The 40,385-nt window shown below is 40.7% G+C and carries 14 protein-coding genes and 1 pseudogene (1 of these 15 cut by a window edge); all 15 read left to right on the forward strand.

What is annotated here, in order from left to right:
* On the forward strand, positions 1-480 hold the 3' portion of the coding sequence (locus H6G86_RS14570; RefSeq protein WP_190934925.1) for a class I SAM-dependent methyltransferase. 426 nt of this gene lie to the left of the window's left edge; the window shows 480 of its 906 coding nt (coding positions 427-906); its start codon lies off the left edge, out of view; it ends in the stop codon at positions 478-480.
* Between the two features lie 22 nt (positions 481-502).
* Complete coding sequence (locus H6G86_RS14575) at positions 503-1,543, forward strand: TauD/TfdA family dioxygenase (RefSeq protein WP_174708981.1); 1,041 nt, start codon at positions 503-505, stop codon at positions 1,541-1,543.
* 30 nt (positions 1,544-1,573) lie between these two features.
* Positions 1,574-10,360, forward strand: coding sequence for a non-ribosomal peptide synthetase (locus H6G86_RS14580; RefSeq protein WP_190934926.1), 8,787 nt, complete (start codon positions 1,574-1,576; stop codon positions 10,358-10,360).
* 198 nt (positions 10,361-10,558) lie between these two features.
* Entirely contained in the window at positions 10,559-13,762 is a 3,204-nt protein-coding gene (locus H6G86_RS14585; RefSeq protein WP_190934927.1) for a non-ribosomal peptide synthetase, read from the forward strand.
* A 53-nt stretch (positions 13,763-13,815) separates the two neighbouring features.
* A pseudogene (locus H6G86_RS14590) lies at positions 13,816-16,485 on the forward strand (type I polyketide synthase); the annotation flags it as partial.
* A 309-nt stretch (positions 16,486-16,794) separates the two neighbouring features.
* Positions 16,795-22,110, forward strand: a complete 5,316-nt coding sequence (locus H6G86_RS14595) for a non-ribosomal peptide synthetase (RefSeq protein WP_190934929.1) — start codon at positions 16,795-16,797, stop codon at positions 22,108-22,110.
* On the forward strand, positions 22,107-28,031 hold the full coding sequence (locus tag H6G86_RS38675; protein WP_242064817.1) for a type I polyketide synthase: 5,925 nt from the start codon (positions 22,107-22,109) through the stop codon (positions 28,029-28,031). Before H6G86_RS14595 ends, H6G86_RS38675 begins: the two co-directional genes overlap by 4 nt.
* Before the next feature lie 115 nt (positions 28,032-28,146).
* Positions 28,147-29,694 (forward strand): condensation domain-containing protein, encoded by a 1,548-nt coding sequence (locus tag H6G86_RS14610; RefSeq protein WP_190934930.1) that lies wholly within the window; start codon positions 28,147-28,149, stop codon positions 29,692-29,694.
* Between the two features lie 8 nt (positions 29,695-29,702).
* Entirely contained in the window at positions 29,703-30,731 is a 1,029-nt protein-coding gene (locus tag H6G86_RS14615; protein ID WP_190934931.1) for a TauD/TfdA family dioxygenase, read from the forward strand.
* A gap of 19 nt (positions 30,732-30,750) precedes the next feature.
* Positions 30,751-35,088 carry a non-ribosomal peptide synthetase gene (locus H6G86_RS14620; protein WP_190934932.1) on the forward strand — a complete coding sequence of 1,446 codons (4,338 nt, stop codon included), beginning with the start codon at positions 30,751-30,753 and terminating at the stop codon, positions 35,086-35,088.
* Between the two features lie 43 nt (positions 35,089-35,131).
* On the forward strand, positions 35,132-36,589 hold the full coding sequence (locus H6G86_RS14625; RefSeq protein ID WP_190934933.1) for an aspartate aminotransferase family protein: 1,458 nt from the start codon (positions 35,132-35,134) through the stop codon (positions 36,587-36,589).
* A gap of 91 nt (positions 36,590-36,680) precedes the next feature.
* Entirely contained in the window at positions 36,681-36,899 is a 219-nt protein-coding gene (locus H6G86_RS14630; protein WP_190934934.1) for an MbtH family protein, read from the forward strand.
* Between the two features lie 90 nt (positions 36,900-36,989).
* Entirely contained in the window at positions 36,990-39,125 is a 2,136-nt protein-coding gene (locus H6G86_RS14635) for an acylase (RefSeq protein WP_190934935.1), read from the forward strand.
* A gap of 66 nt (positions 39,126-39,191) precedes the next feature.
* On the forward strand, positions 39,192-39,356 hold the full coding sequence (locus tag H6G86_RS14640; RefSeq protein ID WP_190934936.1) for a hypothetical protein: 165 nt from the start codon (positions 39,192-39,194) through the stop codon (positions 39,354-39,356).
* A gap of 203 nt (positions 39,357-39,559) precedes the next feature.
* A complete protein-coding gene (locus tag H6G86_RS14645; protein WP_190934937.1) occupies positions 39,560-40,240 on the forward strand; it encodes a RibD family protein in 681 nt (226 codons plus the stop codon).
* Positions 40,241-40,385 lie beyond the last annotated feature (145 nt).

A 40,385-nucleotide genomic window follows, 5' to 3' on the forward strand; every position in this document is an offset into this window, starting at 1 on the left:
AAAGCCTTCTACAAATTTTTCCCTGTACTCAACGAAGGCGGGATTTATGCTGCGGAAAATATTCATCATTCTTACTGGCCAAGTCTTGGACAAAAGTGGTCAGACTTTGCTCAAGAAAGTGTGATGATGCAAAATTGGGTAAACGTGGGTGGAAGTCTTGACTTGAACGACCCAAAAACTGTGATGAATATGTTTAAAAAATTAGTTGATGGATTGAATTATGAAGAATTTTTAAATCCCGGCTATACTCCATCTTATTTTGATAAAAATATTGTTTCTTTGCACTTTTACCATAATTTAGTAATTGTGTATAAAGGCGACAATAGTGAAGGTAGCAATTTTATTGAAAACAACACATTGCAACCATTCGTTTTGGAAACTCTGGGTGTCAATTCATTAGATGATCTGGGACTAGAATTTCCAGAAATCGACCAGAAAGCAGATGAAATGAGTTTGACTTTTACCAGTATTAAAAGCTGAAGGGAATTCTTGGAGCAAAATTATGAAAATTCCAGAGTCCCCAAAACTTAGTCTCAATGAGTTACGAATAACTAAACGGCAAGGTGTCAATGTTTCGCCAGCCGAATTGATTAAAGCAGTACCTTTAGTGGCAGGAAATTCGCTTCCTTTGCTTATCCAACCCACTGTAGATGCAGTGAATTTAGTTGCTTGGGCGGCGAGTAATCGGGAGTTGATTACAAATCATTTGTTTAAGCATGGCGGAATTCTGTTTCGGAATTTTCAGGTGAAGAACTATTTGGAGTTTGAGCAGTTTATCAAAAGCGTGACTGGAGAGTTACTGGAATATCGCGATCGCTCTTCACCACGCAGCCCAATCCAAGGTAATATTTATACTTCAACTGACTATCCTGCCAACTCAAGTATTTTTCTGCACAGTGAACTTTCTTACGCCAAAACCTGGCCTTTAAAGATTTTCTTTTTTTGTATTCAGCCTGCACAGCAAGGAGGAGAAACACCAATTGCAGACACTCGCAAATTGTTGCAACGGATTGATGGTAAGATTTGCGATCGCTTCAGTCAAAAAGGAGTTATGTATGTCCGTAACTTTGGCGACGGCTTTGGCTTACCTTGGCAAACAGTTTTTCAAACAACCAATCCATCTGAGGTAGAAGCATTTTGTCGTAGTAATGGCATTGAGTTCGAGTGGAAAGAGGGTAATCGTTTGAGAACCCGTCAAGTTCGCCAAGCGGTTGCTACACACCCGCACACAAATGAACTAGTGTGGTTTAATCACGCTGCCTTCTTTCATATCTCAACCTTGGAACCAAGCATCCGCGAACCATTATTAGCAGAGTTCCCAGAATCAGATTTGCCCCACAATACTTATTACGGTGATGGTTCAGCAATTGAACCTGCTGTATTAGATGAAATTCGCTCTGCTTACCAACAAGAAATGGTTATTTTTCCCTGGCAAGCTGGAGATATTTTAATGCTCGATAATATGCTGACAGCGCATGGACGGATGCCATTTGTGGGCGCGCGAAAGATTGCAGTGGGAATGGCAGAACAATACAGTAATTAATATATTTAGTGCCAAGTACGGAGAATCAGAATGCTAGAGGAAATGCAAGGTTTTCGACTCTCACCCCAGCAAAAACATCTGTGGCAATTGCAAGAAATTGATCACCTTCCTTATCGTTCTCAGTGTGCTGTTCTGATTGAGGGAGATTTAGATGTCAATATTTTAAAATTAGTCTTAGGAACAGTTGTTAATCGCCACGAAATTCTCCGTACAAACTTTCGCTCTTTACCTGGAATGACTATCCCATTGCAGGTAATTGGTAAGCAGGAGATAAATTTGGATAACACTTATGATTTGAGCAGTTTGACACCTCAAGAGCAAGAACAATCGCTGACAGAATTATTTCATGAAATCAGTAAACAGCCTTTTGATATTGTACAAGGTTCTCCTTTGCAGCTATCTTTAGTGACTTTATCGGCATCTAAATATGTATTAATTGTGAGCTTACCAGGGCTTTGTGCAGATATTACTACACTAGAAATTTTGGTGCGAGAAATTAGTCAGTTTTATGCAGCTTGCTTACAGGGTGAAGAAATAGAGAATGAACCATTACAATATGCAGACCTAGCTGAATGGCAAAATGAATTATTGGAAGGAGCAGAAACAGAAGCTGGTAGAGACTATTGGCAAAAACAAAATATTGCGTTGGATTTGCAAGGGTTAAAACTTCCTTTTGAAAAACAATCTGCTGACGAATTAGTATTTAAACCACAAACGCAAAGTTTTGCGATCGCTCCTGAATTAATAAAACAAATCGATATTCTAAATCAATATAATGAGAGTTCAACCTTTGAGTTTATATTGGCTTGTTGGCAGATTTTAAATTGGCGTTTAACTAAACAAGAACATCTGACAACGGGCATGGCTTTCGCCGGAAGAAAATATCAAGAGCTAGAGACAGTTGTTGGACTATTTTCTAAATATTTACCGTTAACTATTAATATAGAAGCGACATCCAAGATTAAAGATATTGTATATAAAAATAACAAATCAATCCAACAGTTAGATAAAATTCAAGATTATTTTAACTGGGAACAAATAGCAGGATTAACACAAAACACTTTACATTTATTTCCGCTTTGTTTTGAATTTAGAGAACAGCCAGATAAGTATCTAGCTGCTGATGTATCGTTTACAATTTATCAGCAGTATGCCTGTATTGAACGGTTCACATTAAAACTTTCTTGCCTGCGCCAAGATGACACATTAACAGCAGAATTGCACTACGATAGCGTATTTCAGGCAGAAGACATTAAACGTTTGATAGAGCAATTTCAGACTTTGTTGGCTAGTACGATCGCTAATCCAGATGCGACAATCAGCGAGTTAGAGGTTCTCAGCCAAATTGAGAGACACCAACTGCTATACGAGGTGAATAATAATCAACGTGATTATCCACATAAATGTATTCACCAACTGTTTGAAGAACAAGCACAAAGAACACCTGATAACATTGCCATTGTCTTTGAAGACCAACAACTGACTTATGCACAGTTGAACAGCAAAGTCAATCAACTAGCTCACTACTTGCAACAACAAGGAGTTAAGGCGGAAGTTGTAGTTGGACTTTGCACAGAGCGAACGCTGGAAATGATGATTGGATTATTAGGAATCCTCAAAGCTGGTGGCGCATACTTACCGCTAGATCCAACTTTGCCACAGGAAAGTCTGAACTTACGCTTGCAAGGCATTCAAGTAGATATCATTTTGACACAACAGTGTTGGCTAGATATTTTGCCAACAGATGCAGCCAAGGTAATCTGTTTAGACACAGATTGGCAGGTGATTGCTCAAAACAAAGATGAGAATCCCAGCAGTGAAGTGACACCTGAGAATCTAGTCTATGTAATGTTCACCTCTGGTTCTACAGGTAAACCGAAGGGAGTTGCGATCGCACATCAACAACTTCTTAATTACGTCAATGCCATTATAGATAGGTTAAACCTGCCAGGCGGTATCAACTTCGCCACTGTTTCCACCTTGGCTGCGGACTTGGGTAACACCGTTATCTTTCCTGCTCTTTGTACAGGAGGATGTTTGCATTTGATCTCATATCAGCGTGCTACTGATTCAGCTGCCTTAGCAGAATACTGTCTCAAACATCCAATCGATTGTCTTAAGATTGTCCCATCTCACCTAGCCTCGCTTTTGGCATCTTCTTCGGCTAAGTTCATCTTGCCCCGTCAGCGATTGATCCTGGGTGGTGAAGTTGCTAATTGGCAGCTGATCGAGCAGATTCAGCACTATACCCCAGATTGCCTAATCTTCAATCACTACGGGCCGACAGAAGCTTGTGTCGGTGTATGTACCCTAGAGATTGTGCCTGAGCAAGTCGAGCGTCATTTGGCAGCAACAGTCCCCCTTGGTCGGTCAATTGCTAACACCCAAGTATATATCCTAGAAGAAAACTACAAACTAGCTCCCCTAGGAGTCAAGGGTGAAATCTACATTGGTGGTGCGGGTCTTGCTCGATGCTATCTCAATCAGCCCGACCAAACAGCTTTGAAGTTTATTCCCCATCCTTACAGCGACATACCGGGAGCGCGACTTTACAAAACTGGTGACTTAGGTCGTTATCTGCCAAACGGCACGATTGAATTTCTTGGTCGTATCGACAACCAAGTAAAAATTCGGGGTTTCCGTATCGAACTGGGTGAAATTGAAGCTGTATTAAATCAGCATCCTCATGTGCGAGAGGTTGTAGTTTTAGTAAGAGAATCAGAGTCTGGGCAAAAATATCTGGCAGCTTTTGTTGTACCTTCCGAAGAATCTCTTTGCTCGATCAATGAACTGCGCGGTTATATTCGGGACAGGTTGCCTGAGTATATGCTACCTTCAACCTTTATTATCCTCAAAGCATTACCACTAACTCCTAACGGCAAGGTAGACCGTCAGGCGTTACTAGAACTTAACGCCGTGCGCCCTGAATTAGAAACCAGTTTGGCAACTCCTCGCACGCCAGTTGAAGAAGTACTAGCAGGAATTTGGATTGGGCTGCTTGGTATTGAGCGTGTGGGCATCCACAATAACTTTTTTGAATTGGGAGGGCACTCTTTACTAGCGACACAAGTTGTTTCCCAAGTGCGCGAAGCCTTCCAAGTAGAGATGCGGTTACGTAGTTTGTTTGAAAAACCTACGATCGCCGGACTTGCGGAACTAATTGAAACGGCAATGAGGAGCGGTGAGAAATTAGAAATTCCACCAATTGAGCGCGTTCCTCGGAATGAAGCATTGCCTTTATCTTTTGCCCAGCAAAGATTGTGGTTCCTTGACCAATTAGATCCGAGCAATCCTTTTTACAACATTTCCAGTGCAATTCTACTTAAAGGCTCACTCAATGTCCCAATTTTAGAGCAGAGTTTTCAAGAAATTGTGCAACGCCATGAAGCTTTGCGAACTAGTTTTGTCAACGTCAATGGCGAACCAGTGCAAGTTATTGCGCCAGCACTCAACATCACCTTGCCAGTGGTGGATCTTCAGAAGTTATCTCTAGAGGAACGAGAGGCGGAAGCTCGACGGCTGAATAATTTGCACGCACGGCATTCTTTTGACTTAACTCAAAGTCCATTGCTACAAACCACCCTCTTGCAATTGGCAGATGATGAGCATATTTTGCTGTTCACCATCCACCACATTGTTGCTGATGCTTGGTCAGTAGGGGTACTGATTCGGGAAGTGGCTGCACTTTATGAATCATTCTCTACTAGAACGCTTTTACTATTGCCCAATCTGCCTATCCAATATGCAGACTTTACCTTATGGCAGCGACAGTGGTTGCAAACAGAGGTACGTACCTCCCAGATGGCTTATTGGAAACAGCAGTTAGGTGGAAATTTACCAGTGCTGCAACTTCCAAGCGATCGCCAGCGCCCAGCTATTCAAACCTTTAGAGGCAAAAAGCAGTCGTGGTCTATTCCTCAGACTCTCTCCCAGGCGCTCAAGTCAATTTCGCAACGGGAAGCAGTCACTTTATTTATGACAATGCTTGCAGCATTCAAAACCTTGCTGTATCGCTATACAAGTCAAACTGATATCCTCGTCGGTTCTGCGATCGCCAATCGCAACCGCAGCGAGATAGAAGGACTAATTGGCTTTTTTGTCAATACCCTGGTTCTGCGTACCGACTTATCAGGGAATCCGAGTTTTAGAGAATTGCTGCGGCGAATTCGAGAAGTAACACTGGATGCTTATACTCACCAAGATTTACCCTTTGAGCAGCTAGTTGCAGAGTTGCAACCAGACCGCAACTTAGGACACACGCCGCTATTTCAAGTGATGTTCGTGTTGCAGAATGCCCCAATGGAAACACTGAAGCTTTCAGGATTGAGTCTGACTCCGGTGGAAGTAGACACTGAAATAGCCAGATTTGATTTAACTTTGTCGCTGACTGACACTGCACAAGGATTAATTGGGGTGTTCGAATACAACACCGATTTATTTGACTCAGCTGCGATCGCTAGGATACAAGGACATTTTCAAACCTTGCTAGAAGGAATTGTCGCCAATCCAGACCAGCAGCTATCAGATTTACCAATTTTGACCCAGGTAGAACAACAGCAACTACTAGTAGATTGGAATGATTCGCCAGCTGATTATCCGAAAATTTGTATTCATCAGTTGTTTGAGGCGCAGGTAGAACGAACACCAAATGCAATCGCAGTAGTTTTTGAAGATCAACAACTTACCTATCAAGAGCTAAATACCCGTGCAAATCAGCTAGCACACCATTTACAAACATTGGGTGTAGGAAAAGAAACGCTAGTGGGAATTTGCACAGAGCGATCGCTAGAAATGATTATTGGACTATTGGGCATCCTGAAAGCGGGTGGTGCATATTTACCAATCGATCCAGCCTATCCTGCGGAACGCCTCGCATTCATGCTAGAAGATGCCCAAGTCTCAGTACTGCTAACTCAACAGAATTTACTAGCGGCGTTGCCACAACATCAAGCTCAGGTAGTATGTCTGGAGAAAATTCCCGGAGGTAGTGCTGACAATCCCATTCACAACGCCACTGCTGACAACTTGGCTTATGTGATTTACACCTCCGGTTCTACTGGTCAACCAAAAGGAGTGCAGATTACCCACAGTGCTGTCGTTAACTTCTTAAGTACGATGCGCCTGAATCCTGGGCTGACTCAACAAGATATCCTTCTCTCTGTCACCACATTATCCTTTGATATTGCCGCACTAGAACTATATCTGCCATTAATTACCGGCGCTCGTTTGGTAATAGTCAGCCGTCAAGTGGCAACTGATGCCACACAGTTATCAGAACAGCTAGTTTCTTCTGGTGCTACCGTCATGCAAGCTACGCCAGCTACCTGGAGGCTGCTGCTAGCTGCTGGGTGGCAAGGTAGTAGTAGGCTGAAAATTCTTTGTGGTGGTGAAGCCCTCGATCGCAGTCTTGCGGATCAGTTGGTCAAAGGAGGCTGCCAAGTGTGGAACTTATACGGGCCAACAGAAACCACCATTTGGTCAGCGATTCACAAGGTAGACAAAGAGCAAATAGAGCTACAAGATGGCATCGTCTCTATCGGTCGCCCGATTGCCAACACACAATTCTATATTTTAGATCCAGGGCAGAAACTAGTTCCTGTGGGAATTCCTGGTGAATTGCATATTGGTGGTGCTGGATTAGCTCGTGGTTATCTTCACAGACCAGAACTCACAGCCGAGAAGTTCATTTCGCACCCCTTTCAAAGCAGAGTGAAAGAAGACCAATTTTCAAAGAAGTATCGCCTTTACAAAACTGGGGATTTGGTTCGCTACCGAGCCGACGGAACCATAGAGTTTTTGGGACGGATCGATCATCAGGTGAAAGTTCGGGGCTTCCGTATCGAACTCGGAGAAATTGAAGCCTTACTGAACCAACATCCAGAGGTGCAGACAAGTGTAGTTGTGATTCAAGGCGATGAACCCAGCGATCGCCGTTTGGTAGCTTATGTAGTTCTTCAGCGCGATCGGGTAGTGGCAATTAGTGAACTAAGCCGCTTTCTAGAGAAGAAACTACCAAGTTATATGATACCAAGAGCCTTTGTGATTTTGGAAGCACTGCCCCTAACACCTAATGGCAAAATAGACCGCCGTGCCTTGCCTGCATTTGATCCAGCCAGACCCCATCTCGAAGGAAGTGCGATCGCACCTCGCAATCCAGTTGAAGACGTATTAGCCGGGATTTGGCAAGAAGTTCTGGGTGTGGAAATCCTTAGTATCTATGACAATTTCTTTGAGTTAGGCGGGCATTCACTATTAGCAACCAGAGTTATTTCTCGCGTGAAGAAAGCTTTTGAGGTCGATTTACCCCTACGCGGTTTATTTGAGTCACCAACGGTAGCTAGACTAGCCGCAGAAATTCACAAGGCAATGAAAGCAGAAATAGTCAGAGAAATTCCGCCCATCCAACGCGTTGCTAGAGATGGTCATTTACCACTGTCGTTTGCCCAACAAAGATTATGGTTATTAGAGCAACTCCAGCCAGACAGCTTTATGTACAACATACCCGTAGGTGTGCGGCTCATAGGTTCTTTGAATGTGGCTTTGCTAGAGCAGAGTTTGAATGAAATTGTCCGTCGTCATGAAGTCCTGAATACTACTTTTTATATGGTAGATGGACAACCATTTCAGGCGATTCCCACCGAAAGCGGCGCTAACATCTCAACCCAAACTGTGACATTGCCAGTATTAGACCTGCGCGACTTACCAGAGGTAGAACGGGAAGTTAAGATTCAACAACTCATTATCGAGTCAGCTCAACACACTTTTGATCTAGCCCAAGCTCCATTAATGCGATGCACTGTCCTGTGCGTCGGTGAACAAGAGCATATAGTATTGTTCACAATCCACCATATTGTTTCAGATGGCTGGTCAATGGGTATATTTATTCGGGAGTTAGCATTACTGTACGAAGCCTTTTCTTGTAATAAACCTTCTCTACTCCCAGAATTACCCATCCAATATGCAGACTTTGCTGTATGGCAAAGACAGTGGTTACAAGGAGAAGTACTAGAAACCCAACTCGCCTACTGGAAGCAACAATTGGGGAATAACCTCCCTGTAATGCAATTATCAGATCGTCCCCGCACAGACATTAAAACCCACCGGGGTGCTTCTCAAACTTTTGTAATTCCTCCTCAAGAGTCCTTAGCACTGCAAACCCTCTCACGCCAGCAGGGTGCCACCTTATTTATGACCGTGCTAGCAGGATTTCAGGTGTTACTACAACGCTACACAAATCAAGATGACATCGTGATTGGGACTGATGTTGCTAACCGTAACTTAGCTGAAACTGAGTTGCTGATAGGTTTTTTTGTGAATCTGCTTGTCTTACGCACCGACTTGAGTGGTAATCCAAGTTTTCGAGAGTTGCTTGAGCGAGTGCGTCAAGTAGCATTAGGAGCATACAGCCATCAAGACTTGCCTTTTGATGAATTAGTAAAAGCTCTACAACCGGAGCGGAATTTAAGCAACACTCCGCCATTATTTCAGGTATTATTTGTCCTCCAAAATGCACCCATGCCACCTTTGGAATTACCAGGACTAACCTTAAGTTTGTTAGAAATTGAACACAAAGTCGCTAGATTTGATTTAGCGCTATTTCTGACTGAAACAGAGCAAGGAATTTCAGGTAAGTGGCAATATAACTCTGACTTATTTGATGCCAGCACTATCACTCTTATGACCGATCGCTTCCAGACACTTCTTAACAGTATAATTTCACAACCCGATGCTCGGATTGCTAGCTTAGAAATGCTTACCGAAGCTGAAAGAAAACAACAAGCTATACAAAAAAAAGAACGTAGAGCCTTTAATCAGAAAAAGTTAATCGGCATAACTCCCAAAGCTGTTAGCTTGTTACCAGAAAGATTGGTAAAAACTAATTATCTCCAACCAGGGCAAACATTTCCTCTCGTAATTCAGCCAGCTACAGACGATATTGATTTGGTAGCTTGGGCTAAAACTAACCAGGAATTTATCCAGACAGAATTATTAAAGCATGGGGCAATTTTATTTCGAGGTTTTAATGTAGAATTAGTCTCAGAATTCGAAAGTTTTGCTCAGACAATTTCGCCAGAATTGTTTGGTGATTATGGTGATTTACCTCGGACTGGAGAAGGTGGTAAAGTTTATGGTTCTACCCCTTATCCACCGGATAAAGCAATCCTTTTTCATAATGAAAGCTCTCATTTACATCAGTGGCCTCTGAAAATTTGGTTTTTCTGCGTGCAACCAGCACAACAAGGTGGAGAAACACCGATTATAGACTGCCGCCAAGCTTACAAAATTCTCAATCCCAAGCTGCGAGAAAGATTAGAGCGAAAACAATTAATGTATGTTCGTCACTATACAAATGGTCTAGATGTAAGCTGGCAAAACTTCTTTCGTACCGATGACAAATCTATCGTAGAAAATTATTGTCGTCAGGCTAAAATTGATTTTGAATGGTATGATGATAACAGTCTAATTACGCGCCAAGTTCGTCCAGCTTTAGCAGTACATCCAAAAACGAACGAACCTGTATTTTTTAATCAAATTCAGTTACACCATATAACGTATCTAGATGCAGAGGTTCGAGAATCTTTGTTGTCTACTTTTGGAGATGAAAAGCTACCGCGTAATGTTTATTACGGAGACGGTACTCCTATAGAAGACTCAGTTATTGCAGAAATAAATGAAGTTTATCAGCAGTCACAGACTAGCTTTACTTGGCAAAAAACCGATATTTTAATGTTAGATAATATGCTGACTGCTCACGGGCGAAATCCATATATAGGTTCTCGCAAACTTGTTGTGGCAATGGCAGAAATGATTCAGTAATCGAAAAAAATAAATATAAATAAATTCCATAAAAAGGAGGATAAATACTTGATATCTTCAGAACAACGCAATACTAATTATGATGCGATCGCTTCCATCTACGACTTGAAAAGTCGAGAACATCTCCAATTCTTCTCTCTGCGTTCTCTGCGCCTCTGTGGTTAATTTATTTTTAAAAATGATTTAAGGCTCCTATATATGCCAACTCAAATAACTCAAGGTTTTCGCCTTTCCCCTCAACAGAAGCGTCTTTGGTCATTACAACAATATAATTCAGCTTATTTTGCTCAATGTGCCCTTCTTCTAGAAGGCAATCTCAAACCAGAAGTATTAAAAGCTGCTTTAGAACAAGTCATTATTCGACATGGAATTTTACGTACAACTTTTCACTGCCTATCTGGAATGAAAATTCCTGTGATGGATGTAAAAAATAGTAGTATTCTATCGTGGGATAACATCGATCTGAATCATTGTGAACCCAAGGAAATCTCAAGTAAAATTGCAGAGCTTTTCCAAGCAGCAGCAGCCCTGAATTTGGACTTTGAGCAAGGAACACTATTACATATATCTCTACTAACGCTCTCAATAAAAAAGCATATTTTACTTATTAGTCTGCCTTCACTTTGTGCCGATACTTGGACACTCAAGAATCTGGTGACAGAAATCAGCAATTCATACTCTGCTTGTTTACAAGGTGAGAGACTATCTGAAGAAGTTGTACAATATCTACAATTCTCAGAATGGCAGAATCAATTACTCGCAGATAAAGATGCAGAAGCAGCGAAGCAATATTGGCATGAGCAACTTTCTCCACTTGCTTCGTTGAAATTACCTCTTGAAAGCCAGCCATCACAGCCATCCAAGTTTGAGATCAACTGCTGTCGATTAGATATTCCCCCTGATGTGACAGCCAAGATTGCCAACTTAGCTCAAAAGTATGATACTTCTACTGCTGTCATCTTACTAGCTTGCTGGCAAACGCTGATTTGGCGACTTACAGGACAGCCAGATATCATTATTGGTATGGCTAGCGATCGCAGAGACTACGAAGAACTATACAGTTTATTAGGACTTGTTGCTACTTGGTTGCCAATTAAAAGCCATTTGACACCAGACTTACGCTTTCAAGAAGTTGTAGAACTAGCTAATCAGACTATAGAAGCTAGTGCAGAATGGCAAGATTATTTTGTGCCAGAACCGATAGAAAATTACGAACAACTAGCTTTTCCCATCGGTTTCGAGTTTGAGCAACTACCAGAAAAACTCGTTGCTGGCGACGTATCATTTTCTCTTGAGCAATATTATAGTTGTATTGAACAATTTAAAGTAAAACTCACTTGTACTCAACGCGAGCATTCTTTAACCACAGAGTTCTACTACGATGTAAATTACTTTACAGCCGATGCTATTGAACGTCTAGCCAGACAATTCCAAATTTTATTAACGAGTGTAACTGCTAATCCCGAAGAGAAAATTAGCCAATTAGAAATTCTGAGCTTTAGTGATCGCCAACAATTACTAGTAGAATTTAACCAAACACATATTGACAATCCCCAATATAAATGTATTCACCAACTATTTGAAGAACAAGTACAAAAAACACCAAATAAAATTGCCGTTGTCTTTGAAGATCAGCAACTCACTTATGCACAGTTGAACCGCAAAGCTAATCAACTTGCCCAATATTTGCAACAGCGAGGAGTCAAGCCGGAAGTTTTAGTAGGACTTTGCACAGAGCGATCGCTCTTGATGATTATTGGGCTTTTAGGCATCATAAAAGCTGGTGGAGCCTATCTACCGCTAGATCCAACCTTACCCAAGGAAGGTTTTGCTAGCCGATTGCAGGATATCGAAATACCATTAATATTGACACAACAGCGATTAGTCGATAATCTGCCAACAGATGTAGCACAGATAGTTTGCTTAGACACAGATTGGGATATCATTGCCGATCACAAAGATGAAAATCCCATCAGTGAAATCACAGCCCAGAATTTAGTTTATGTTTTGTTTACCTCTGGCTCTACTGGTAAACCGAAGGGAGTTGCGATCGAACACCAGCAACTGCTGAATTACCTTCACGGAATCACACAGAGGTTAGACTTATCAACCACAACTAACTTTGCCACTGTTTCCACCTTAGCTGCTGACTTGGGTAACACTGGAATCTTTGCTGCCCTTTGTACTGGCGGATGTCTGCATATATTATCCATCGAGTGTGCTACTGACTCAGCAATCTTGGCAAAATACTGCCGCACCCATCCCATTGACTGCCTCAAAATTGTCCCCTCCCACCTTGCTACTCTTCTCGCCTCTGCCCCATCTGATTCCATCTTGCCCCGCCAGCAGCTAATTCTGGGCGGCGAAGCTGCAAGTTGGCAACTTATTGAGCAGATTCGCCAGCAAGCTCCATCCAGCTTAATCTTCAATCACTATGGCCCTACAGAAGCCACCGTAGGGGTTACTACCTTCGCAGTTCAAAATCAGCAAATTAGTACGCAAACAGTACCCCTTGGTCGTCCGCTTGCCAATACGCAGATTTATTTACTAGATAAGCAACTGCAACCAGTACCCATCGGTGTACCAGGTGAACTGTACATCGGTGGTGCGGGGTTAGCCAGAGGTTATCTGAATCGCTCTGATCTAACGGCAGAAAAGTTTATTCCTAATCCTTTTGCAGAGATGGGTTCGCGTCTATACAAAACTGGTGATATGGCTCGTTACTTAGCTGACGGCAATATTGAATTCATTGGGCGAGTTGATCAGCAGGTAAAAATTAGGGGCTTTCGTGTTGAACTTGGAGAAATTGAAAGCGTACTGTGTCAACATCCGCAAGTACAACAAGCTGTAGTTTCTGTTCGAGAAGACAATAGCAACAAATCCTTAATCGCCTACGTTGTTTCTAAGCAAACACAAACACTCAATGTTAGCGAACTGCAAAGATTTCTTAGAGAGAAACTACCAGAATACATGATGCCCTCAGCTTTTATCATGTTGAAGGCTCTGCCACTAACATCCAATGGTAAAATCAATTGTAATGCACTTCCAGAATCAAATGGCAATCGCCCAGAATTGGCAGCGAATTATGAACCACCACAAACTGAGGTAGAGCAAAGTATCGCTGATATCTGGCAACAGATTCTTCATGTTGAGAAAGTGGACATTCATGATAATTTCTTTGATATCGGTGGTCACTCATTATTGCTTGTTCAAGCTCACGCTAAACTACGAGAAATTTTCCTCAGCAATATATCGGTGATTAATTTATTTGAATATCCAACTATCAACTCATTAGCTAAATATTTAACGCGGAAACAGACCGAAGTAGCTTCTTTTGAAGAAAGCACTCAACGCGCCCAAAGCCGCACTAATTCCAGACAGTCAAGGGCGCAACATCGGTAAATAATTCGACCAAAAGTAGCACGACTAAAACCTTTACTAATAACAGCTTACCCATGACACCTGAAGACTGTAAGGAGACTCAAATAAGCGATTTAGACATAGCTATTATTGGTATGTCGGGGCGTTTTCCTAAAGCTAGTAATTTGGATAACTTCTGGCAAAACCTCAAAGATGGTTTGGAAGCAATTTCATTTTTTTCCGACCAAGAGCTAGAATCAATGGGAGTAGATACAAATACAATAAATGATCCAAATTATGTCAAAGCAAATGCTGTATTAGAAGATATAGAATTATTTGATGCTGCATTCTTTGATTACTCTCCCAAAACAGCAGAAATAATAGATCCTCAGCACCGCCTATTTTTGGAAACAGCTTGGGAGGCTTTGGAAAGTGCTGGCTATGATTCTAAAACTTATCAAGGTCGAATTAGTGTTTACGGTAGTGCCAGTATTAGTAGTTACTTTTTATTCAATCTTTTTTCCAATCCTGAATTAATCAAATTAGTTGGTCTTGACCAAATTAGACATCATAATCGTACAGATAATCTGACTACACGAGTTGCTTATAAATTAGATTTAAAGGGTTCAGCTATTACTGTCCAAACTGGATGTTCTAGTTCATTAGTTGCTATTCATTTAGCCTGCCAAAGCTTAATAGATCGTGAATCCGATCTGGTTTTAGCAGGTGGAGTTTCTATAACTAACTTAAAAAAAGCTGGCTATGCCTATCAAGAGGGGGGAATTTTGTCTCCCGATGGACATTGCCGCGCCTTTGATGCCAAAGCGCAAGGAACAGTTGGCGGTGATGGGGTAGGTATAGTAATTTTAAAACGATTAGCAGATGCGATCGCTAATGGAGATTATATTCATGCTGTGATTAAAGGTTCAGCGATTAATAATGATGGTTCTGCCAAAATTGGCTATACAGCTCCTAGTATCGATGGTCAAGCCAAGGTGATTGCCGAAGCTCTCGCCATCAGCAGAATTGAACCCGATATGGTCAGTTATGTAGAGGCTCATGGCACCGGCACCGTTTTAGGAGATCCGATTGAAATTGCAGCCTTAACTAAATCTTTTCGCGCCAGAACTCAGAAAAAGAATTTCTGTGCCATTGGTTCAGTAAAAACGAATATCGGCCACCTAGATACTGCATCTGGTGTTGCAGGTTTAATCAAGACTGTCCTCGCGCTCAAACACAAGCAAATACCACCCAGTTTGCACTTTCAAGAACCATCACCCCAGATTGATTTTGCTAATAGTCCCTTCTACGTTAACGCCAAGCTTTCAGAATGGAAGTCAAATGGACACCCTAGACGTGCGGGAGTCAGTTCCTTTGGTATTGGTGGCACTAATGCTCATGTAGTTCTAGAAGAAGCTCCGGTAGAGAAGCAGGAAAAGCAAGGGGAGCAGGGCAGGAAACATCATCTGTTGGTTGTTTCTGCGAAAACGGAATCAGCATTAGAGGCAGCTACGGCAAATCTGGCTAATCACCTCAAACAGCATCCCGATTTAAACTTAGCTGATGTTGCTTACACTCTTAAAGTAGGCCGTCGAGCTTTTAACTATCGTCGGATGGTAGTTTGTCAAGATATTGATGATGCAATCAGAGTTTTAGAAACAAAAGACCCGAAACGAGTTCTCACGCACTATCAAGAACCAGGTGAGCCAGAAGTTGTGTTTATGTTTCCTGGTCAGGGATCTCAATATGTAGGAATGGGTCTAGGATTATACCAAACCGAGCCAATTTTCCGGGAACAAGTTGATTATTGCTGTGAACAACTTAAACCTATTTTAGGGTTAGACTTATGCACTATCCTTTATCCCAGCCAAGAACAGAAGCAATGGGCGACACAGCAGTTAATACAAACTAATATTACCCAGCCAGCGTTGTTCGTAATTGAATATGCTTTAGCACAATTGTGGATAGCTAGAGGAGTGCATCCTAGTGCAATGATTGGTCACAGTATAGGAGAATATGTCGCCGCTTGTTTAGCTGGGGTATTTTCTCTGGAAGATGCTTTGATGCTAGTTGCTACTCGTGGGCAATTAATGCAGCAACTACCTTCAGGCGCAATGCTGGCTGTAGCGCTACCGGAGAAAAAAGTTATGCAGATGCTAGGTGATAAACTTTCCTTAGCAGCCATTAACGCACCAGAGCGTTGTGTAGTTTCGGGCCCAAGCGCAGAGATTGAAGATTTGCAAAACCGCTTAACCAAGCAAGGGATTGACTACCGTTCTCTGCATACATCTCACGCCTTTCATTCTCAAATGATGGACTCGATTCTAGAGCCGTTTACCAAGCTATTAGCAAAAATCAATCTTAATTACCCAAAAATACCTTTTTTATCTAACGTAACTGGTACTTGGATCACTCCAGAAGAGGCGACAAATAATAGTTATTGGGCTAAACATTTGCGGTCATCAGTACGCTTTGCTGATGGCATTAGTGAATTGTGTAAACAGCCAAATCGGATTTTTTTAGAAGTTGGGGCTGGTCGCACTTTAAGTACTTTGACTAAGCAACAATTCCCGGAAAAACTTTTGTTTTGTTCTATAAGTCATCCTCACGATCAACAATCTGATCCTGTATTCTTATTAAAGACTCTGGGATATTTATGGATGTATGGAATACAAGTAGATTGGTCAGGGTTCTATGCCAATCAAAAACGTCATCGACTTCCTTTACCAACTTATCCTTTTGAACGAAAAAAATACTGGATTGAGTCTGCTAACGTTAATGAGTTAAATCGATTGAATAGCAAAGAAAATTATAATAACCAGAAGTTGCAGAATGAACAAATTAGTAGTCATCTTGGGGATAAATCACAATATTTAAGTATTGAATCCCAGCAAAACAATATCCTTCAACTCAATAGCAAAAATCAAAAAAACGGAGATCGTATTAAAAAAATAATAAACAGTCAAATTTCTATCATGTTTAAGCAATTAGAACTATTAGACAAAGATATATAATTTCAGCTAACAGTAATTCCCCTTTTTAGTGATTAGCAGTCTCAAGAAATGTAAAATATTATGGATGAAGATTCTCAATATAAGAAAATAGTATCAACGCTCAAGTACATTGTTAGTGAATCATTGGGAGTTAAATCAACGGTAATAGATATTTATACTCCTTTTCTACAGATGGGCGTTGACTCTCTAATTTTATTACAAATTAACCGTACTATTCAACAACAGCTAGGTATTGATATTCCTTTTCGTTTATTGCTTGAAAATTTATCAACAATTCATGCATTAGGAACTCATATAGCTCAAGAGCTACCTTCAAAAAATTCTATTTTAGAGCCTTATTTTCAAGAATCAACATTTAGTCCAATACTACAAGCACATACTGAACCGACACTTGCCATACAGAATTCAGATACACAAAATTTGGAGCCAGAAGATGAAAAATTTGTAACAGGTACACTACTTGAAGAGGTAATAGAACAGCAACTTGAGTTGATGTCCAAACAGCTAGCAATTTTGCAAAAAGCAGGTTCATCTAAGAAGATATTACCTGTAAAAGAAGCAATCCCATCTACCCCTATTCAGGATGAGATAGGACAAGTTGCTAAATCTTTAATTAATAACTCTGATTTTCCAGAAAGTTCATCATCGATTCAGGTTGAGTCTAAGCAACAACTCATAAACCAAACAATTGAGCCTGTTGATTTAGAATCAAAGACTCTGTTAACTCCCGGTCAACAAAAACATTTAGATGCTTTAATTGCACGTTTTGTTCAACTGACTCCAGAATCTAAACGACTTACTCAAGCTTATCGTTCCTACCATGCTAATAGCAGAGCGATAACAGGGTTCTTACCCTCTATTAAAGAGATGTTGTATCCCATTCACGGACAGCGTGGAGAACGAGCTAGACTTTGGGATGTTGATGGCAAAGAGTATGTAGACATTTCGATGGGGTTTGGTGCGCTTTTATTTGGTCATTCACCTCCCTTTGTTATCGAAGCTATTCAAGAACAAATAAAGCAAGGTATATTGCATGGGCCACAATCGCGTCTTGCCGGTCAGGTTGCGGAGTTAATTTGTGAGTTGACAGGTGCGGAACGGGCAGCTTTTTGTAACGATGGTACAGAAGCTGTAATGGGAGCAATCCGCCTAGCACGCGCTACTACAAGACGCTCTAAGATTGCTTTATTTGCTGGTTCTTATCACGGTATTTATGATGGGGTCTTGGTAAGAGGAGTAACAACCAGCGAAGAAACGCGACGTTCTATCCCTAAAGCTATAGGCATTCCATCATATATTGCTGATGATGTCATCGTACTCGACTATGGCAAACCTGAATCTCTAGAAATTTTGAAAATTCATGCTCACGAACTGGCAGCAGTTTTGGTGGAGCCGATACAAAGTAGTCGCCCAGATTTGCAACCTCAAGAGTTTCTGCTCGAACTCAGACAATTAACTCAAGCAACAGGAACCGTATTAATTTTCGACGAAGTGATTACCGGCTTTCGGATGCACCCAGGCGGGATTCAGGGATTGTGGAATATTCAAGCAGATTTGACCACTTATGGTAAAGCTGTTGCGGCTGGGATACCAATTGGGGTTATAGCTGGTAAAGCAGCTTTGATGGATATATTTGACGGTGGGATGTGGAACTATGGAGATGAATCTTATCCTCAAGCAGAAACCACGGTGTTTGCGGGTACTTTCTTCAAACATCCTTTGGTAATGGCTGCGGCTTGGGCTACACTCAACCATATTAAAAATAGTGGCCCGAAATTACAGCAGGAGTTATCTGAAAAGACAACGAAATTAGCCCAGACTCTTAATAGTTACTTTGAACAAAGACAAGTTCCTATTCAAGTAGTCCATTTTGGTTCACTGTTTCGTTTTATCGCCTCATCGCCCCTCAAGTTTGGTCAGTTGTTTTTCTACCATTTACTAGAAAAAGGCGTTTATGTTTGGGAAGGACGCACTTTTTATCTGTCTACAGCACATACTGATGCAGATATTGAACACGTAATTGGGGCAGTCAAGGAAAGCATAGTAGAAATGCAACAGGGGGAATTATTACCACCTGCCCCGATTTCAACAACGCTCAAAATTCCTCTGACGGCAGCACAAAAAGAACTGTGGTTTTTAGCACAGATGGGAGATGAAGTTTCTCGCGCCTACAACGAATCTAGAACTATCCATCTGCGCGGGGCTGGCAATTTATTCGCAGTACGTAAGGCTGTTCAGGAAATTATCAATCGTCACGAAGCGCTGCGAACTACTTTTAGCCTAGAAGGGGATAATCAACTGATTCATTCCACTTTGACTATAGACATTCCTGTAAGCGACTTTTCGACTTTAGATAAAAGTCAACGAGATACACAGCTATCGGAGTTGTTAGCACGAGAAGCTCAACAAATTTTCGATTTAGAAAAAGGGCCATTACTAAAGTGTCATATAGTCAAGTTGCAAGAAGATCATCATCTTGTAATTTTGACAAATCATCATATTGTTGCTGATGGTTGGTCAATTAGTATTTTGTTACGAGAACTAGCAGCAATTTATTCAGCAGAGTGCCAAGGAATTGCTAGCCAACTTCCGCAACCCATGAAATGGAGTGAGTATGCTCTGTGGCAAGTACAAATGCAACAGAGTCCCGAAATGGCAAAAGCTGAAGCTTATTGGTTGAGTCAATTTGCCAGTTCAGTGCCTGTTTTGGAATTACCAACTGACCGGCCTCGACCACTGATATTTTCGTACACTGGAGCGCAAGAAAATTTCATTCTCGATTCCAGCTTATATAATTCTTTGAAAAGCTTAAGTGTACAACGTGGTTATACTTTATTTACGATTCTTTTAACAGCATTTATCACCTTATTGCAACGATTGACGAATCAACAAGATATCGTTGTTGGTATTGCTTCGGCTGGACAATCTGCGATCGCAGATGAATATCTGGTTGGCCACTGTGTTAATCTGTTGCCCATACGCAGCCAAGTTGTTGACAACCCAGGATTTACAGAATATTTGAGTTCAATCCAGCAGGCATTGTTAGATGCTTACGAGTATCAAATTTATCCTTTTATTAAACTAATTGAAAATTTAAAGTTACCACGAGACCCTAGCCGCACCCCTCTCTTTACCACAGGGTTTAATCTGGACAAAGCTCAATTTGAGTCTAGGTCTTTAAAACAAGAGTTTGAGGTAGCTAAAAATGCTACCAGTGCCACTAAGCTGGATATTAATTTAAATATTCTTCAGACAGACAGTGAACTAGTAATAGAACTGGAATATAATACAGACTTATTTGATACCCAAACCATTCAGCGTTGGCTCGGACATTACGTAACCTTGCTAGAAGGTGTTGTCGCCAACCCAGAGCAATCCCTTGCAGAATTGCCTATATTGACACAAACTCAACAGCATCAGTTGTTGGTGGAATGGAATAATACTAAAGTTGACTATCCTGGTGAGTATTGTATCCATGAGTTATTTGAGGCTCAAGTAGAGCGATTGCCTGATGCAATTGCCGTAAGCTTTGAAGAACAACACCTCACCTATCGAGAGCTAAATCACCGCGCAAATCAATTGGCGCATTATTTACAATCACTTGGGGTCAAACCAGATGTCTTAGTAGGGATTTGTGTAGAGCGATCGCTCGAAATGGCGATCGGAATTCTAGGTATTCTCAAAGCTGGTGGCGCTTATGTACCACTCGATCCAGCATACCCCAAAGAGCGTCTAGCTTTCATGCTGGAGGATGCTCAAATCTCAGTGTTACTTACCCAACAGCGACTAATCGCAGGACTCCCGAAACATGAGGCTAAAGTTGTATGCCTAGATGCAGATTGGGAGATTATTGCCCAAGAAAGTCAAGAAAATCTTTCAACCCAGGTAACATTTAAAAATTTAGCTTATGTGATTTATACATCGGGGTCTACAGGAAAACCAAAGGGGGTGATGATTCAACATAACTCTTTGGTGAACTATATTAAAACTGCTTGTTTAGAGTATGAATTAAAGTCAAGCGATCGCATCTTACAATTTGCATCCATTAGTTTTGATACTGCTGCCGAAGAGATATTTCCCTGCTTAGTACAAGGCGCTACACTCGTGCTGCGTACTGATTCAATGTTAAGTTCAATACCATCTTTTCTACAAAAATGCCAAGCTCTAAATCTAACTGTGTTAGATTTACCAACTGCTTTCTGGCATCAACTCACTGCTGAATTGGCTGAGGAAAGCTTACAGCTACCTGAACAACTGCGTTTAGTAATTATTGGTGGAGAAAAGGCTCTTTCGCAACGGCTGGCGATCTGGCAAAAGTATGTAGGAGAAAGAGTACAACTCATTAATTCTTACGGGCCTACAGAAGCGACTATCGTGGCCACGATGAGCAATCTATCGAAGTTGACAGAAGTAGACCCCGCATTACGAGAAGTGCCGATTGGCCGTGGAATTCATAATGTTCAAATTTATGTGCTAGATTCTTACCTGCAACCTAATCCCATCGGAGTACCGAGCGAACTTTATATTGGTGGTGTTGGTGTTGCTAGGGGATACCTTAACTTACCTGAATTGACAGCTCTTAAGTTTATTCCTAACCCTTTCAGTAAAGAATCCGGGACACGTTTATATAGAACTGGGGACTTAGCCCGCTATCTACCAAATGGGGATATTGAAATACTAGGACGTATTGACGACCAAGTTAAGATCCGGGGTTTCCGCATCGAATTAGGTGAGATTGAAGCAAGATTAAACCAGCACGCTAAAGTCCGCGAAGCCGTAGTGGTGATTTGGGACGACGAACTTACTGATAAGCGTCTAGTAGCTTATGTAAGTCCTCAACCCAAGCAAGAACTTACAGTTACCGAACTGCGTAGCTTTTTGAAAGAGAAGTTACCAGAATACATGATACCTTCTGCCTTCGTATTACTCGAAACTCTGCCACTAACACCCAACGGCAAACTTGATAGGCGATCGCTACCTGCACCAGAAATCCGCCCAGAGTTAGAAGCTGCTTATGTGATGCCACAAACGCAAATAGAACAAACTATCGCTACAATTTGGCAAAAATCTCTCAATATCGAAAAAATAGGCATTCACGACAACTTCTTTGAACTCGGTGGTCATTCATTACTTCTGGTTAAAGTTAATAGCCAATTACGCGAAATATTCAAAACTGATTTATCAATGCTTGATATGTTCAGATACCCTACTATTAGCTCTCTTGCAGAGTTGTTTAGTCAAACTAATAATCAAACATTATCTTTCAGTGAAACTAATATTTCAATAGAAAAAATTGCAACTGGTAAATCTCAACAAAGAAAACGCCTGCAAAAAATGAAGTCGATTATGAATAATCAAGGAGCTAACAAAGAATGAGTATCCCTATAGCATCTGTTGCTCGCAATGGTTCAGAAATCGCAATTATTGGTATAACAGGGCGGTTTCCTGGGGCCAAAAATGTTGATGAATTTTGGCAAAATCTCCAAAATGGTACGGAGTCAATTTCATTTTTCACTGATGAAGAACTGTTAGCTTATGGGCTAGATGCAGCTACACTCAATAACCCAAAGTTTGTTAAAGCACGAGCTGTATTAGAAGATGTAGAACTTTTTGATGCTGCATTTTTTGGCTTTAATCCCAGAGAAGCGGAAATTACCGATCCACAACATCGTCTCTTTTTAGAATGTGCGTATACTGCCCTTGAAGATGCTGGCTATGACTCAGAAAATTATCAAGGTTCTATTGGAGTTTACGCCGGAGCCAGCTTTAGCAGGTACTTACTCAATGTATATTTAAACGAAGATATTATTGGATCTATAGATAATCACCAGCTTGCGATCGCAGGTGACAAAGACTATTTAACTACCCGCGTTTCTTACAAACTGAATCTAGAAGGGCCAAGCTTCACTGTTCAAACCGCCTGCTCTACTTCATTAGTCGCTGTTCATTTAGCCACTCAAAGTTTACTAAATGGGGAATGCGATCTAGCTTTGGCAGGTGGGGTTTCCATAAGTTCTTCCAGAAAAACGGGCTATGTTTACAAAGAAGGGGCAATTGGTTCTCCTGATGGACACTGCCGCGCTTTTGATGCTCAAGCACAGGGAACTGTCGGTGGCGAAGGTGTAGGCATCGTAGTTTTGAAGCGATTAGAAGATGCTCTGGAAGATGGCGATACCATCCATGCTGTCATTAAAGGTTCCGCTATTAATAACGACGGCTCTTTCAAAGTTAGCTACACAGCACCACGGATAGATGGTCAAGCCAAGGTGATTAGAACTGCTCAAGTTGTTGCCGAGGTTGAACCTGAAACGATTACCTATATTGAAGCTCATGGCACAGGAACATCACTAGGAGATCCTATTGAAATCGCGGCGTTAACACAAGCTTTTCGAGCCAGTACTGATAAAAAAGGCTTCTGCGCCATTGGTTCAGTAAAAACCAACATTGGCCATTTAGATGCTGCTGCTGGGATAACAGGTCTAATCAAAACTGTTCTGGCCCTGAAGCATCAACAAATACCGCCTAGCTTGCACTTTCAGGAACCTAATCCGCAAATTGATTTTGCTAACAGTCCTTTTTATGTCAACACCAAACTTGCCCAATGGACAACAAATAACATTCCTCGCCGCGCTGGTGTCAGTTCTTTTGGGATTGGTGGGACTAATGCCCATGTAATTTTGGAAGAAGCGCCTGTGGGGAGGCAGGGGGAGCAGGGGAGGAAATATCATCTGTTGGTTCTTTCTGCAAAAACGGAATCGGCGTTAGAAACAGCTACGGCGAATCTGGCTAATCATCTCCAGCAGTATCCTTTGAACCTTGCAGATGTGGCTCATACCCTTGGTGTAGGTCGTCGAGCTTTCGATCATCGTCGGATGGTGGTATGCCAAGACATTAATGATGCGGTGAAGGTGCTTTCTACTTCAGAATCACAACTAATATTCACCCACTACCAGCAGCCTTGCAATCGTCCTGTGGTGTTTATGTTTTCTGGGCAAGGAACGCAGTATGTGAATATGGCTAGAGAACTCTACGAGAGTGAGCCAACTTTTACACTTACAGTTGATCGTTGTTGTGAGTTGCTAAAACCACATTTAGGTTTTGACCTACGCCATGTATTGTATCCAGATGAGGCACAGACAGCCAAGGCAACGGAGCAGCTTCAACAGACAATTGTTGCTCAACCAGCATTATTTGTCATTGAGTACGCCCTAGCTCAATTGTGGATGGCATGGGGTATACACCCAGAGGCGATGATTGGTCACAGTATCGGGGAGTATGTAGCCGCTACTTTAGCTGGAGTTTTTTCGCTAGAAGATGCTTTAGCGCTAGTCGCAATCCGAGGACGACTGATACAGGAACTTCCTAGTAGTTCGCCAAGTTCACTTGGCGGGGTAAAAGGTAAAGGGGAAGGGGGAAAGGTTTCAAATCCCTTACCCCTTACCCCTTCCCCTTTCCCCAGCCATCACGCAGCATTTTTGGGTTGGCAGACTACTAGTGGGGAAATGCTCTCTATCCAACTTCCCGAATCAGAGATACAACCCCTGCTAACGGAGGAACTATCTTTAGCTGCAAGTAATGGGCCTGCCTACTGCGTGGTTTCTGGTGTAGCTGAAGCGATCGCACAATTACAACAACAGCTAGAAGCCAAAGGTATAGGCTGCCGGAGGTTACATACCTCTCATGCCTTTCATTCTCCCATGATGGAGCCAATTCTCCAGCCATTTACAGAGCATTTACAAAAACTCCAACTTCATCCTCCAAAGATTGAGTTTATCTCTAACGTCAGTGGCACTTGGATCGCTGTAGCAGAAGCAACAGACCCCAAATATTGGGTAAAGCATTTACGGCAAACAGTACGCTTTAACCAAGGGATAACTGAGTTACTCAAAACACAAGAGCGGATTTTTTTAGAGGTTGGTCCAGGACGGACTTTAAGTACTTTTGTCAAGCAACATCATCAGGATAAACTGATAGTACTGACCTCAATCTGTCATCCGCAAGAACAACAATCGGATGTAGCATTTTTACTCAACTCTTTGGGACGGCTCTGGCTTTGTGGTGTCAAAGTAGACTGGTCTAGTTTTTATGCTAACGAACAACGCCATCATATTCCCTTACCAACCTATCCATTTGAGCGTCAACGTTACTGGATTGAAGCACAAAAACAGCCAAGACAAACGGCAGTTGATTTAGCTAAATCTTTGGTAGAAGCTTGTAGGGTAAAGGCTCGTGCTAGCATCGCCACATTAGACGAGCAAACTTATTTGCTGAATAAACAGTGTTTGGATCGTTTGTGTGCTTCTTATATAAACTTTTCTCTCCAGCGTTTAGGTGCTTTTAACAACTTCAATGAGCAATATTCTTTTGAGGAGTTGTGTGAGCAATGCCAGATTATTCCTCGCTATCGGCAATTGTTGTATCGCTTTTTAGATGTACTTGTAGAACAAGGTGAACTACAACAAGAAAAGGATTTATTTACAAACCTTGTTCCCTGTTCTACAGACTCGATTAACGCTCTGGTAGAAGAAGTTAAAATCAAATGCGTAGATACACCTCATGTTCTACATATCGTCCAGGAATGTGGTGAGAATCTGCCGGATGTGCTGACTGGTGAAAAAGAACCGTTAGAGTTGTATTTTGCGGTAAAAGAAAACAAACCAGAAATTGCAAATTCAGAATTACCTCTGGATACCCATTTAAAAGGGATCATGCAAGCAGGTATGGAACAGGTAGTAAAGTCATTACCACCAGATGTAAACCTGAGAATTCTGGAAATTGGTGGTGGAGGGGGTCTTGCTACGACAGAATTGCTACCTGTATTACCATCTGAGCGCAGCAACTACACTTTTACAGATGTAGGGGGTTTGTTTTTGAATCAAGCCAAACAGCAGTTTAGCGCTTATCCGTTTGTTGAATATCGGTTTCTAGATATTGAAAAACCGCCTATTGCACAAGGATTCAACAGCCACAGTTTTGATGTGGTGGTAGCTGTCAACGTACTGCACGTAACCCGAAATATAACAAAAACCCTGGAGCATGTGCGATCGCTACTAGCTCCCGGAGGATTCCTGCTATTGTGGGAAATAACTCAACCACAATTAGACTTTGATCTCACCGATGGACTGCTAATGAATCCTTTAGAGGATGAAGAACGCAGCCGTGGTAATCCGTTTTTATCACAAAAGCAATGGCAGGAAGCACTACGTTCTCAAGGGTTTGTTGAGGTAGCCGCTGTCTCTGAAACTGAAGCTTTCGGCGAACAGATTTTGGTGGCTCAGGCTGCTACATTGATAACTGACTCAGCACCTACAGCATTTACCGTCACCAAGCAAAAAGAGCAGAACCAAGACTTATTGGCTAAAAAATCAGATATTGCTGACTGGTTTTACATTCCTTCTTGGAAACGTACTATGCCACCGCAGCCTTCTCAAGCTGGACTTGAGGGAAAAGCAGGATGCTGGTTAGTATTTTTGGATGAGTGCGGCTTGGGTGAGAAGTTGATAAAACAACTAGTACTTGAGAATCAAGATGTTATTTCCGTCAGGGTGGGAGAGCAATTTCAGCAAAATAGCGAATATCTTCAACGCACATATACGATTAATCCAGAAAAAGAGGATGATTACAATACCTTGCTCAAAGAACTTCAAAGCCTGGGTAAGATTCCCAAAAGGATTGTTCATCTGTGGAGTGTGACATCAAACAGTTACACCAACTCAACAATTGAAGCTTTAGGCTGGTCGAGTTTGTTGTTTTTGGCACAGGCTATTACAGAAAATAATCAAACAGATGCTTTAGAAATTAGTATTGTCTCCAACAATTTACAGGAAATAACAGGTTCAGAAATACTGTGTCCAGAAAAGGCACTGGTTCTTGGAACTTGCAAAGTTATGCCACTTGAGTATCCAAATATAACTTGTCGCAGTATTGATGTTGTAGTTCCTCTAGAAAGTGGACAAGAAGAACTCATCCAAACACTAATAGCGGAATTTACAACCCCTACATCTGACCAAATTATTGCTTATCGTGGCCGAAATCGCTGGGTACAAGATTTTGAACCTGTACAACTACATGAAACCATTACTGAAAATCTCCGCCTTAGAAAACAGGGAGTATATCTCATCACTGGTGGATTAGGAGGTGTTGGTCTACTGCTAGCAGAATATCTAGCGCAGACCGCGCAAGCAAAACTTATATTACTAGGACGTTCAACTTTTCCCGACCAAGATGAATGGTCTGAATGGTTATCGACTCACGATCCACAAGATCATATCAGTCAGAAGATCCAAAAATTGCAGGAAATCAAGGCATTAGGTGCAGAGGTAATGGTAATCAGTAGCGATGTTACCAACCTTGAACAGATGTCCGCAGTGTTTAAAAAAGCTAATCAACAATTTGGTGAGATTCATGGAGTAATTCATGCAGCCGCAGTTTTCGGCGGAGGGATGATGCAACTCACAACAAAAGAAACTGTAGCCAAATCTTTAGCGCCAAAAGTGCAAGGGACACGAGTACTTGAAACTCTATTTAAAGAAAAGAACCTAGATTTCTTTGTACTCTGTTCATCACTAAGTTCATTTATTGGTACATCTGGAATGGCAGATTATACAGATGCAAATGCCTTCCTTGACTCCTTTGCTCACTACAGCGCTTCTAAATATGAAACATGGAAATTCATTAAGTCTATTAACTGGGATAGATGGAACAACGTAGGAATGGCAATTCCTGTTGAAGCACGCCATCAAGAAATCACAGGAGAAAGATTGGCAGCAGGAATGGCTGATTTGGAGGGCATAGAGGCTTTTAAACGTATTCTGTGTAGTAGTACAGTTTCTCAAATAATTGTATCAACACAAGATTTTCTCAATCTAATTAAGCCAAAGAAAACTCCTAAGTCTTTGGAGGAAAAATTAGCCCAGCTTAATCAATTCAAACCAACTCACCCCCGACCTAAGTTAGCAAATGCTTATATTGCTCCTAGTAATGAAATTGAGCGAACCCTTGCTGACGTTTGGCAACAACTTCTGGGGATTGAAAAAGTGGGTATTCACGATAACTTCTTTGAGTTAGGAGGAGACTCTTTATTTGCTACTCAATTAGTTTCTGAACTGTGCAAAACTTTTCAAACAGAACTTTCTTATAAAGGGTTTTTTAATGGCCCGACTATAGCTGAATTAGCTGAAGTTATTATCCAAAAACTGGCTAACCAGACAAATTTAGAGGAATTGGCTCAAACTTTAGCAGATATTGAACAACTATCACAGGATGAAGTGCAGGCATTAATTGCTTCACAACACTAAGTAACTAGACATGATATGACTATGCAATTACCACTTTCTTTTTACGAAAATAGAATGACAGCGTTAATCAACGCCAAAATTATATTTGTTTTGTTATATATCACATTTGGCAAACATGAGTGACCTTTCACAACGAATTGCTGGTCTTTCTCCAGAGAAACTTAAGCTTCTTGCACAACGCCTTCAGAAGAAAAAAGAAAGCGTATTTTCACAACCGCAAATAGTTACTCAAAGTCGAGAGTCAAACTTATTTCCTCTATCTTTTGCCCAACAAAGGTTGTGGTTTATCGACCAATTACAACCTGGAAATAGTGCCTACAATATCTCTCAACCCATGCGTATTGTTGGATCGCTAAATGTGGCGGTACTGGAGCAAAGCTTTAACGAAGTTGTGAGACGGCACGAAGTTTTAAGAACTACATTCAAAGTAGTTGATGGACAACCTCTGCAAGTTATTACTCCCAGTTTCAGCTTCAAACTACCAGTAGTAGATTTACAAGAACTTTCTCAAGAACAGAGAGAGGCTGAAGTTTTGAGATTGGCGAGTGAGGAAGCCCAACAGCCTTTCGACTTAACCAAAGTGCCTTTATTACGAGTTACTTTACTGCAACTAGCGGCAGCAGAATATGCATTATTGTTGACTATGCATCATATTGTGGCTGATGGCTGGGCTATAGGTGTGCTAATTCACGAAATCGCAACTTTGTATGAAGCTTTCTCTATTGGCAAACTATCACCACTTTCGGAACTATCCATCCAGTATGCAGATTTTGCTGTGTGGCAAAGACAGTGGTTACAGGGAGAGCGTTTAGAAACTCAACTTGCTTACTGGCAAAGACAATTAGGCGGTAAACTACCTGTTGTAGAATTCCCTAGCGAGCGATCGCGAGCGCCTATCCAGACTTTCTCAGGAGCTAGAGAAACTCTGGTTATACCCAAAACTTTATCTGAGAAGCTGAAAGCTCTGAATCAGCGCCAAGGCATCACACTATTTATGATTCTGCTAGCGGCTTTCCAGACTTTGCTGCACTGCTACACCGATCAAGAAGATATTGTTGTAGGTACTGATATTGCCAACCGCAATCAAGCCGAGACTAAAGAATTGATCGGATTTTTTGTTAACCAGTTAGTGTTGCGTACAGATTTATCAGGAAATCCTACTTTTGTAGAGTTATTAGAACGAGTCCGCGAGATGACTCTGGAAGCTTATGCTCACCAAGATTTGCCCTTCGACAAATTAGTAGATGTTCTGAATCCAAAACGGGAGTTGAACCGTACACCGTTATTTCAAGTCAAGCTTGTTTTGGAAAATACCCAAACCCCATCTTTGGAACTTCCAGGCTTAACTATCACATCTTTGAAAGTCGAAAACAAAACGGTGCAGTTTGACTTGCTGTTGGAGTTAAACGAAACAGATCAGGGACTATTTGGTGTATGGGAATATAACACTGACCTATTTGATCGGGACAGTATTGTTAGGTTATCGAATAATTTTGCAACGCTTTTAAATAAGATTGCCACCCATCCAGAAAGTAAATTAAGTGAATTAAAAACAGTTCTTAATGAAGTAGATAATAAACAGCATATTGCAAAAGAAGAAGCTTATAAAAATACTATCGGACAGAAATTAATCAACGTTAAACGTAGAGCAAATAACAGATAATAAAAATCATGACGAAAATGGAATCTCTAGGATATGTAAGACGGAAAGCTGTTAATATATCTACAGAAGAATTAATCAAAACTGAATTCCTTAAGCCAGGCTCTAACTTTCCATTGGTGATTAAGCCTAGTGTGAAGGGTGTAAATCTGGAAAACTGGGCTAATAATAATCGAGAATATTTGAAATCTGAATTATTAAAATATGGAGCGATACTTTTTCGTAATTTCAAAGTTAATTCTATAGAAGAATTTGAGCAAATTATCGCAGCGATTTGTGGAGAAGCGATGGAATATCGATATCGGGCATCTCCACGAACTCAAGTAGCTGGGAGAATTTATACTTCAACTGACTACCCTGCCGATCAAAGTATTTTTCCTCACAATGAACACGCCTACTCGCCTACCTTCCCGTTGAAAATCTTCTTTTTTTGTATGAGTCCAGCGCAAGAGGGAGGGGAAACCCCGATTGGTAGCTGTCGAAAGGTTTTTGAGCGGATTGATCCAACTATCCGCGATCGCTTCATTGAAAAGCAAGTTATGTATATGCGTAACTTTGGTAATGGATTTGGTCTTCCTTGGCAAACTGTATTTCAAACAACAGACAAAATTAAAGTAGAAGAGTATTGCAAAAACAATGGAATTGAGGTTGAATGGAAAGCAGATAATCGTTTAAGAACTCGACAAGTTGGGTCAGCCATTCTCAAACATCCTCAAACAGGTGAAATGGTCTGGTTCAATCACGCAACTTTTTTCCACGTTTCCACATTGGAACCAACGATACGCGAATCGTTATTGAAAAATTTGCCAGAAGAAGATTTACCAACTAACACATACTATGGAGATGGTTCTGCAATTGAACCATCAGTGTTAGCTAGTTTGCGAACTGCTTATCAAGAAGAAATGGTCACTTTTTCTTGGCAGAAAGGAGATGTATTGATGCTGGATAATATGTTATCAATACATGCTCGTAATCCATTTATTCCTCCCAGAAAAATTTTAGTGGGAATGGCTGAACCTTATACGCCCTCAAGTATTTAACTAACATGAAGGTAGCAATATGCAAGTAGTAGAAAGTATCGAGGGGTTTAGACTTTCGCCTCAGCAAGAGCATTTATGGTTGTTACAACAAATTGATCAAAGTTGGGCTTATCGTAGCGATTGTGCAATTTTGATTCAAGGAAGTATTGATCTCAATAAGTTAGAATTTGCATTGCAAGATGTTGTCAATCGCTATGAGATACTCCGCACCAATTTTATTTGTCTACCTGGAATGACTATTCCAGTACAGGTAATTACAGATAGCAAAGTTATTTTAGAGAAAAAATCTGATATTACTAATTTGACTCCTCAAGAACAAGAGGCGAAGATTGAGTTAATATTTCAGGAAATCAAACAACAAACTTTTCAGTTTGAACAAGGTTCGATTTTACATACATCCTTAGTAAATATTTCACCAGAACAGCATTTATTGCTTATTAGTTTACCTGCTCTCTGTGCAGACAGAGCAACATTTAATTGTCTAGCAAGAGAACTAGCTACTTCTTACTTAGGAAAATTCGATGAAAAATTATCTAAAGAACCACTCCAATATGCAGATTTTTCAGAATGGCAAAATCAAATATTAGAAGCAGAAGAAACGAAAATAGGCAGAGAATATTGGCAACAGCAAGACTTCTCTACTATTGGCACTTTCCAGCTTCCTTTTGAAAAACATCTCTCTGAAAAACAGATATTTCAACCAAAATTAGTACATTCAATCATTACCCCGGAACTAGTCGCTAATATCGAAATATTAGCTCAGAAGCATAATACGTCTGCTTCTACCTTTTATCTAACCTGCTGGTTGATTTTACTCCAGCGACTAAGTGGACAATCTGAGATGATCGTCGCCAGAGAATTTAATGGCAGAAAATATGAGGAACTTCAAGAAGCATTAGGACTATTTGCTAAATATTTACCAGTTCATTGTCATTTAGAAGATAGTTTCCAATTTAGTCAAGTTTTGCAGCAAGTTCATGAGTCTGTAGAATCTATCCACAAATGGCAGGAGTGTTTTACTTGGGAACAAATACCAGATATTTTACCTTTTTCTCCTGTGATTTTTGATTTTACAGAAGAAGATACAAGGCATTATGCAGGTAATATATTATTTTCTATTTTCAAGCTTGATAGCTGTACTGAGCGTTTCAAAATTAAGCTTTCTTGTAGACGCGAAAAGGATTTTTTAAGTACAGAATTTCATTATGACTGTAATCTGTTTTCTCCACAGGATATTGCAGGGTTAGCAGAGCAATTTCACAAGCTACTAGAAAGTGCAGTACATGATCCAGAAGCTGCAATTGGGGAATTAGAAATTTTAAGCGATCGCACACTCAATCAACTTTTATTCGAGTTCAATCAAACCCAGGCGGATTACCCACAAAATAAGTGCATTCACGAGTTATTTACAGAGCAGGTAGAACGCACTCCCAACAACATTGCTGTAGTATTTAACAATCAGGAACTAACTTATGCTGAACTTAATGCGCGTGCAAATCAACTAGCTCATTATCTAAAACATTTGGGGGTAGGTGCAGAAGTATTAGTGGGAATTTGTGTAGAGCGTTCCTTAGAAATGCTTGTAGGTATTTTAGGCATTCTTAAAGCTGGTGGTGCTTATGTTCCCCTCGATCCGCACTATCCCCAAGAGCGCTTAAGCTTAATGCTAGAAGATACTCAGGTATCTGTATTATTGACACAGCAGTATTTACTAGAAGGCTTACCTCAGCACGATACACAAACAATTTGCTTAGACACAGAATGGGAAGCAATCGCACAACAGAGTCAGAAAAACCCCCAGATAACTATATCTACTGAAAACTTAGCTTATATAATTTATACTTCTGGCTCTACTGGAAAACCGAAGGGAGTTGCGATCGCACATCGTAACTTAATTCATTCAACAACTGCACGTATTGCTTACTATCAACAAGCTGTAAGTAACTTTTTGCTACTCTCATCCTTTGCTTTTGATAGCTCTGTTGCAGGTATTTTCTGGACACTTTGTTGTGGCGGAACTCTACACTTACCAGAAGAAGGTGTACAACGAGAAGTACCTAAACTTATAGAATTAATTTCCCAAAATAGTGTTTCCCATTTATTAAGCCTTCCTTCTCTATATGCTTTAATTTTGCAACAAGCAAAACCAGAAAATTTAAATTCTCTTTGTGCTGTCATAGTTGCAGGTGAATCTTGTCTACCAGAATTGGTACAACATCATTCTCAGTTTCAGCCGGAAGTATCTTTATTTAACGAGTACGGGCCGACAGAAGCAAGCGTTTGGAGTAGCGCATATTATTGTCATACCGCAGAAACAGGAAGGCAAATATCTATTGGTTCTCCCATACCCAATACGCAAATATATATACTGGACTCTCATTTACATCCAGTTCCTATTGGTATTCATGGCGAGATTTATATTAGTGGTGAAGGTTTAGCTAGAGGTTATTTAAATCAATCTGCAATTACATCTGAGAAATTTATTCCCCATCCCTTTAGTAAAAAACCGGGAGTGCGTTTATATAAAACTGGCGATTTAGCAAAATATCTCCCTGATGGCAATATTGAGTTTTTGGGACGTATTGATAACCAAGTAAAAATTCGTGGCTTCCGAATTGAGTTAGGTGAGATTGAAACAGCACTAAATAAGTATCCTGGAGTGCAAGAAACAGTAGTTATTGCTCGCGAAGATGTACCAGGAAACAAACGCTTAGTTGCTTATGTAGTTCCCCAACCAAAATCAGCTCTTACAGTTAATGAACTACACAGTTTTTTAAAAGATAAATTACCAGAATTCATGATACCATCGGCTGTAGTGCTGCTAAAAAAATTACCTCTAAGTGCCAATGGTAAAGTTGATAGAAAAGCACTACCCGCACCAGAGGAAGTTAGATCAGATTTGATAGGAGATTTTGTTCCTCCTCGCACCTCTGTAGAAGAAATGCTAACTCAAATCTGGGCTGAAGTCTTAAAAATTGAGAAAGTCAGTATTTACGACAACTTCTTTGAATTGGGTGGACATTCTTTATTAACAACTCAACTACTTGCCAAAGTTAAAGAAGCTTTTAACTTGGATATCTCTTTACGCAGTTTGTTAGAGAAACCCACAGTAGCGGGTTTAGCAGAAAATATTGATCGAGTTTGTCAAACAGAAATTGATTACCCACTTTTTGATCTCAAAGCTGAAGTCATTTTAGATCCAACAATTGTTCCTGAAAATGCCGTTAAGTTTATTCCTGAACCTAGTGCTATTTTATTGACTGGAGCAACGGGCTTTTTAGGATTATTCTTACTAGCTGAACTTCTACAACAAACCCAAGCAGATGTTTATTGCTTAGTTCGTTATAAAAATATTGAAGATGCCCATAAAAAACTGCAAGCTGCTCTGGAATCTTATGGAGTTTGGAACGGAATTTGGAGTTCCAGAATAATTCCTATTCTTGGGGATTTATCAAAACCACTTTTTGGTTTAAAAATTGAAAATTTCCAACAATTAGCAAGTACTATTGATGTTATCTACCATAATGGTGCTTGGGTACATCATATTTATCCCTACTCTATTCTAAAACCGACAAACGTACTGGGTACACAAGAAATTTTGAGATTAGCTAGTCAAATAAAAACTAAACCAGTACATTTTATTTCTAGCTCTGGTGTTGTATCTTCCAAAATTGAATCTGGAGCAAAAGTAGTCCGAGAACAAGATAGCCTAAATGAAAACGAATTTCCTAGTAATGGATATTGTCAAACTAAATGGGTAGCTGAAAAGCTAGTACAAACGGCGATTAAAAGGGGAATTCCTATCTCTATTTACAGACCATCACGTATATCTGGACATAGCAAAACGGGGGTCTTTAATAGTAATGATTTTCTATACAAACTGATAATAGGTTGTGTGCAATTGGGAAGTGCGCCAGATATAGACATTCGAGAGAATATAGTTCCTGTAGATTATGTCAGCAAAGCAATAGTTAATTTATCGAAACAGAAAGAATCTTTAGGCAAAACTTTTCACTTAGTGCATCCTCAAACTCTCCACTCAAATACACTTATTGACCATATTTGCTCATTAGGTTATGCAATTGAACAAAATTCTTATGAGCAATGGCGAGAGAAATTACTCAATGTGACTCAAAGCTCCTTTGAACATCCTTTATATTCATTAGTACCATTTTTTCCAGCGAGACAAACTGAAGAAGATTCAAACTCAGAATTTTTACAGATTGATAATCAAAATGTCATCAATGGATTAGTAGGTACTTCCATTACTTGTCCTCCAATAGACAATCAATTACTCAGCGTTTATTTTTCCTATCTGATTAAGCAGGGGTTTTTGGATAATAAAGTTTGTAACTAATGAATAATTAAAATTTTTGCAATAGTTTCAGGAATGATATTTTATGATTTCAACAACTCACTATGATGATTATGATGTTATTGCATTACATCAAAAATCCGATTTTTTAACTGAATTATTAGCCAAAGCAGGGCTGACAAATCAGCAGCAAAAGTATTTACAACATTTTATCAATAGCTATAGCGATCGCACCAAAACATCTAAACATCTTTCCCAATCTTATCGCCCAGTTCTCTCTGACGATAAAAACTTAGGAGAGTTCAATTTACTATTTAAAGAAATGTATTATCCCATTGTTGCTAATCGCTCTATGGGTTCCAAAATCTGGGATGTAGATGGTAATGAATATGTAGATTTAATGATGGGTTTGGGAATAAATCTCTTTGGTCATAATCCCTCATTTATTAAAGAGGCTTTAATCGCACAACTTGATCAAGGAATTCAAATTGGTCCCCAATCAGAAATTGTTGGTGAGGTAGCTGAGTTAATTTCTCAACTTACAGGAATGGAGCGGGTTTGTTTTAGTAATACTGGTACAGAAGCAGTAATGACTGCTATCCGTATCGCCAGAGCAGTTACAGAACGTAAGAAAATCGTTATATTTTCAGGTTCTTATCATGGTCATTTTGATGGCACTTTAGTTAACGCAAATAAGGCAGAAGATAATCAATATGCCATACCCTTAGCGCCTGGAGTATTACAAAACTTTGTGAGTGATGTTTTGATTTTAGATTATGGTAATCCTCAATCATTAGAAGTTATTAAAGCATATAAGCAAGAATTAGCAGCAGTTTTGGTAGTTCCTGTGCAAACTTCTAGACCGGCTTTACAACCAAAAGAATTCCTCCAGAAATTGAGGAAATTAACACAAGAATCTGGAATTGCCTTAATTTTTGATGAAATGGTAACAGGGTTTCGGATTCATCCTGGTGGCGCACAAGCTTATTTTGATGTACAAGCAGACATAGCCACTTATGGAAAAATTGTTGGTGGTGGGATACCAATTGGGGTGATTGCCGGTAAAAATATTTATATGGATGCAATAGATGGGGGAATGTGGAGTTACGGCGATGCTTCCTACCCTCTGGTGAAAAAGACGTTTTTTGCAGGTACTTTTTGTAAGCATCCGTTAGCATTAGCTGCTGCAAAAGCTGTATTAAAGTATATGCAGAATTCGGGATTTTCTCTACAAAAAAGTCTGAATGAACGCACAACACAATTTGTTAAAGCTTTGAATAATTATTTTGCAGCCGATGGAATACCGCTACAAATGGCAAATTTTGGCTCACTATTTGGTTCTGCATCTTTAGAGATTTCTGGAGAAAATTCTACTGCTTCAGTAGCAATGAGCTTGTTGAAATATCATATTCTCGACAGAGGAGTTCACTTATTAGGTGTAAATGGTTATTTATCAACAGCCCATACATGTGAAGATATTAACTACATTATTCAAGTTGTTAAGGATAGCGTCACTAATTTGAGAGAAGGAGGTTTTATATAAAATTAAGCTGTAGTATTAAAAGAAAAAATAGCTAACAAATAATTTTTCAACTTGTAAGAGAATCTAAATAATCACTTATCAGGTAATAAAGATGTATCAAAACGAAACGGAAGAGATCACAACTTACAAAGTTGTAGTAAATCACGAAGAACAATATTCAATCTGGTTTGCCAACCGAGAAAACCCCCTTGGCTGGAGAGATGTGGGCAAAACTGGTCTCAAGCAAGAATGCCTTGAATATATAAAGGAAGTATGGACAGATATGAGACCTCTAAGCCTCCAGAAGAAAATGGAAGAATCTGCTCATTAGGCTTAGGCATTATTTGGAGTGAGCCTATCTAGACAAATCGACAGTCTCAATTATTAGGGATTATTCAACAGTCCCCATTCATTAACTCTAATGTTTATTAGCAAAATAAAGTTGCTTGGTTTTATAGGTTTAAAGTCGAATGGCAATAAACACTATATCTTGAGAGTTTTACCCTTTTTACTCGCGCTCATATTTGTTTTAGTAGTAGGAAACCAAAGCCTTAGCTCTTCACCAAAAACAACTGAAATACTTTGGGACACTTATGGTGTACCGCATATTTATGGCAAGGATAACCAAAGTGCCTTTCAAGCTTTTGGTTGGGCGCAGATGCAGAGTCATGGCAACCTGCTTTTACATCTCTACGGTCAAGCACGGGGAAGGGCTGCCGAATATTGGGGAGAAAAGTATCTAGAATCAGATCGTTGGGTACAAACTATGGGAGTACCAGAACGATCGCATTCTTGGTATTTGGCTCAAAGTCCTAAGTTTCGTCGTTATCTTGATGCTTTTGCCAGTGGAATTAACGCTTATGCTGAGAAGCACAAGGATTTGATTGCTGATGAAGTTGAGATTGTCTTGCCAGTCAAAGGCGAGGATGTGCTGGCTCACCAGATGCGGGTACTGAATTTCACTTTTATTGCCAATCCAGAAGAAGTTGCAGGTGTCAGTAAACAGCACCCAAAACCAGGATCTAATGGTTGGGCGATCGCACCATCACATTCTGAAAATGGTCATGCTATGCTTCTGGCTAACCCACATCTACCTTGGTCAGATTTATTTCTCTGGTATGAAGCACATATTACTGCACCAGGAATTAATGCTTACGGGGCAACACTGGTAGGGATTCCCGTTTTAGCGATCGCCTTTAATGATAATTTGGGTTGGACTCATACAGTAAACACCTATGATGGCTGGGATAACTACGAACTCAAACTAGCCGATCGTGGTTATCGCTTCGATGGTCAAGTCCGAGCCTTTAAGACAAAAACCGTATCTTTGAAAGTCAAGCAAAAAGACGGTACGCTAGCCTCACAAAAACTTGTAGTGGAAAGTTCTATCCACGGGCCAGTCATATCACGACAAGATGGTAAAGCTGTGGCACTGCGTGTTGTGGGTCTTGACCAACCAGGTGTACTACAGCAGTGGTGGGATATGGCACGTTCCCAAAACCTCACCCAGTTTCAAGCTGTCCTGCAACGATTACAACTACCGATGTTTACAGTGATGTATGCAGATAGAGAAGGGCATATTATGCACCTTTTTAACGGTCAAGTACCAATTCGTCAACAAGGCAATTTTGAATACTGGCAAGGTTTAATTCCTGGCGACACATCTAAAACCTTATGGTCAAAAACTCATCCATATCAGGATCTACCGCGCGTAATTGATCCAAAAAGCGGCTGGTTACAAAATACAAATGACCCACCTTGGACAACAACCTTTCCCCAGGTTCTCAATCCAGATAATTATCCGCCTTATATGGCACCACGCGGGCCAATGGAGTTTAGATCGCAACGTACTGTGCAGATGTTAGCAGAGGATGACAAAATCTCTTTTGATGAGATGGTTTCCTATAAACATTCAACACGTATGGAACTAGCAGATCGCCTTTTGGATGACTTGATTCCAGCAGCCCGGAAGTACGGAAGCGAATTAGCTCGTCGATCTGCTGATGTACTGTCAGCTTGGGATCGACAAACCAATGCAGATAGCCGAGGTGCAGTACTATTCGCTGCTTGGGTAGATGCGATAGACTTCGATAGTGTATTTAGCAAACCCTGGAGTGAAGACTCTCCACTGACTACACCTGATGGCTTGGCTAATCCTCAAAGTGCAGTCACAACACTCTTAACTGTTGCAGCTAAGGTGGAAAAAACCTATGGAAACCTAGATGTAGCATGGGGAGATGTTTTCCGGTTACAGTCTGGTGATGTCGATTTGCCTGCAAATGGTGGCGATGGCGGACTTGGTATTTTCCGCGTTCTCAATTTTGTTCCACTATCAGACGGGCGCTTCAAATCTGTTTCTGGTGATTCTTATGTTGCTGCGATTGAATTTTCTCAACCTGTAAAAGCGATGGCGCTTACCAGTTATGCTAATGCAACTCAACCAGGTTCAGCCTCTGCTGGCGATCAGTTGAAATTATTTGCCCGCAAGCAGTTGCGGCAAGTTTGGTTCTCATACCAAGATCTTCTATCCCATTTGGCTGAACGCAAGGTATTTTAAAATTCAATACTTGTTGGGTTTGGGGGAAAGGTTTTGTATTTTACCTTTCCCCCTTTTCCGACAAGAGTGCAAAAAGCACTTTTGCAAGAAGTGGAATCGATCGGATCAGAAAATCGGGCACAGATAGCGATCGCTACCTGCTACAAAAAGAAAGTAGATGAACCGATTAAATATTCGCTGCGAGAATCAATATTTGGGAGTAGTCAAAGCCAAGAAATCCCTTTACCTTAATCTCTGACTGATGGGGCGGATCTGGGAACACTAAATGCTAAGGTCTTAAAAATTCGACGTTGCATAATCGATTCATCCCTTCATTCAGCAACGCCAGAATTTCATATTGCCTCAGTGACTAATTTTCCCCTTTATACTCCATTGGGGATTCATAGCAAAGAATTCAAAAAGATAAAATTATAAAGAACTGTCAGAACGTAATCATGTCAGCTATCCAAACAACTGTAGTTATTGCCATGACGGTCGATGGAAAGATTAGCTCCGTAGATCCTCAAGCAGGCGGTAGTCCTGATGCAGCCGATCAAGCACACGTAGAGTATGAAGTCTCACTTGCTGATCTAATCCTGGTAGGAGCAGGAACGATTCGGGCTGGAGACGTAATTTTTTCAATTCGCAATCCCGAATTATTAGCAGCGCGCGAGGCTCGGGGTCAGTCTCGCCAGCCTATTGTTTGTGTTGTCTCCGGTTCCCTTGACCTATCGCTGGACGCCCCTTTTTTGAGCGAGGACATTGAGCGATGGATATTTACGACACGGGCTGGTTTGGAGCGCAGGTCTGATACAACAAGTTTGCAAAAACTGGCTGAATTAATTGATTTGGGAGATACAGACCTGGACTGGAATCGAGCCTACAGCTTGATGGCAGAGCGCGGTATTCACAAGGTCGTTGCTTTGGGAGGAGGCTATTTAACAGCATCTCTAGTAAAGGCTGGGCGAATTGACGATTGGTGGTTGACAATCTGGCCTGTCATTTATGGAGGAAAGGACGCTCCCACCCCGGTGGAGGGAGAGGGTTTTATTTCCACTGCTGCTCCTCATCTGGAACTCCTCGAAACTCGTCAAGTTGGAAGTGAGTTGTTTTTACACTACCAGACGATTAAGTAAGAATGCGCTGTCATAATTACAACTAAAAAGCGCCCTCCCAATTCGGGAGAGCGCTTTCTTATTTAGCTAATTGAGTTAATGCTTGAGAATTAACCGTTGATAGCAGGAGCAGAAAGAGCAACAGGAGCAGATTCAGCAGATGCCA

Origin of the sequence: Nostoc sp. FACHB-133 (genome assembly GCF_014698055.1) — a bacterium.
In the GTDB taxonomy this organism is placed as follows: domain Bacteria; phylum Cyanobacteriota; class Cyanobacteriia; order Cyanobacteriales; family Nostocaceae; genus Nostoc.

Coding starts and splice junctions, on each gene's coding strand:
- H6G86_RS14575 (WP_174708981.1), top strand. CDS start 503: ATGAAAATTCCAGAGTCCCCAAAACTTAGTCTCAATGAGTTACGAATA.
- H6G86_RS14580 (WP_190934926.1), top strand. CDS start 1,574: ATGCTAGAGGAAATGCAAGGTTTTCGACTCTCACCCCAGCAAAAACAT.
- H6G86_RS14585 (WP_190934927.1), top strand. CDS start 10,559: ATGCCAACTCAAATAACTCAAGGTTTTCGCCTTTCCCCTCAACAGAAG.
- H6G86_RS14595 (WP_190934929.1), top strand. CDS start 16,795: ATGGATGAAGATTCTCAATATAAGAAAATAGTATCAACGCTCAAGTAC.
- H6G86_RS38675 (WP_242064817.1), top strand. CDS start 22,107: ATGAGTATCCCTATAGCATCTGTTGCTCGCAATGGTTCAGAAATCGCA.
- H6G86_RS14610 (WP_190934930.1), top strand. CDS start 28,147: ATGAGTGACCTTTCACAACGAATTGCTGGTCTTTCTCCAGAGAAACTT.
- H6G86_RS14615 (WP_190934931.1), top strand. CDS start 29,703: ATGACGAAAATGGAATCTCTAGGATATGTAAGACGGAAAGCTGTTAAT.
- H6G86_RS14620 (WP_190934932.1), top strand. CDS start 30,751: ATGCAAGTAGTAGAAAGTATCGAGGGGTTTAGACTTTCGCCTCAGCAA.
- H6G86_RS14625 (WP_190934933.1), top strand. CDS start 35,132: ATGATTTCAACAACTCACTATGATGATTATGATGTTATTGCATTACAT.
- H6G86_RS14630 (WP_190934934.1), top strand. CDS start 36,681: ATGTATCAAAACGAAACGGAAGAGATCACAACTTACAAAGTTGTAGTA.
- H6G86_RS14635 (WP_190934935.1), top strand. CDS start 36,990: ATGTTTATTAGCAAAATAAAGTTGCTTGGTTTTATAGGTTTAAAGTCG.
- H6G86_RS14645 (WP_190934937.1), top strand. CDS start 39,560: ATGTCAGCTATCCAAACAACTGTAGTTATTGCCATGACGGTCGATGGA.